Origin of the sequence: Novosphingobium sp. MD-1 (assembly GCF_001014975.1) — a bacterium.
Taxonomy (GTDB): domain Bacteria; phylum Pseudomonadota; class Alphaproteobacteria; order Sphingomonadales; family Sphingomonadaceae; genus Novosphingobium.
The window spans coordinates 1-55,780 of the sequence record NZ_BBXA01000021.1 but is presented as its reverse complement, the minus strand read 5'-3'; the positions used below and the strand labels follow the sequence as shown (position 1 = coordinate 55,780).

The 55,780-nt window shown below is 67.3% G+C and carries 56 protein-coding genes and 1 tRNA gene (1 of these 57 cut by a window edge); 33 read left to right on the top strand and 24 right to left on the bottom strand.

The features are described 5' to 3' along the window. The 3 genes from NMD1_RS07080 to NMD1_RS07070 form a co-directional block, all read left to right on the top strand. A protein-coding gene (locus NMD1_RS07080) for an RNB domain-containing ribonuclease (RefSeq protein ID WP_125954212.1) crosses the window boundary here: on the top strand, positions 1-619 show its final stretch. The gene continues 767 nt to the left of window position 1, outside the view; 619 of the gene's 1,386 nt are visible here — the last part of the coding sequence; its start codon lies beyond the left edge, outside the window; the stop codon is at positions 617-619. Positions 620-752: 133 nt separating this feature from the next. Further along, positions 753-826: transfer RNA gene (locus tag NMD1_RS07075), tRNA-Cys, on the top strand. Between the two features lie 103 nt (positions 827-929). Beyond that, positions 930-1,811 (top strand): LOG family protein, encoded by an 882-nt coding sequence (locus tag NMD1_RS07070; RefSeq protein WP_125954211.1) that lies wholly within the window; start codon positions 930-932, stop codon positions 1,809-1,811. A gap of 25 nt (positions 1,812-1,836) precedes the next feature. Here NMD1_RS07070 and thiD read toward each other — a convergent pair whose 3' ends face one another. The 3 genes from thiD to glmM form a co-directional block, all read right to left on the bottom strand. Next, on the bottom strand, positions 1,837-2,592 hold the full coding sequence (gene thiD / locus NMD1_RS07065; protein WP_125954210.1) for a bifunctional hydroxymethylpyrimidine kinase/phosphomethylpyrimidine kinase: 756 nt from the start codon (positions 2,590-2,592) through the stop codon (positions 1,837-1,839). A 25-nt stretch (positions 2,593-2,617) separates the two neighbouring features. After that, entirely contained in the window at positions 2,618-2,842 is a 225-nt protein-coding gene (locus tag NMD1_RS07060; protein WP_125954209.1) for a DUF1272 domain-containing protein, read from the bottom strand. 202 nt (positions 2,843-3,044) lie between these two features. Next, the gene (gene glmM, locus NMD1_RS07055) at positions 3,045-4,382 is read right to left on the bottom strand and encodes a phosphoglucosamine mutase (protein WP_124809863.1); all 1,338 of its coding nucleotides are present in this window, start codon (positions 4,380-4,382) and stop codon (positions 3,045-3,047) included. Positions 4,383-4,466: 84 nt separating this feature from the next. Between glmM and NMD1_RS07050 the strand changes: the two genes are divergently transcribed. Both NMD1_RS07050 and NMD1_RS07045 read left to right on the top strand, forming a co-directional pair. Continuing rightward, a complete protein-coding gene (locus NMD1_RS07050) occupies positions 4,467-5,771 on the top strand; it encodes a dicarboxylate/amino acid:cation symporter (RefSeq protein WP_125954208.1) in 1,305 nt (434 codons plus the stop codon). 137 nt (positions 5,772-5,908) lie between these two features. Continuing rightward, the gene (locus NMD1_RS07045) at positions 5,909-6,523 is read left to right on the top strand and encodes a superoxide dismutase (protein ID WP_125954207.1); all 615 of its coding nucleotides are present in this window, start codon (positions 5,909-5,911) and stop codon (positions 6,521-6,523) included. A 64-nt stretch (positions 6,524-6,587) separates the two neighbouring features. Here NMD1_RS07045 and NMD1_RS07040 read toward each other — a convergent pair whose 3' ends face one another. The 3 genes from NMD1_RS07040 to NMD1_RS21215 form a co-directional block, all read right to left on the bottom strand. After that, positions 6,588-7,784 carry an AI-2E family transporter gene (locus NMD1_RS07040; RefSeq protein WP_125954206.1) on the bottom strand — a complete coding sequence of 399 codons (1,197 nt, stop codon included), beginning with the start codon at positions 7,782-7,784 and terminating at the stop codon, positions 6,588-6,590. Positions 7,785-7,921: 137 nt separating this feature from the next. Then, positions 7,922-8,575, bottom strand: coding sequence for a sigma-70 family RNA polymerase sigma factor (locus tag NMD1_RS07035; RefSeq protein ID WP_124809867.1), 654 nt, complete (start codon positions 8,573-8,575; stop codon positions 7,922-7,924). Further along, on the bottom strand, positions 8,568-8,726 hold the full coding sequence (locus tag NMD1_RS21215; protein WP_233497395.1) for a NepR family anti-sigma factor: 159 nt from the start codon (positions 8,724-8,726) through the stop codon (positions 8,568-8,570). Before NMD1_RS21215 ends, NMD1_RS07035 begins: the two co-directional genes overlap by 8 nt. Before the next feature lie 318 nt (positions 8,727-9,044). On the opposite strand from NMD1_RS21215, the gene NMD1_RS07030 reads away from it, so the two are divergent. Further along, positions 9,045-10,688 (top strand): CHASE domain-containing protein, encoded by a 1,644-nt coding sequence (locus NMD1_RS07030; RefSeq protein WP_199558083.1) that lies wholly within the window; start codon positions 9,045-9,047, stop codon positions 10,686-10,688. Between the two features lie 81 nt (positions 10,689-10,769). Here NMD1_RS07030 and NMD1_RS07025 read toward each other — a convergent pair whose 3' ends face one another. After that, positions 10,770-11,570 (bottom strand): response regulator, encoded by an 801-nt coding sequence (locus NMD1_RS07025; protein ID WP_125954204.1) that lies wholly within the window; start codon positions 11,568-11,570, stop codon positions 10,770-10,772. A 341-nt stretch (positions 11,571-11,911) separates the two neighbouring features. Further along, on the bottom strand, positions 11,912-13,069 hold the full coding sequence (locus tag NMD1_RS07020) for an N-acetyltransferase (RefSeq protein ID WP_124809870.1): 1,158 nt from the start codon (positions 13,067-13,069) through the stop codon (positions 11,912-11,914). A gap of 147 nt (positions 13,070-13,216) precedes the next feature. Here NMD1_RS07020 and NMD1_RS07015 point away from each other — a divergent pair, with 147 nt between their 5' ends. Beyond that, the gene (locus NMD1_RS07015) at positions 13,217-14,308 is read left to right on the top strand and encodes a fatty acid desaturase (RefSeq protein ID WP_125954203.1); all 1,092 of its coding nucleotides are present in this window, start codon (positions 13,217-13,219) and stop codon (positions 14,306-14,308) included. A 45-nt stretch (positions 14,309-14,353) separates the two neighbouring features. Here NMD1_RS07015 and lptG read toward each other — a convergent pair whose 3' ends face one another. After that, positions 14,354-15,454 (bottom strand): LPS export ABC transporter permease LptG, encoded by a 1,101-nt coding sequence (gene lptG / locus NMD1_RS07010; protein WP_125954202.1) that lies wholly within the window; start codon positions 15,452-15,454, stop codon positions 14,354-14,356. Further along, complete coding sequence (gene lptF, locus NMD1_RS07005) at positions 15,444-16,685, bottom strand: LPS export ABC transporter permease LptF (RefSeq protein WP_124809873.1); 1,242 nt, start codon at positions 16,683-16,685, stop codon at positions 15,444-15,446. Before lptF ends, lptG begins: the two co-directional genes overlap by 11 nt. A gap of 240 nt (positions 16,686-16,925) precedes the next feature. Here lptF and NMD1_RS07000 point away from each other — a divergent pair, with 240 nt between their 5' ends. Continuing rightward, on the top strand, positions 16,926-17,387 hold the full coding sequence (locus tag NMD1_RS07000; RefSeq protein WP_125954201.1) for a hypothetical protein: 462 nt from the start codon (positions 16,926-16,928) through the stop codon (positions 17,385-17,387). Between the two features lie 19 nt (positions 17,388-17,406). Here the strand turns inward: NMD1_RS07000 and clpS are convergent, their stop codons facing one another. Beyond that, complete coding sequence (clpS, locus tag NMD1_RS06995) at positions 17,407-17,775, bottom strand: ATP-dependent Clp protease adapter ClpS (protein WP_233497430.1); 369 nt, start codon at positions 17,773-17,775, stop codon at positions 17,407-17,409. A 271-nt stretch (positions 17,776-18,046) separates the two neighbouring features. Next, positions 18,047-18,481, bottom strand: a complete 435-nt coding sequence (locus NMD1_RS21480) for a phasin family protein (protein ID WP_223806668.1) — start codon at positions 18,479-18,481, stop codon at positions 18,047-18,049. On the opposite strand from NMD1_RS21480, the gene NMD1_RS21475 reads away from it, so the two are divergent. Continuing rightward, the gene (locus NMD1_RS21475) at positions 18,459-19,097 is read left to right on the top strand and encodes a hypothetical protein (RefSeq protein WP_233497394.1); all 639 of its coding nucleotides are present in this window, start codon (positions 18,459-18,461) and stop codon (positions 19,095-19,097) included. The genes NMD1_RS21480 and NMD1_RS21475 overlap by 23 nt on opposite strands. Before the next feature lie 81 nt (positions 19,098-19,178). Here the strand turns inward: NMD1_RS21475 and NMD1_RS06985 are convergent, their stop codons facing one another. Then, positions 19,179-21,068, bottom strand: a complete 1,890-nt coding sequence (locus tag NMD1_RS06985; RefSeq protein WP_125954199.1) for an alpha/beta hydrolase — start codon at positions 21,066-21,068, stop codon at positions 19,179-19,181. A gap of 285 nt (positions 21,069-21,353) precedes the next feature. On the opposite strand from NMD1_RS06985, the gene NMD1_RS06980 reads away from it, so the two are divergent. After that, on the top strand, positions 21,354-22,553 hold the full coding sequence (locus tag NMD1_RS06980) for an LL-diaminopimelate aminotransferase (RefSeq protein ID WP_124809877.1): 1,200 nt from the start codon (positions 21,354-21,356) through the stop codon (positions 22,551-22,553). Positions 22,554-22,617: 64 nt separating this feature from the next. Here the strand turns inward: NMD1_RS06980 and NMD1_RS06975 are convergent, their stop codons facing one another. Both NMD1_RS06975 and NMD1_RS06970 read right to left on the bottom strand, forming a co-directional pair. Then, positions 22,618-22,986 carry a polymer-forming cytoskeletal protein gene (locus NMD1_RS06975; RefSeq protein WP_125954198.1) on the bottom strand — a complete coding sequence of 123 codons (369 nt, stop codon included), beginning with the start codon at positions 22,984-22,986 and terminating at the stop codon, positions 22,618-22,620. A gap of 4 nt (positions 22,987-22,990) precedes the next feature. Beyond that, positions 22,991-24,175 carry a M23 family metallopeptidase gene (locus tag NMD1_RS06970; RefSeq protein WP_219730922.1) on the bottom strand — a complete coding sequence of 395 codons (1,185 nt, stop codon included), beginning with the start codon at positions 24,173-24,175 and terminating at the stop codon, positions 22,991-22,993. 264 nt (positions 24,176-24,439) lie between these two features. On the opposite strand from NMD1_RS06970, the gene NMD1_RS06965 reads away from it, so the two are divergent. From NMD1_RS06965 to NMD1_RS06920, 10 genes are all read left to right on the top strand, one after another. After that, entirely contained in the window at positions 24,440-25,717 is a 1,278-nt protein-coding gene (locus NMD1_RS06965; RefSeq protein WP_125954197.1) for a glutamate-5-semialdehyde dehydrogenase, read from the top strand. A gap of 75 nt (positions 25,718-25,792) precedes the next feature. Further along, positions 25,793-26,875, top strand: coding sequence for an aldo/keto reductase (locus NMD1_RS06960; RefSeq protein ID WP_125954196.1), 1,083 nt, complete (start codon positions 25,793-25,795; stop codon positions 26,873-26,875). Positions 26,876-26,945: 70 nt separating this feature from the next. Continuing rightward, positions 26,946-27,629, top strand: coding sequence for a nicotinate-nucleotide adenylyltransferase (locus NMD1_RS06955; protein WP_125954290.1), 684 nt, complete (start codon positions 26,946-26,948; stop codon positions 27,627-27,629). A 130-nt stretch (positions 27,630-27,759) separates the two neighbouring features. After that, positions 27,760-28,167 carry a ribosome silencing factor gene (rsfS, locus tag NMD1_RS06950; RefSeq protein ID WP_124809882.1) on the top strand — a complete coding sequence of 136 codons (408 nt, stop codon included), beginning with the start codon at positions 27,760-27,762 and terminating at the stop codon, positions 28,165-28,167. A gap of 49 nt (positions 28,168-28,216) precedes the next feature. Further along, positions 28,217-28,642, top strand: a complete 426-nt coding sequence (locus NMD1_RS06945; RefSeq protein WP_124809883.1) for a 23S rRNA (pseudouridine(1915)-N(3))-methyltransferase RlmH — start codon at positions 28,217-28,219, stop codon at positions 28,640-28,642. Between the two features lie 10 nt (positions 28,643-28,652). After that, a complete protein-coding gene (locus NMD1_RS06940; RefSeq protein WP_125954195.1) occupies positions 28,653-29,867 on the top strand; it encodes a murein hydrolase activator EnvC in 1,215 nt (404 codons plus the stop codon). 97 nt (positions 29,868-29,964) lie between these two features. Continuing rightward, entirely contained in the window at positions 29,965-31,323 is a 1,359-nt protein-coding gene (locus NMD1_RS06935) for a S41 family peptidase (RefSeq protein WP_125954194.1), read from the top strand. A 4-nt stretch (positions 31,324-31,327) separates the two neighbouring features. After that, the gene (locus tag NMD1_RS06930) at positions 31,328-31,825 is read left to right on the top strand and encodes a disulfide bond formation protein B (protein WP_125954193.1); all 498 of its coding nucleotides are present in this window, start codon (positions 31,328-31,330) and stop codon (positions 31,823-31,825) included. Then, positions 31,822-32,334 carry a demethoxyubiquinone hydroxylase family protein gene (locus NMD1_RS06925; protein ID WP_190287269.1) on the top strand — a complete coding sequence of 171 codons (513 nt, stop codon included), beginning with the start codon at positions 31,822-31,824 and terminating at the stop codon, positions 32,332-32,334. Before NMD1_RS06930 ends, NMD1_RS06925 begins: the two co-directional genes overlap by 4 nt. 112 nt (positions 32,335-32,446) lie before the next feature. Next, the gene (locus tag NMD1_RS06920; protein ID WP_125954192.1) at positions 32,447-33,034 is read left to right on the top strand and encodes a hypothetical protein; all 588 of its coding nucleotides are present in this window, start codon (positions 32,447-32,449) and stop codon (positions 33,032-33,034) included. 45 nt (positions 33,035-33,079) lie between these two features. Here NMD1_RS06920 and fabI read toward each other — a convergent pair whose 3' ends face one another. From fabI to NMD1_RS06905, 3 genes are read right to left on the bottom strand one after another with little or no spacing between them, the layout of a single operon-like run. Continuing rightward, positions 33,080-33,883: an enoyl-ACP reductase FabI gene (gene fabI / locus NMD1_RS06915; protein ID WP_124809888.1), complete on the bottom strand. Its 804-nt coding sequence runs from the start codon at positions 33,881-33,883 to the stop codon at positions 33,080-33,082. Then, on the bottom strand, positions 33,880-34,968 hold the full coding sequence (locus NMD1_RS06910) for a YihY/virulence factor BrkB family protein (RefSeq protein WP_125954191.1): 1,089 nt from the start codon (positions 34,966-34,968) through the stop codon (positions 33,880-33,882). Before NMD1_RS06910 ends, fabI begins: the two co-directional genes overlap by 4 nt. 6 nt (positions 34,969-34,974) lie before the next feature. Continuing rightward, positions 34,975-35,937, bottom strand: a complete 963-nt coding sequence (locus NMD1_RS06905) for a DnaJ C-terminal domain-containing protein (protein ID WP_125954190.1) — start codon at positions 35,935-35,937, stop codon at positions 34,975-34,977. 200 nt (positions 35,938-36,137) lie between these two features. Here NMD1_RS06905 and pdxH point away from each other — a divergent pair, with 200 nt between their 5' ends. After that, a complete protein-coding gene (pdxH, locus tag NMD1_RS06900; RefSeq protein WP_125954189.1) occupies positions 36,138-36,749 on the top strand; it encodes a pyridoxamine 5'-phosphate oxidase in 612 nt (203 codons plus the stop codon). Between the two features lie 10 nt (positions 36,750-36,759). After that, on the top strand, positions 36,760-37,737 hold the full coding sequence (locus tag NMD1_RS06895) for a cation diffusion facilitator family transporter (RefSeq protein ID WP_124809892.1): 978 nt from the start codon (positions 36,760-36,762) through the stop codon (positions 37,735-37,737). On the opposite strand, the gene NMD1_RS06890 is transcribed toward NMD1_RS06895, so the two are convergent. Then, a complete protein-coding gene (locus NMD1_RS06890; protein ID WP_125954188.1) occupies positions 37,730-38,863 on the bottom strand; it encodes a serine hydrolase in 1,134 nt (377 codons plus the stop codon). The two genes, NMD1_RS06895 and NMD1_RS06890, sit on opposite strands and share 8 nt — an antisense overlap. 32 nt (positions 38,864-38,895) lie before the next feature. Here NMD1_RS06890 and NMD1_RS06885 point away from each other — a divergent pair, with 32 nt between their 5' ends. Next, the gene (locus NMD1_RS06885) at positions 38,896-39,300 is read left to right on the top strand and encodes a hypothetical protein (protein ID WP_124809894.1); all 405 of its coding nucleotides are present in this window, start codon (positions 38,896-38,898) and stop codon (positions 39,298-39,300) included. A 12-nt stretch (positions 39,301-39,312) separates the two neighbouring features. On the opposite strand, the gene mnmA is transcribed toward NMD1_RS06885, so the two are convergent. Next, positions 39,313-40,470, bottom strand: coding sequence for a tRNA 2-thiouridine(34) synthase MnmA (gene mnmA, locus NMD1_RS06880; RefSeq protein ID WP_199558080.1), 1,158 nt, complete (start codon positions 40,468-40,470; stop codon positions 39,313-39,315). A gap of 179 nt (positions 40,471-40,649) precedes the next feature. Between mnmA and NMD1_RS06875 the strand changes: the two genes are divergently transcribed. The 8 genes from NMD1_RS06875 (at position 40,650) to NMD1_RS06840 (ending at position 50,389) form a co-directional block, all read left to right on the top strand. Continuing rightward, the gene (locus tag NMD1_RS06875) at positions 40,650-40,985 is read left to right on the top strand and encodes a hypothetical protein (protein ID WP_124809896.1); all 336 of its coding nucleotides are present in this window, start codon (positions 40,650-40,652) and stop codon (positions 40,983-40,985) included. A 15-nt stretch (positions 40,986-41,000) separates the two neighbouring features. After that, complete coding sequence (locus tag NMD1_RS06870) at positions 41,001-41,300, top strand: DUF1153 domain-containing protein (protein WP_124809897.1); 300 nt, start codon at positions 41,001-41,003, stop codon at positions 41,298-41,300. A 354-nt stretch (positions 41,301-41,654) separates the two neighbouring features. After that, complete coding sequence (locus NMD1_RS06865; protein WP_125954289.1) at positions 41,655-42,902, top strand: efflux RND transporter periplasmic adaptor subunit; 1,248 nt, start codon at positions 41,655-41,657, stop codon at positions 42,900-42,902. A gap of 16 nt (positions 42,903-42,918) precedes the next feature. Beyond that, on the top strand, positions 42,919-46,110 hold the full coding sequence (locus NMD1_RS06860; protein WP_125954186.1) for an efflux RND transporter permease subunit: 3,192 nt from the start codon (positions 42,919-42,921) through the stop codon (positions 46,108-46,110). A gap of 113 nt (positions 46,111-46,223) precedes the next feature. Then, entirely contained in the window at positions 46,224-47,435 is a 1,212-nt protein-coding gene (locus NMD1_RS06855) for a DUF445 domain-containing protein (protein ID WP_233497423.1), read from the top strand. Then, a complete protein-coding gene (locus tag NMD1_RS06850) occupies positions 47,432-47,977 on the top strand; it encodes a GNAT family N-acetyltransferase (RefSeq protein WP_125954185.1) in 546 nt (181 codons plus the stop codon). The genes NMD1_RS06855 and NMD1_RS06850 overlap by 4 nt, the downstream gene beginning before the upstream one ends. Before the next feature lie 59 nt (positions 47,978-48,036). Beyond that, positions 48,037-48,225, top strand: coding sequence for a hypothetical protein (locus NMD1_RS06845; protein ID WP_125954184.1), 189 nt, complete (start codon positions 48,037-48,039; stop codon positions 48,223-48,225). An 877-nt stretch (positions 48,226-49,102) separates the two neighbouring features. Next, on the top strand, positions 49,103-50,389 hold the full coding sequence (locus tag NMD1_RS06840; protein ID WP_125954183.1) for an amidohydrolase family protein: 1,287 nt from the start codon (positions 49,103-49,105) through the stop codon (positions 50,387-50,389). Positions 50,390-50,434: 45 nt separating this feature from the next. Here the strand turns inward: NMD1_RS06840 and NMD1_RS06835 are convergent, their stop codons facing one another. Next, positions 50,435-50,926 (bottom strand): GNAT family N-acetyltransferase, encoded by a 492-nt coding sequence (locus NMD1_RS06835; protein ID WP_125954182.1) that lies wholly within the window; start codon positions 50,924-50,926, stop codon positions 50,435-50,437. 74 nt (positions 50,927-51,000) lie between these two features. Between NMD1_RS06835 and NMD1_RS06830 the strand changes: the two genes are divergently transcribed. Both NMD1_RS06830 and NMD1_RS06825 read left to right on the top strand, forming a co-directional pair. After that, positions 51,001-51,966: an isoaspartyl peptidase/L-asparaginase family protein gene (locus NMD1_RS06830; RefSeq protein WP_125954181.1), complete on the top strand. Its 966-nt coding sequence runs from the start codon at positions 51,001-51,003 to the stop codon at positions 51,964-51,966. A 131-nt stretch (positions 51,967-52,097) separates the two neighbouring features. Further along, positions 52,098-52,547 (top strand): hypothetical protein, encoded by a 450-nt coding sequence (locus NMD1_RS06825; protein ID WP_233497393.1) that lies wholly within the window; start codon positions 52,098-52,100, stop codon positions 52,545-52,547. A gap of 53 nt (positions 52,548-52,600) precedes the next feature. On the opposite strand, the gene NMD1_RS06820 is transcribed toward NMD1_RS06825, so the two are convergent. From NMD1_RS06820 to NMD1_RS06810, 3 genes are all read right to left on the bottom strand, one after another. Continuing rightward, positions 52,601-53,812 (bottom strand): RDD family protein, encoded by a 1,212-nt coding sequence (locus tag NMD1_RS06820; RefSeq protein WP_125954180.1) that lies wholly within the window; start codon positions 53,810-53,812, stop codon positions 52,601-52,603. Continuing rightward, positions 53,812-54,882, bottom strand: coding sequence for a stage II sporulation protein M (locus tag NMD1_RS06815; protein WP_125954179.1), 1,071 nt, complete (start codon positions 54,880-54,882; stop codon positions 53,812-53,814). The genes NMD1_RS06820 and NMD1_RS06815 overlap by 1 nt, the downstream gene beginning before the upstream one ends. Before the next feature lie 10 nt (positions 54,883-54,892). After that, on the bottom strand, positions 54,893-55,780 hold an 888-nt coding region (locus NMD1_RS06810; RefSeq protein ID WP_147457735.1), incomplete at its 5' end, for a DUF58 domain-containing protein.

Genomic DNA, 55,780 nt, shown 5'->3' with positions numbered 1-55,780 from the left:
CGGTCCCGACGACAAGGCGGTCGCGCGGCTACGGCAAACTGCGCTGGCGTTGGCGCTCGACTGGCCGTCGGCGATGCCGCTGGCCCAGTTCGAAAAGACGCTCGATCCGGCACAGCCCCGGCAGGCGGCGTTCATGATGGCGGTCCGCCGCGCCGGCAACGGCGCCGGCTATGCCCCGCTCCAGCCGGGCGTGCCGCCGTGGCACAGCGCCATCGCCGCCTCCTATGTCCACGCCACCGCGCCGTTGCGGCGGCTGGCCGACCGCTACGTGATCCGTGCGGCGCTCGCCGTGTGCCATGGCGATCCGGTGCCCGAAGCGGTAACCCGCGCCTTTGCTGCCCTGCCCGAAGTGATGGCGCGGGCCGACGCGCTGGCCGGGCGGATCGAACGCGGCGTTATCGACCTGGCCGAAACCGTGATGCTGCGCGACCGGACCGGGGAGCGGTTCGATGCCGTCGTCACCGACAGCGAAGGCGATTCGGCGCGCATCCAGCTTGCCGGCCTGCCGGTGGTCGCGCGCGTCAGGGCGGCCGGCGTCCTTCCCGGTACCCGCATCGTGGTGCGGCTGGACCAGGCGGACTCCGCCAACGGACGGCTGGCCTTCAGCCTCGCGTCCTGAACCGGCGCCACATCCGGCGCCACATCCGGCTTCGCGCCCAAACCGATACCTGGCAAAAATCGGAAGAATCCGATTGCGGCCAACCGGCGTTCCGGCTAACCGCCCCTCTCTCCACGCGCTTGCCGCGCATCGAGGCCCGATGGCGGAGTGGTGACGCAGCGGACTGCAAATCCGTATACGCCGGTTCGATTCCGGCTCGGGCCTCCACTTCTCCCTATCGCGCGTTTCGCATCGCTCTTGGCAACCGCAGCGCGCTGCCGGACCAAGTTCGGCATTGCGCTTTGCCGCATCAATGACGACGTAGGCAGGCATGACTGAAGAAGAAAAGAACCGGGAGCTTATCAACCGGAAGTTCTACAAGGCCGAGCAGGAAGCGGGCTTTGTCGAATCCCACCCCAGAACAACCCCGCAGCAGCAGGATCCGGCCTATCGGCTGGCGTTCCGCGATACCGATTTCCTCCTGCGCGAGGAATTGCGGCCGGTGCGGTTCCAGCTCGAACTGCTCAAGCCCGACATGCTGCTGGACGAAGCGGGCATCGGCTCCACGCTGGTGATGTACGGATCGGCGCGGATTCCCTCGCCCGATCATGTCGAAGGGCTGCTGGCTGCCGCCACCTCGCCCGAGCGCAAGGCCGTGGCCGAGCGGCTCGCGGCCAAGGCGCACTATTACGACGAGGCCCGCAAGCTGGCCGGCATCGCCAGCCGCTGCGCCGTGGTGGAAGACGGCAAGCGCCAGTTCGTGATCTGTTCGGGCGGCGGGCCATCGATCATGGAAGCGGCCAACCGCGGCGCGGCGGAGGCAGGCGCGGAATCGATCGGGCTCAACATCGTGCTGCCGCACGAACAGGCGCCGAACGGCTATGTCACCCCGCACCTGTCGTTCCAGTTCCACTATTTCGCGCTGCGCAAGATGCATTTCCTGCTGCGCGCCCGTGCCGTCGCGGTGTTTCCGGGCGGGTTCGGCACGTTCGACGAATTCTTCGAACTGCTCACGCTGATCCAGACGGGCAAGATGAAACCCATCCCCATCCTGCTGTTCGGCAAGGATTTCTGGAACCGCGTGGTCAACTTCGAAGCGCTGGCCGAGGAAGGCGTGATCAACTTCGACGACCTGAAGCTGTTCCACATGGTCGAAAGCGCCGAGGATGCCTGGCGCCACATCACCGGCTTCTACGATCTCGAATGCGAGTGAGCGACCGGCGCCCGAACGCCCAAAGTCAGCCTTGGCGCACCGCCTGATGGCCCAGCGGGCCGTGCCCGGCGCCGAAACCGGGCGCGGCTTCCAGCGCGGCGCGCACGAAGCGGCGCGCTCCGTCCACCGCGTCCTCCAGCGCAAGGCCCCGGGCCAGCAGCGTGGCGATCGCGCTCGATAGGGTGCAGCCGGTGCCATGGGTGTGGCGCGTGACGATGCGCGGCGCGGCCCAGACCTGCTCTGGCCGGCCGGGCACGACCAGCCGGTCCACCACCTCTTCGCCATCGGCATCGCCGCCCTTGGCGATATAGGCGACGCCGCGCGCGCGCATCGCCGCGTCCCCGCCCAGCGCCGCGAGTTCGGGCACGTTGGGCGTGGTCAGCGTGGCCGCGCGCATCAGCCGCTCGAACGCGGCGATGGTCGCCGCGTCGGCCAGCGCCGCGCCGCTGGTGGCGATCATCACCGGGTCGAACACCACCGGCACGGCCAGCCGTTCGACGCGGTCGGCCACGACGGCGGCGATCGCGGGCGAACCGAGCATCCCGATCTTCACCGCATCGACACCGATGTCGTTCAAGCAGGCATCGATCTGCGCGGCGACCATCACCGGATCGACCGGCAGCACGGCGTGGACGCCGGTGGTATCCTGCGCCGTCAGCGCGCAAATCGCGCTCATGGCATAGCCGCCCAGCATCGTGATCGTCTTGATGTCGGCCTGGATGCCGGCGCCACCGCCCGAATCGGACCCGGCGATGGTGAGGATGCGGGGCGGGGGAATCATGACTGCGGGCAGAGGTTGCGGGCCATCACGCCTTGAACTTGCGCTCGCTGGACGGCGGATGCTTGGCGTGGAGCGCCTTGGCGCGCGTGGGCCGGTCCATCAGCTCGCCGCCGCAGTTGGGGCAGCGATCATCCAGTTCCTCGGCGCATTCGGCGCAGAAGGTGCATTCGAACGAGCAGATGAACGCACCGGGCGCCTCGGCCGGCAGGTCGGTTCCGCAGCGTTCGCAATCGGGGCGCATTTCCAGCATGGCCAGTTCCTTCCGCAAGGGCGCCTACGTCCCCGCCCACCCCCAACCCCTCCCGCAAGCGGGAGGGGAGCGAGACTTGCGCCGCCGCAGGTGGCGTTAGTCGCAGCGGGGTAGGCCTGTGGTACGCACGGCTACCAACACCCACTGGCCGCGAAGCACAAAACCATGCCCCCGACAAGCGCGCCGTCAACAAGCGTGCGCGTTACGCCGCCTTGCGCACGGCGTCGCAGATCGCGTCGACCACGCGTTCCACCTCTTCGGCATCATCGCCTTCGGCCATCACGCGGATAACCGGTTCGGTGCCGGACGGGCGGATGACCAGCCGGCCCTTGCCCGCCAGCCGCGCTTCGGCATCGGCGATCGCCGCCTTCACCGTGTCGGCCTCCAGCGGCTTGCCCCCGGCGAAGCGCACGTTCTTGAGCAGTTGTGGCACGGGATCGAACAGGTGGAGCAGTTCGCTGGCCGGCTTGCCCGAGGAGACCAGCGCCGCCAGCACCTGCAGCGCGGCGATCGTGCCGTCGCCGGTGGTGGCGTGATCGGCCAGGATCATGTGGCCCGATTGTTCGCCGCCCACGTTGTAGCCGCCCTCGCGCATCTTCTCGAGCACATAGCGATCGCCGACGGCGGTGCGGATCAGGTCCAGCCCCTTGCTCTTGAGGAAGCGTTCGAGGCCCAGGTTGGACATGACCGTGGCCACCACGCCGCCGCCGCGCAGTTCGCCGCGCGCGGCCAGCTGGCTGCCGATCAGCGCCATGATCTGGTCGCCGTCCACCGTCTGCGCCTTTTCGTCGACCACGATCAGGCGATCGGCATCGCCATCCAGCGCGATGCCGATGTCGGCGCGCACTTCGCGCACCTTGGCCTTGATCGCTTCCAGGTGCGTGGAGCCGACGTTGAGGTTGATGTTCTTGCCGTTGGGCTCGACGCCCAGCGTGATCACTTCCGCGCCCAGTTCCCACAGCGCGGAGGGCGTGACGTGATAGGCAGCGCCATTGGCGCAATCGAGCACGATGCGCAGGCCGTCCAGCCGCACGTTGTCGGGCAGCGAAGCCTTGACCGCGTGGATATAGCGGCCGCGCGCATCCTCGATGCGGCGGGCGCGGCCGACTTCGGTGGCGTCGGCCAGCGGCAGGTCCTGCTCCAGCATCGCCTCGATCGCGAGTTCCGCCTCGTCCGACAGCTTGTAGCCATCGGGGCCGAACAGCTTGATCCCGTTGTCCTCGAACGGATTGTGGCTGGCCGAGATCATCACGCCCAGATCGGCGCGCATCGACCGGGTCAGCATGGCAACGGCCGGCGTCGGCATCGGCCCCAGCAGCACCACGTCCATGCCCACGCTGGTGAAGCCCGCCACCATCGCGCTTTCCATCATGTAGCCCGAAAGGCGGGTGTCCTTGCCGATCACCACGCGATGGCGGTGATCGCCCCGCTGGAAATAGCTGCCGGCGGCCTGACCGACCTTCATCGCCGTTGCCGCGGTCATCACCCCGGCGTTGGTCCGGCCGCGGATGCCGTCGGTGCCAAAGAACTTCCGTCCCATGAAAACCCTTTATCCCTGTTCGCGCGCCCTGGCGGGTCGCCGCGCATTGCGCTCTTGCCCTACACGATTAAATGTCACCAGCGCATGAACCAAGCGATTAACGATCCGTCATCGCCCTCCGCCTTGCCGCCGATCGCGCAAGTGCCGGCCCTGTGGACTTTCGCCGCGCTGACGGCGGGCCTGCTGGGCGGGCTGGCGTTGGCCTTCGCGGCGCCACAGGCGCTGCCCGCCGTGCTGGGCGTGGTGGAGCCGGTGGGCGACCTGTGGCTGCGCGCGCTGAAGGCCACGATCGTGCCGCTGGTGGCGGCGCTGCTGTTCACGGGCATCGTGCAGACGGTGGCGACGGCGCAGGCCGGGGCGATGGCGCGGCGCAGCCTGGGCGCGTTCCTGGCCTTCCTGGCGTTCAGCGCGGCGATGCCGATGGTAGTGACGCCCGCGCTGCTGGCGCTGCTGCCGATCCCGGGCGGGTCCGGGTCGGCGCTGCGCACCAGCCTTGCCGGCAGCGCGCCCGTGACAGGCGCCGTGCCGGGAATCGGCGAATTCCTGCGCTCGATCGTGCCGACCAACGTCATCGATGCTGCCGCCAACGACCGGATGCTGCCGATGATCCTGTTCATGGCGGTGTTCGCGCTGGCCAGCACCCGCATCGCGCGGCCGCAGCGCGATATGCTGGCGACGTTCTTCGCCGGGCTTGCTTCCGCCATGCTGGTGGTGATCGGCTGGGTGCTGGCGCTGGCGCCGCTGGGCGTGTTCGCGCTCAGCCTGTCGGTCGCGGCGAAAAGCGGGACGTCGGCGATCGGCGCGCTGGCGCACTACGTGGTGATCGTGGTGCTCACGGGATCGGTGGTGTTCCTGGCCGGATACGCGATCGCGGCGCTGATCGCGCGCAAGCCGTTGATGGGCTTCGCCCGCGCCGTCCTGCCCGCGCAGACGCTGGGGCTTTCGACGCAAAGTTCGCTGGCCTCGCTGCCGGCGATGCTCGGCGCCTGCCGCACGCTGGGCCTGCGCGAAACCACCGCCGAATTCGTGCTGCCACTGGCCGTGGCGCTGTTCCGCGCGACCAGCCCGGCGATGAACCTTGCCGTCGTGATCTATGTCGCGCACTGGTATGGCGTGCCACTGGCCCCGGCCCTGATCGTCTCGGGCTGGGCGATGGCGATCCTCGTCTCGCTCAGTTCGGTCAGCCTGCCCGGCACGATCAGCTTTGTGGCCTCGGTCGGCCCGATCGCCATCGCCATGGGCGTGCCGGTCGAACCGCTGGCGCTGCTGGTGGCGGTGGAAGTGCTGCCCGATCTGATGCGCACGCTGGGCAACGTGACGATGGACGTGGCGATCACCGCCGTGATCGATCGCGCAGCGGGAACAGGGGGAGACGAGGAGCCACGGTAATCGGCAAACGCACCATCGCTGATTAGAAAAAATCGCTGGAAAATCGGCGCGAATGCCATAGGCGGCGGGCAACCAAACGTCTTCCCGGGCGTTGGTTGCACGAACCGTTTTCTCCCCACGATCGATCTGGAGCGACCATGGCCATTTCCCTGATTACCCTGCCCTATGCCGAAGACGCGCTGGCCCCGGCCATTTCCGCGACCACCGTGCAGACGCACCATGGCAAGCATCACCGCACCTATGTCGATCGCACCAACACCGCGATCGAGGGTGGCGACCTGGCCGACAAGCCGCTGGAAGACATCGTCGCCGCCGCCGAGGCCAAGGGCGACAAGGGCCTGTTCAACAATTCGGCGCAGACCTGGAACCACGGCTTCTACTGGTTCAGCCTCGCCCCGACGTCGGCCGCGCCGACCGGCGATCTTGCCGCCGCCATCGAAAGTTCGTTCGGCTCGTTCGACGCGCTGAAGCAGGAACTCGCCGCGCAGGGCACCGCGCACTTCGCGTCGGGCTGGGTGTGGCTGGTCGAAAAGAACGGCAAGCTCTCGGTCGAACAGACCCATGATGCCGCCACTTACACCACGCTCAGCGGCAATCCGCTGCTGGTGATCGACCTGTGGGAACACGCCTATTACCTCGACCACAAGAACGTGCGCCCGAACTACCTCAAGGACGTGATCGACAATCACCTGAACTGGGAATTCGCCGCCGAGAACTTCGGTCGTGGCGCGCTCTGGACCTATCCGGCCTGATCGCTCCAGTCCGGACGTGACAGTCCGGACGTGACAGGCTGACGACATGCGCAGGGCCGGCCCGTCAGGGCTGGCCCTGTTCCGTTTCGTAAGACGCGTGCCCCAGCGATGGCATCGGCCCCTCCGGCTCCACCGTGTCGATGCCCGGCTCGAACAGCGGTTCCCCGAACAGGAAGCCCACCACGTTGGGGTGCCCAAGATGCTCCAGCAGCGCCGAAATGGTCAGCAGGATGGGGACCGACAGCAACGCGCCCAGCACGCCCCAGATCCACGTGAAATAGCTGATCGCCAGCAGGATCGAGACCGGATTGACGGTGAAGCGCGCGCCCAGGATCGAGGGCGTGATCAGATTCGATTCGATCGCGTGCAGGCCCAGGTAAAGCAGCATCGGCAGCAGCCCCAGCGCCACGGTGGAGGCGGTGCCCAGACCCACCAGCGCCAGCAGCGCCATCATCGTCAGCGGTCCGATGTAGGGCAGGAAATTGAGCACGAAGGCCAGGCCGCCCCACATGATCGGCGCGGCGAGGCCATAGCCCCAGGCGCCGCCCGCCACGATCAGCCCCACCCCGAGGTTGATCTGCGCCACCGTGAGCATGTACGAGGCCACGCGGTCCTGCACGTCACGCATGACCTTGGCCATCCGCACCGACGCGCCGAAGCTGTGCCGGTCAAGCAGCAGGCGCCGCTTCATGCGGATGCGCGCCTCGATCATGAAAAAGGCCATCAGCAGCGTCAGCAGCGTTTCCAGCACCACGCTGGGCGTGGCGAATGCGACCTGTTCGATCACCGATGGCCCGGCCAGCACGACCTCGCGCGCGGGATGGCCGGCGATGCGCCCCAGTTGCCGGTTGATATCGCCCAGCCACGCGAAGTTGTCGCGCAGTTCCGCCGACCGCTGGCTGATCTGCCGCACCAGTTGCGGGACCTGATCGACCATGACGAAGGCCGGTTGCAGGATCAGCGTCAACGCGGCGACGATCACCGCGATCATGGTGACGATCGCCACAAACGAGGCGAGCATGTTGGGCAGGCCCAGCCGGACCAGGCGATCCGCCAGCGGCGAGAGCACGATGGTGAAGATCATCGCCGTTACCGGCGGCAGGAATACCACCGATCCGATCGACAGTACGAAGGGCAGCGCCAGGAACAGCCCGGCGCCCAGCAGCAGCAGGATTGCCGATTGCAGGCGCGCCTGTGGATCGGCAGCCGCATCGGCGCCTGCTGCGGGAACGGTGGCGGGTCGGTCTTCAGGCTGCGGCACGGCACGCGCTTTCGGATAGGATCGCTGTCACCCTACGCAAGGGTGCCGCGCCGGTTCAAGCCCCGCGATGGTCGACCATGGGGTCGATCCCGTGATCTATCCTGCCCGCACGGCGCTGCCGCCGGGCGCGGTCACGCTTACGCGCCGGACTGCACCGATGCGTCCAGTTCCGCCATGATCGCATCATGGGCCACATCGTTTCCGCTGCGGCGCGGCAACTGCCCGCTTTCGATCATCTGCGCCAGCGCGGCGCGGGCGCGTCCGACGCGGCTCTTGATGGTTCCCACCGCGCACTGACAGATCTGCGCCGCTTCTTCGTAACTGAAGCCGCCAGCGCCCACCAGCAGCAGCGCCTCGCGCCGTTCCGGGGGCAGCGTCAGCAGCGCCCGGTGCATGTCCGAAAGGTGGAGCGGCGCTTCCTGCCCGGCGGGGGCCACGAGGATGCGCTCGGCCACGACTTCGTCGTAGTCGGCGCGAAAGCGGTTGCGGCGCATATCGGTGAGATAGGCGTTGCGCAGGATCACGAAGGTCCAGGCGCGCATGCTGGTGCCCGGCTCGAACCGGTCCTGCGCCGCCCACGCCTTGAGCAGCGTTTCCTGCACGAGATCGTCGGCAAGGTCGGGGCGTCCGCACAGCCCCCGCGCGAAAGCGCGAAGGTGGGGGATCACAGCGGTCAGTTCGCGCTTGAACGACGCGGCGTTGGAAGAGGTCGCGTCCTTTCGGGGGGCGTCGTCTCCGTTCGTCACGCGTTCACGCCGGCCGCTCTCCGGGATCCGGGCGGGCTCAGCCATGCTGGTCGTCATCGAGCTGGTCAAGCAGGCGCGCGAAGCTGTCGGGCAACGGTTCCTCCACGACGGAATCGTAAAGACGCTTCAATCCTTCGGCCCATTCGGGCTTCGTGGACTTCGCACCGGGCCGATGAGGCGCTTCGAGGGACTTCATGGGTTTCTCTTTCGGCATTCGTTCTTGCGAGCCTCCCCCCCTTTGAGGATCATGGCAAAAAGGATCCGCAACGCGGCGATGTGGGCATTAGCCCGCCACGGAGCCGGCAAGCCAGCGATCATGACGGGACGTTTGATTGTGGAACGAAACCGGCGGCGGGAAGTTCCCCCGAAATTGCCGGGAACGCCCGATCGGGCAAGACATGGACCCGTGCGCCGGCCATAAACGTTTGGCATGGTAGTCTGGCACGATCATCGACGGTGATCAGCCGCAAGCAAGGATAACAAGCGGGTGGAGACACGCCTGTCGCGCAGGACCATGAAGTCACGCTGGTATGCCCGGTTTCCCCGGGCCGTGCCGGTGGGGATTTTCGTGCTGACGATGGCGATCACCGGCGTCAGCGTCTATGCGATCGAGCGCGCCGAACGGCAGCGTGAAACCGCGCAACTCGGCCAGATCGCGCAGTCCGTGGCGTCCGGCCTCGAACGGCGCGCCAATGCCAGTTCCGCCTATCTGCGGTCGGGCGCCGCGCTGTTCGCGACGCAGCGCGTGGTCGAAGCGCCGCTGTTCCAGACGTTCATTGGCCAGTTGCATCTCAACGGCACCTATGCCGGTTCCGACGGCATCGGCTGGGCCATGAAAGTGAACCGGCAGGATATCCCCACGGTGGAGGATGTGATCCGCCGCAACGGTGATCCCGCCTTTGCCATCCGTCCCCGTCCGGCGGCAAGCGCACGCTTCGTGGTGCCGATCATGTATCTCCAGCCGGACAGCGAGCGGAACCGCCGCGCGATCGGCTTCGACATGCATTCCGAGCCCGTCCGTCGCAGCGCGATGCAGACCGCGGAACGCCTGGGCCGCCCCACCGCGACGGGCAAGGTCGTGCTGCAACAGGAAGGCCCCGGCGGCGGTTCTCCCGGATTTCTCATCTACATGCCGGTCTATGGCCTGGGCGGAACGCGGGTCGAACAGAACCTGCGCGGGTTCGTCTATAGTCCGTTCAACGCCCGCCAGTTCCTGGAAGCCTCGATCGACACGGTCAGCATGGAACCGGCGGGCATTCGCCTCTACGATCAGGCCGTCGCCCCGGCCAACCTGCTGGCGGAAGTGCCGCTGGCCAGCCGTTCGGGCCTTGTCGCCCGCCGCGCGATCGATCTCGCCGGCCGGCGCTGGGTGCTGGAAGTGGAAGCGCCGGCTTCGGCCATGCTCAGCGGCATGTCGGTAATGACCTTGCTGTTCGGGTTGCTGGTGGCCACCCTGCTGCTGGTCCTCGCGCGCGTGCTGACGCATCAGGCTTCCGAAGACCGCGAGGCGCTGGCCTGGTTCGAGCAGCAGGCCTCGATCCGCAACTCGCTGACGCGCGAACTGAACCACCGGGTCAAGAACACGCTGGCCAACGTGCTGTCGATCATCGCGCTGACACGCCGGCGCGCGACCAGCCTCGACAGCTTCGCGGACAGCCTTGAGGGACGCATTCGCGCGCTGTCCGCCACGCACGACCTGCTCACCCAGTCCGAATGGGGCGCAACGCCGATCCGCGCGATCGTGAAGGCCGAAATGGCGCCTTACGCGCAGGATGCGGAACGCCACCTTGTTCTGGACGGGCCGGACGTGGATCTTGCCCCGAACGACGCGCTTTCGCTCGGCCTTGCCATTCACGAACTGGCGACCAATGCCGCCAAGTATGGTGCGCTAAGCGTGGAGGATGGGCAGGTGTCGGTGCGCTGGGCGATGGTCGCGGACAATCTGGCCCGGATCGAATGGCAGGAGCGCGGCGGCCCGGCGGTTTCGGTGTCCGGGCGCCGCGAACGCGGCTTCGGCACCGATCTGATCGAGAAGATCGTCGCGCACGAACTGCGCAATCCGGTCGATCTGCGCTTCGATCCGGAGGGGGTGTCCTGCACGCTGACCGTGCCGGTGCGCCGTCGCGGCGATTTCGCGATCCGCGAGAGCAAGGCCTAGGACCGGGACCCATTGCAGGCGCCCGCTACAAGGCAGGCCCGCCTCCTTGCGGAAACGGGCCTCCATCGCTTTAGCGCGGCCTCAGACCAGCGGTTGGCTTGATCCGAAGAACAGCGCCTGGCTGATCGCCGCGCGCACCGTCGCTTCCTGGAACGGCTTGGTCACCAGGTAGGTCGGCTCGGGCCGGTCCCCCGTCAGCAGACGTTCGGGATAGGCGGTAATGAAGATCACCGGCACGTCGGCGATGGCGAGGATGTCGTCCACCGCGTCCAGCCCCGAGCTGCCGTCGGCCAGCTGGATATCGGCCAGAACCAGGCCCGGCGTGTGGTCCGCCACGATCGCGCGCGCCTGCGTGCGCGTGGCCGCCATGCCGCAGACATCGTGCCCCAGCGACCGCACCAGGTCTTCAAGCTGCATGGAGATCAGCGGCTCATCCTCGATGATCAGGACCGACGTCGCCGATTCCAGATCGATCTCTGCCACCGCTTCGCGCACGAAGTCCTCGATCGCGGCTTCGTCGACACCCATGATCATGGCGGCTTCCGGCGTGGAGAAATCCTCCAGCGTGGTCAGGAGCAGCGCCTGGCGGTTCAACGGCGTGATCGCGGCAAGGCGTTCCTGCACGGCCGCTTCATGCACCCCCGCCACGCCGCTGCCCGCACGTTCGCCGATGTCCACGAAGCCGCTTGACCACACGCGGTGAAACGCATGGTACAGCTGCGGTCGGCCTTCGCCGATCAGCGCGCGCAATTCGCCATCGGCCAGCGCCGCTTCCAGCGTGGCGCGCACGAAGGCGTCGCCGGTGGACTGGCTGCCCGTCAGCGCGCGCGCGTACCGGCGCAAATAGGGAAGATTGGTGGCAACCTTGGCACCCAATGACATGCAAATCCTTTCCCGATCGATCGGATATCGCCCCTAAACGCGCGTGCCACGCATCTGGTTCCCGCCGGCATCGAACATGGTTTCCTGGCGCGGACTATTATGGATCAAAACAGTCGGAAATATTTTTCCATGGCCGGGAACCGGCCGTCCGGTCGCGCATTTAGCATTTGTCACTGCCGAGACCCCCCTCCCGTCCAAGCGGCCGTGACACGATCCCTGAAGGCTCTCGCCGGTACCCCCGGCGAGAGCCTTTTTCCTTGATGACATTGTCAGAGCCGGTCCCGGATCGGAAAAACGGGGCCGGAAAACATCCGGCCGGACAAACGGGAGGCGGGCGGCGCTTACAGCGCCTTCTGGTAGATTTCGTATTCCTTGTTCACATGGCTGTCGATCGCGTCGGCAATGGCGATCATTCCCTGGTTGTCGTCCAGGATCCAGCCGATCTCGCCGCGGCTTGCGCCATAGTTGGCCACCGAATTGCGCCGGATGTACTCGATCATCATGAAGGCGAGCTGGCTGGCGAGGCGCGAGGCCTGCAGCCGCTTGCGCACGCCCATCAGCGGCACGCGCATCGTGCGCACCTTGGGCTTTCGCAGCCACAGCAGCAGCTTGATCCAGTTGAACGGGAACAGCTTGCCCTTCATCGGCCGGAGCACTTCGTTGAGATCGGGCAGCGTCATCATGAACGCGACCGGTTCGCCCTCGTATTCGGCGACCATGATCAGATCCTCGCGCACGATCGGCTTGAACTTCTTGCCGGCGTAGGCGATTTCGCGGTCGGTGAAGGGCACGAACCCCCAATTGTCGGACCAGGCATCGTTGAGGATGTCGAGAATCAGCGCTGCCTCGGCATCGAACTTGCTCTTGTCGACATTGCGGATGCGGATCTTCGGATTCTTCTCGCCCGACTGGACGATGCGCTGGATCAGCGGCGGGAACTCCTTCGAAATGTCCAGCTCATAGGTCTTGAGCGTCTTGGCCGGGGTATAGCCCTGCGCCTCGATATAGGTCTGGTAGCGCTTGGGCTGGTGCCCCATCATCACCGTGGGCGGATGATCGTGCCCGCGCGTGAGCTGGCCCGGCTCCTCCCACACCGACATCGACAGCGGCGCCAGCACGCGCGTCATGCCCTTGCCGCGCAGCCAGTCCTCCGCCGTGGCGATCAGCGCGCGGGCGACGTCGCCGTCCTCCGCCTCCAGCAGCCCCCAGTTGCCGATACCCGGCCCCATCCCCTGCTCCGGGTCCATCGCCAGCGCCAGGTGATCGAGGTGCGCCGAGATGCGGCCGACCACGCGACCATCGCGACGGGCCAGGAAGAACTGGACATCGGCGTGGCCAAAGAACGGATTCTTCGCCGGATCGACCAGTTCCAGTGCTTCCATCCGCAGCGGCGGCACCCAGTTCGGGTCGTCCGCGTTGATGCGATAGGCAAGGTCCACGAAAGCCTCGCGCTCCGCCTTGCCGGAAACGGGAGTGATGACTACTTCGCCGTGAGCCACGATCTTGCCTTTGTTTGGGATTAGAGGGTCTTCACCGGCGACCTGCGGTTGGTCCCGGCGACTTGTCAAGCCGGACGGAGCGTGAGAGCCCGGCATCGAATCAGGAACCGGTTCCCAGGCCGGCCAGGGTCACTGTGGAATAAAGACATGATTGCTTCCGACATTCTCGAAACCCCGGCAACCACGCCGTCCGGCGTCGCCAGCGGCCGGAGCCTGGCCGGCACGCCCGACGACAAGGACATGCTGCGCGCCGCCGTGGACCTCACGCGCGATATCGCGACGGCGCGGCCCGGAATCTACTGGCCCGACATGCTGGCTTCGGCCACGCTGGGTTATGCCGCGCTGGCGGGCGCGATCCTGCTGGCCAGCCCCTGGGCCGCGCTGGCCTGCGGCGTGCTCGCGGCGCTGGCGCTCTACCGCGCGCTGCTGTTCATCCACGAACTGACGCACATCCACAAGAACGCGCTGCCGGGCTTCCGGCTGGTGTGGAACCTGCTGGTCGGCATTCCGATGCTGACGCCGTCCTTCATGTACGAAGGCGTCCACACCCTGCACCACGCCCGCACGCGCTATGGCACGGCGGAAGACCCGGAATACCTGCCGCTGGCGCTGATGAAGCCGTGGTCGCTGCCGGTGTTCCTGATCTCGGCGATCCTGCTGCCGCTGGCGCTGCTGATCCGTTCGGGCATTCTGGTGCCGCTGGGCGTGGTCATTCCGCCGTTGCGGACGCTGGTGTGGGAACGCGCCTCGGCGCTGGCGATCAACCCCGCGTTCCGCCGCCGCCCGCCCGAAGGCGATTTCGCGCGGATGGTGTTCTGGCAGGAACTGGGCGCGTCCGCCTGGGCCATCTTCCTGCTCGGTTGGTCGGCCACGCACGGCTGGCGGCCGCTGGCGATCGGCCTGGCGGTGATTTCCGCCACGGCGGTGCTCAACCAGATCCGCACGCTCGTCGCCCACCTGTGGGAGAACGAGGGCGATGCCATGACCGTGACGGGGCAGTATCTCGATTCGGTCAACGTGCCGCCGCCGGCGCTGCTCGCGCCGCTGTGGGCGCCGGTGGGCCTGCGCTACCACGCGCTGCACCACCTGCTGCCAAGCATGCCCTATCATTCGCTGGGCGAAGCGCACCGGCGGCTGCGCGCGCAGCTGGGCGGGGAATCGACCTACGAACAGGCCAACTATCCGGGGCTGCTGCCGCTGGTCGGCCGATTGGCACGCAGCACCATGGGCGCGCGCTGATTCGTCGGGAAGGGCGCGAACCGTTCGCGCCCGATCCCCCCGGCGCTACTCTTCGGTTCGCACCAGCACCGTTTCGCCGATCAGCAGGAACAGGAAGAACGGCGCCCAGGCCGCGAGCAGCGGCGGGTATCCGCCGAAGTTCCCCATGGCGAGCGCGGCATTGTCCACCACGAAATAGGCGAAGCCCAGCGCCATGCCGCCGATCGCGCGGATGAACAGGTGGCCCGAACGGGCCAGCCCGAACGCCGCCGTGGCGCCCAGCAACGGCATCAGCAGGGCTGAAAGCGGCCCGCTGAACTTGTGCCACCACTTGCCGTCGATCTCGCCCGTGCGGAATCCGGCGGCGCGGATCGCCTCGATCGAGCGCGACAGGTGCGTGACCGATTCGCCATCGGCATCGACGTTCTTGATCACCACCTGCACCGGCTCGACGCTCTGGGCATAGACCTGCGGCCCGGGCAGGTCGGTCTGCCGCGCGCTCTGCACGTCGAAGGCTGTCGGCCGGTCGAACCGCCAACCCGGCCTGGCATAACTCGCCGAAGGCGCGGCCACGATCTCGGTCACCATGCCGGTCGGATCGCGGCGATACCAGCTCACGTCGCTCATGCGGATCGCGGCGCCTTCGCCGGTCACCGAGCGCGCGAACAGGATGTTCTGCCCGTCCTGCAGCCACACGTTGGTCTTGACCCCGCTATCCACGGGGATCGGGCCGTAGTCCGCCGCTTCCCACGCCTTCAGCGTGGCGGTGGAGCGCGCCACGACCCGTTCGTTGAACGCGAAGGTCACCAGCGATGTCACCGCCGCCACCAGAAACAGCGGCGCCAGCACCTGATGGGCGGAAAGGCCGGACGCCTTCATCGCGATGACCTCGCTGTTCTGGTTCAGCGTCATCAGCGTGATGATCGTGGCGAGTAGCACCGAATAGGGCAGGAAGCGGCTGACCAGTTGCGGAAAGCGCAGGCTGACGTAGGTCAGCAACTGGGCCTGACCGTTGCCGGGCGCGGCCAGGATCGATCCGCTTTCGCTGAGCAGGTCCAGCATCTGCAGCACCAGAACCAGCATCAGCAGCACCGCCACGATCCGCACCGCGAACATCTTGGCGATGTAGAACGTCATCGTCCGCGACGGAAAGAACTCAAACTGCACCGGTGGTCTCCGCGTCGCTTGCCGCCGGCGTGGCGCGTTCGTGGCGCTGCGCGAACAGCTTGCCCACCGCGCCGGCCAGCTTGGCGAAGCCGCGCTCCAGCGCGCCGATCGGCTGACCGCCCGGCACATAGGCCAGCCGCCAGTACATCCACACGATCAGCGCGGCGAACAGCAGGAACGGCCCCCACAGCGCCAGCGTCGGATCGATTCGGCCCAGGCTGGCGACATCCTGCCCGTACTGGTTCACCTTGTGATAGGCCACGACCATGACAATCGACAGGAACACGCCGAGCGAGGAGGTCGATCGCTTGGGCGGCACCGCCAGCGCCACCGCCAGCAGCGGCAGCAGGACCATCATCACCACTTCCACCAGGCGATAATTCAGGCTGGCCCGGCTCTCGTTGCGCATCTGCTCGGAATACTTGTCGTTCCAGCCGATCTTGAGCAGTTCGGGCAGGAAGTATTCCCGGTCCTCGTTGCCGCGCTGGCGGAACTGCTCGATCTTGGGCAGGTCGATCGGCAGGTCATGGCTGGCGAACGAGAGCACGCGCGGCGAATTGATGCCCTGACCTTCCTGCACGATCTGGCCGTCGGTCAGGCGCAGGATCACCGTGTCCGGGTTCTCGCGGTTGGCGAAGAAGCGCCCCTCGCGCGCCGAAACGACCAGCGTCTGCCCCTTTTCGGTCACGATCCGGGCGAAGATGCCGCGCAGGTCGCGCCCCTCGTCACGGCTCGCGTCCACGCGCAGCGCGGTCTTGTCCTGCAGCGAGTTGAATTCCCCGACCTTGATCGAGGCGCCCAGCGCGCCCGAGCGCAGCTCGAACTGGAGCTGTTCGTAGTAATAGCGCGAAAGCGGCTGAAGATAGCCAACGATCAGCAGGTTCACCCCCGCCAGCACGATCGCGAAGATATAGGGCACGCGCAGCAGCCGCGTGTAGGACAGCCCCACCGCGCGCATCACGTCGAGCTCGGAACTGGTCGCCAGCTTGCGGAAGGCGAACAGGATGCCCAGCATCAGGCCCAGCGGAATCGCCAGGCTGGCGTATTCGGGCAGGAGGTTGGCCAGCATCTTGAACACGACGCTGACCGGTCCACCTTCCGTCGCCACGAAATCGAACAGCTTCAGCATCTTGTCGAGCACAAGCAGCGACGCCGCGATCGCGAACACCGACAGCATCGGCACGATCACGAGCCGGGCAATGTAACGGTCTGTGGCGGTGAGAAATTTCACGTCTGGGGCGATCTTCGTCGTGCAAATCCGGCGGGTCCAGCTTCCCGCATCGCCCCGACTAGCGGGGAAACCGTGCGCGCGAAAGTGGCAATCGCGGTGTTACGCTTTGGGAAAAAGGTAACAAGACGGTTGTCAGAGCGAAGCGGCGGCGGAATAACCACGCCGGCCAAAACCGAAATACGGCTGTCACAGCGGCCCGGCAGTCGGGTCATGGGCTTGATCGCGGGGGATGGAAGCGTTGTGAGCCAGGAGGCAACCGGCGCCGTATGGTGGAAGCGGCAACTGGCGCGCAACTGCGCGCAGCCGGACGATCTGCACCTTCTGGCCCGGCAGTGCGAACAACTGCACCCCGATGAACAGCATATCGGGTTCGAACAGGTGCTGCGCCTGCTCGCCGACGCGGGCCTCGCCCCGGGAAAGGCGGCGCCAGGCAAAGCGGCTCCCGGGCTGGCCAGCGCGGATCCGGTGATGCTGTGGGTCAGCCTGCTGGCGGATTCGGGGGCCTATGAAAGCGCGGCGATGGCCATCATGCCGTCCGACGCGGTCTATTCCGGCGGGCGTCGGGCCGATGGCCTGCATAGCGCGCAAGTGACCCTGCCGGGCGGGGCCGCCGCCGATTCCCGCGCCGCGCGCTCGCAGGCAATGGCCTGGCTGGCCGCCCTGCTTCGCGCGCTGGCGCACGCGATGCTCAAGCGGCACTGAGCGGATTACCCGGTAGGGGTCAGGCCTTTTCCAGCGTGCATTGCAGCGGGTGCTGGTTCTGCCGGGCGAAATCCATCACCTGGTTCACCTTGGTCTCGGCAATTTCGTAGGGGTACACGCCGCACACGCCCACGCCTTTCTGGTGAACGTGCAGCATGACCCGGGTCGCCTGTTCCAGATCCATGTGGAAGAAGCGCTTGAGCACCATCACCACGAATTCCATCGGCGTGTAATCGTCGTTGAGCATCAGCACCTTGAACATGCTGGGCTTCTTGGGCCGTGCGCGGGTCTTGGTGGCGATGCCCACCACATCGTCGCCATCGGTGCCGTGATCGCCGTCCCCGTCTTCACCGGGGCCGTCACGTACGATCAGATTGTGGTGCGACATGGCAAAGGCGCGCGCGCCGCCGCAGGGGACTGCGGCCGGGCCGGGCCGGCTTCCGGAAATCGAGACGGGGTCAAAGGCCATTGCAGTCCGAATATCGCATCGCGATGCCCCGGCGACAAGGGGGGCACCCCCCGCTCATGCGCGAAAGAGGTTGCCGGGGGGTAAATGGCGCGACCGGCCGAAAACGCGAACGGACCGGCCGATCGCTCGGTCCGGTCCGTCACGGGAGAATTCGGTGCGGCGCGCGCAAGCACACGCCGCGAACCCGAAATCAGGCAGCCTTCTTCACCTTTTCGACCGCGAGCGAAACGCGGGTCGAGATCGGCTGGAACGCTTCGTTGGCGAGCTTGAGGAACGCTTCGCTGTTCTTCGAGCTGGTGGCGACGACCGCGTCGAACTGCTTGCGCAGCAGCGCGCTCTGCTTTTCGAAGAACTCGGTGGGCGACTTGGCCGACGCCAGCTCCTTGATGTCGGCCGACATCGTTTCGAACGAAGCCTTGCCTTCGCTGACGTAGCCCTTGCCGAGTTCCTGCAGGCCCGAAGCGAGGATCTTGCCCGATTCGACCAGCGCTTCGACGTTGCCCTTGGCGAACTCGCCGGCTTCGCCGAACGCGCCCTGGCTCTTTTCGAAAGCGGCCTTGGCCTTCTCGGCGGCGTCCTTGAACGTGGTCTGCAGCTTGTCGGTGAATTCGGTGGTGGTAGCCATGATGAAAAGTTCCTTCCTGGGGGCCGGCGCGGCGGCGGCGGCGGGTTTCACGCTGGTCCGTACCGGCGCGGACTTTGCCGCAACCGGTTTGATGGCGGCGGGCTTGGCGGTGGCGGTCTTGACAGTGACAGGCCTGGTTGCCTTGACGACCGGTGCCTTTGCGACGGGCGTCTTGATCGCCGGGGACTTCACCGGCATGGCTTTTACAGGCTTGGCAGCCGCTACCGGCTTCGGCGAAACCGAAGCCTCTGGCGCTTTGGTGGTCTTCGGGGCCGGTTTGGCCTTCTGGACCGGTGCCGGGGCTGCCGGGGCGGGCTTTTCCGCCTTCGGCGCCGCGACCAGCGCTGCCTTTGCCGCATCCTTGCGTGGGCGACCGGCCTTCCTCTTGGTGGGAACGGGTTCGGTCACCACGGTCGTCTCTGCCACCGGCGCTTCGGGAGCGGCCGTTGCCTTATCGTCTACAACGACGGGCGCTTCCACCGGAACGGAAACCGTTTCGGCAGAGGTGGTGACGGTGCTGTCCTTCACTTCGTCGGTCATGACCGAGGCGACTCCTGCTATGCGCAAAAAAGCCGGAGCCTGTGGCGCCGACGGCTTTGCTGCAATGCACAAATAAGCATCGCATGCGCGAAGTCAAGGATTTTTGTGCAGTGCACAATATCCGGAATGACAGCAATTGCGAGGGCTTTCCGCCCGGTCAGCGGGCCTTCACATAGCTGCCAGGCGCGTCGCCGAACACTTTATCGCCACGCCCGCCGGGTACCCGCCGGCCCTTGGCGGGAACGCGCGTATCGTCATGGGCGACGATCCAGGAAATCCAGTCGGGCCACCAGCTTCCCCTGGTTTCGCGCGCGCCGGCGACGAACTCTTCGAGCGTCGCCGGGGCGTCGTCGTTGAGCCAGTACTGGTACTTGCCCGAGGATGGCGGATTGACCACGCCGGCGATGTGCCCCGATCCGGCGAGAACGAACTTCCACGGACCGGAAACGTGCCGGGTCAGCTTCCACACGCTTTCCGCGGGCGCGATATGATCCTCGCGCCCCGCCTGGATATAGAGCGGCGTGGCGATGCGGTGCAGGTCGATCGGAGTGCCGTCGATCACGAGCGAATCCGGCACGACCAGCCGGTTGTCGCGATAGAGCTCGGTCAGATAGGCCTTCTGCCACTTGAACGGCAGGTTGGTGGTGTCGCCGTTCCAGTGGAGCAGGTCGAACGCCGGGTATTCCTCGCCCAGCAGGTAGTTGTTGACCACGTAGCTCCAGATCAGGTCCCGCCCACGCAGCATGTTGAACGTCGCCGCCATGTAGCGCCCGTCGAGGAAGCCGTCGGTCGCCAGGCTTTCGAGCAACTGGAGCTGCTGGTCGTCGATGAAGTTCTTGAGGTCACCCGCCTTCTCGAAATCGACCTGGGCGGTGAAGAACGTGGCCGATGCCACCTTGTCCGCCTCGCCGCGCCGGGCCAGGAACGCCAGCGTCGCCGCCAGCGTCGTGCCCGCCACGCAATAGCCGATGGCATGGACCGCCGGCACCTTCAGCCGCGCGCGCACCACGTCGATCGCTTCCACCTGCGCGCGGATGTAATCGCCCCACAGCACCTCGGCCATCGCGGCATCGGCCGATTTCCACGAGACGATGAACACCGACAGCCCCTGTTCGACCGCCCAGCGGATGAAGCTTTTCTGCGGGTTGAGATCGAGGATGTAGAACCGGTTGATCCACGGCGGAAAGATCACCAGCGGCACCGCCAGCACGTTCTCGGTGGTCGGGCTGTACTGGATCAGCTGGAACAGCGGGGTTTCGTGCACGACCTTGCCCGGCGTCGTCGCCAGGTTGCGCCCCAGCTCGAACGCGTCGGGATCGGTATGGGTCAACTGGCCCTTGCGCAGGTCGGTCAGCAGGTGTTCCACGCCCTTGACCAGATTCTCGCCCTGCGTTTCCAGCGTCCGCTCGATCACCATCGGGTTGGTCAGCGGGAAGTTGGCCGGCGACAGCGCGTCGGTAACGACACGGGTCAGGAACCGGATCTGCTCGTGCCGTTCGGGGGACACCCCGGAAAGATCGTTCGCCAGCGCGTTGATCCGCTCGGCCAGCAGCAGATAGGTCTGGTGGATCAGCGCGAACACCGGCTGTTCGCGCCAGCGTGGATCGCCAAAGCGGCGGTCCTTGCGCGGCAGTTCCGGCGCCTCGCCCTTCCGCGTCGTGAAGCCGCTGCCGTATTGTTCCAGAATCGCGTTCCACAGCGCGATGCTGTCTTCCACCAGCTTCGCCTGCGTGTCGGGATTGGCCAGCGGCAGGGCACCGGCGATCTCGGCCAGCCACTTGTTCCACTTCGCCTGCCAGCCGTCCGTGCCGCCGGCACGCGCCAGCAGCGATTCGCCTTGCCCCACCTGTTCGGCGCCGAAATCCAGCCACATCTTCTGGAGCTTGGCGGCGGACATCGCCCAGTGCTGGAGGTCCATCGGATCGGGAACGCGGGCGCCGGCGGTCGGCAGGAACGGCGCGAACAGCGCCTGCACCGCCTCTCCCTGCTGGCGGAACAGATCCTCGATTACGGCGGCATCGGTGGTCTTGTCCTGCACCATTCGCATTCCTTCCCGCTTCCTCGCCAGGCCAGCCAAGCACGCCGGCCGGTTCGCCCCTGCCACCCGTACCGATCTATACACCGCCCGCCGCCACCGTGAAGACTGTCGCTCCACCCGCGCCTTCCGCGATCGTCCACTCCGGATCAATCCGGAGCAGCCTTGCCGCCTCGGCCCCCGCCCCTGCGCCGCCATACCCTGCGGCAATGGCGGCACTTGGGTTTCCACCCGCGCCGGATTGGCGTAAGGGCCGGGAAGCGGCAATTCCGCCGCGCCATCAAGAGTATCCCACCCGTGGACGAAGAATTCTACCGCATGAAGCGCCTGCCGCCCTACGTCATCGCCGAAGTCAACGGCATGCGGGCAGCAGCACGCGCCGCCGGTAGGGACATCATCGACCTGGGCATGGGCAACCCCGATCTGCCGCCGCCCAGCCACGTGATCGACAAGCTGTGCGAAGTCGCGCAGAAGCCCGATGCGCACGGCTATTCGGCCTCTTCGGGCATTCCCGGCGTGCGCAAGGCGCAGGCGAACTATTACGGCCGCCGCTTCAACGTCGATCTCGATCCGGAAACGGAAGTGGTCATGACGATGGGGTCCAAGGAAGGTCTCGCCAGCCTGGCCACCGCGATCACCGCGCCCGGCGATGTCGTGCTCGCACCCAACCCCAGCTACCCGATCCACACCTTCGGCTTCATCATCGCCGGGGCCACGATCCGCTCGGTCCCGACGACGCCCGACGAACGCTATTGGGATTCGCTCGACCGGGCGATGAAGTATTCGGTCCCGCGCCCTTCGATCCTGATCGTGAACTACCCGTCGAACCCCACGGCGGAGACGGTCGACCTCGCGTTCTACGAACGGCTGGTCGCCTGGGCGAAGGAGAACAAGGTCTGGATCCTGTCCGACCTCGCCTATTCGGAACTCTATTACGACGGCAATCCCACGCGCTCGATCCTCGAAGTGCCCGGCGCCAAGGACGTGGCGGTGGAATTCACCTCGATGTCCAAGACATTCTCGATGGCGGGCTGGCGCGTCGGCTTCGCCGTGGGCAACGCGCGCCTGATCGCCGCGCTGAAGCGGGTGAAGTCCTATCTCGATTACGGCGCGTTCACGCCGATCCAGGCCGCCGCCTGCGCCGCGCTCAACGGACCGCAGGATATCGTCGAGAAGAACCGCCAGCTCTACCAGAAGCGGCGCGACGTGATGGTCGAGGCGTTCGGCCGCGCCGGGTGGGAAATCCCCAGCCCGCGCGCGTCGATGTTCGCCTGGGCGCCGCTGCCGCCGGCGCTCAACCACCTCGGCAGCCTTGAATTCTCCAAGCAGCTGCTGACCCATGCCGAAGTCGCGGTCGCGCCCGGCGTCGGCTATGGCGAGGATGGCGAGGGCTTCGTGCGCATCGCGATGGTCGAGAACGAGCAGCGGCTGCGCCAGGCCGCGCGCAACATCAAGCGCTACCTGACCAGCATGGGCGTCAACGTCACCGCTGCCTGATATGCCGGCTTTCGATCATCCCGCGTCCGCCTGGACGCAGGGATGATCGGGGACCGAACCAGGATCAGCTGACCAGCGTCAGCGTCGATTCGCCGGCCGGCGCGGCGCGTGGCGCGAAGCGGCCGTCGACCTGCGCGCCCTGCTCGATCGTCAGCGCGTCGTAGCTGACGTCGCCGTGGATGCGCGCGCTGCGCAGGATCACCAGTTCGCCGGCCTCGATCGCACCGTGGACCGTGCCCGAAAGGCGCGCGGTCTGCGCCTTCACCGCGCCTTCGATCACGCTCGCTTCGCCCTGCACCAGCGCGGCGCAGGTGATATCGCCCTTGACCCGCCCGTCGATATGCAGGTCGGCGGTGGCGGCAACGTCGCCCGTGACGACAAGGTCCGCGCCAAGGACCGAGAACGTCCCGCCCGCGGTATTGCGGCTGGCCATAGTGCTAGCTCCGGTTGCTGGCCGGCTGCCCGGCGCGGCCTTCCTGGAAAACATTCGGTCTTGCCTCCAGAAACGGGCGCGGATTGACCGGCTGGTCGTTGATCCGCACTTCGAAATGCAGGTGGGGGCCGGTGGAACGGCCGGTGCTGCCGATCTGCCCGATGACGGCGCCGGCCGCAACCTTTTCCCCAACGCGCGCGCCGATGCGCGACATGTGGGCGTAGCGGGTCATCAGCCCGTTGCCGTGGCTGACTTCCACGCAATTGCCATAGCCCTGGCGGATACCGGCGAAGCTGACGGTGCCGGCGGCAGCGGCATAGATCGGCGCGCCGATCGGCCCACGGAAATCGAGACCGGCGTGGAACGCCGCGCCGCCGGTGAAGGGATCGCTGCGATAGCCGAAGCCGCTCGAGATATATTCGAGGCTGGCGGGCAGCGTATTGGGAATGCGGGCCAGGCCGTCTTCCAGCCCGCTCATCCGTTCAAGGCTGGCGCCCAGCCGCGCGAAGCGCGGATCGACATCGTTGCCGGGGCCGGTGACCAGGCGGATCAGCGGGCCGCCCTGCGCGCCGCGGTTCGACGCCATGATCATCGAGGGGTTGAGCCCGACGCGGCGAATCGCGGTTTCGGCGCGCGCCGCGCGGGCATCGGCAAAGCGGGTGAGCTTTTCGATGAAGGCCAGCTGGCGCGCCTCGATCCGGGCAAGCCCGGCGGCCTCGGGCAGCTCCATCGAGATCTTCTTCACGGTCTTGCCGGCTTCGGCGCTGCTGTCGCTGACCGTGCCCTTGGGCAGATCGTTGGGCAGCGCGCCGACATGGCTTTCGACCATCTTCTCGATGAAGTCCTGCCGCTTCTGCAGATCATCGGCCACTTCGCCCAGGCCGTTGCGATACTTCGAGACGCGCGTTTCGGCCGAGGCGACGGCGGCTTCGCGCTGGAGCAGCCGTTCACGGTCGCGCGCGTCGAGATAGCGCGAGACCAGCATCGTCACCATCATCGCCAGCCACAGGCCCAGCGCGGCGGCGATGGCGGCGGCCACGATCATCTGAAGCCGGCTTGTTATCCGGATGAAGCGGACTTGGCCCTGCGAACGCATGAAAAACTCGCGTTCGGGAAACCAGCGCTTCAGCCGGGCGACTAGCCCGTCTCTGGCTGTTGCTGACACGTGTGACGACCCCCGGTGCGGCATCTCTGGCTTTTATCTTTGCTGCCCCTGCGGATGCGCCGGAAGGACGCGGCCGATTACCGGTGCGTCCGCCGCAGGTCGAATCCGATCCCCCTTTGCCGGGTTGAATCGTGCGAGTCCTCCGGTGAAGCGTTGGAACCATGTGATTCCGGCAACGAATCGTTTCGATTCGCCGTGCTTCGCGGCCGCGACTCGCCGGGCAATCCGTGGGAGCGCCGCCATGCGATGCGGGCTGACAGCGGCCGGGGCGCGTGGTAGGGCGCGCCCATGTCCAGCCAGCCCCAGATTTCCCCCGATTCCGTGACCGATCTCGTCGAAGGCCTCGCCCGCGCCGGCCGCGTGGCGCAGCGCGTTCTGGCGCGGATGCCGGCACCGGCGAAGGAACAGGCGCTGCGGCTGGCGGCGGCGGCGTTGCGCCGCGCCGAACCGGAAATCCTCGCCGCGAACGCGCGCGATGTCGCCGCGGGCGAAGCGAATGGCCTGTCCGGCGCGCTGCTCGACCGGTTGCGGCTCGATTCGGGCCGGCTCGCGGCCATGGCCGATGCGGTGGAGCAGGTCGCCAGCCTGCCCGATCCGGTGGGCGAGGTGATCGACAGCGCCACGCGGCCCAACGGCATGGTGCTGCAGCGCGTGCGGGTGCCCATCGGCCTGATCGGCATCATTTACGAAAGCCGCCCCAACGTGACGGCGGACGCCGCCGCGCTGTGCGTGCGCTCGGGCAATGCCGTGCTGCTGCGCGGCGGCAGCGAGGCGGTGCATTCCAACCGCGCGATCCACCAGGCGCTGGTCGCCGGGCTGGCCGAGGGCGGCGTGCCCGCCGATGCGGTGCAGCTCCTGCCCACGCAGGACCGCGCGGCCGTGGGCGCTATGCTGACGGCGGCGGGCTTGATCGACATGATCGTGCCGCGCGGGGGCAAGAGCCTGGTCGCGCGCGTCCAGTCCGATGCGCGCGTGCCGGTGCTGGCGCATCTCGACGGGATCAACCACACCTACGTCGATCACGCCGCCGATCCGGCCCGCGCCGCCGCGATCGTGTTCAACGCCAAGCTGCGCCGCACCGGCGTGTGCGGGGCGATGGAAACGCTGCTGATCGATGCGACCTATCCCGATCCGCATGGGCTGATCGCGCCCCTGCTCGATGCCGGTTGCGAATTGCGCGGCGATGCCCGCGCCCGCGCCATCGATCCGCGCATCGGCCCCGCCAGCGCGAACGACTGGGACACCGAATACCTCGACGCGATCTTGGCGGTCGCGGTGGTGGATGGACTGGAGGAGGCGCTGGGCCATATCGCGCGCCATTCCTCGGGCCATACCGACGCGATCGTGACCGAGGACCAGGCCGCCGCCGACCGCTTCCTGTCCGAAGTGGACAGCGCGATCGTGATCCACAACGCTTCCAGCCAGTTCGCCGATGGCGGCGAGTTCGGGCTGGGCGCGGAAATCGGCATCGCGACCGGGCGGCTGCACGCGCGCGGGCCGGTCGCGCTTGAAGGGCTCACCACCTACAAGTGGCTGGTGCGCGGTTCGGGCCAGACCCGGCCCTGATCGCCGCATCCCCCTTCGACAAGCACGCGGCCGGTCGCTAGTTTGGCCGCAAACCCGAAGGCAGAGGATTCTTCCATGCGTACCAACCGTTTCGGCAATACCGGCCTGATCGTTTCCGAGCTGTGCCTCGGCACGATGACGTTCGGCGAATCGCAGGGCCGGTTCGGCCCGATCGCGGGGCTGGATCTGGCGGCGTCGACCGCGCTGGTGCGGCAGGCGATCGACGCGGGCATCAACTTCATCGATACGGCCAACGTCTATTCGGAAGGCCGGTCCGAAGAGATCCTGGGCCAGGCGCTGCGCGATCTGGGCGTGAAGCGGCCCGACGTGGTCGTCGCCACCAAGGCCATGGGCACGATGGGGCCGGGGGCGAACGAGGCCGGCGCCTCGCGCTTCCACCTGTTGCACGAGATCGACGCCAGCCTCGCCCGGCTGGGCATGGACCATGTCGATCTCTACCAGATCCACGGCTGGGATGCGCTGACCCCGATCGAGGAAACCCTGCGTGCGCTGGAGGACATCGTGCGCAGTGGCCGCGCGCGCTATATCGGCGTCAGCAACTGGGCGGCTTGGCAGATCATGAAGGCGCTGGGCATTTCGGAACGGCTGGGCATCGCCTCGTTTGCCTCGCTCCAGGCCTATTATACCGTTGCCGGCCGCGATCTGGAGCGCGAGATCGTGCCGCTGCTGCAAAGCGAGGGGCTGGGCCTGATGGTGTGGAGCCCCCTGGCCGGGGGGCTGCTTTCGGGCAAATACACCCGCGCCACCGACGGCGGCAACAGCGGCCCCAACCAGGGCGAAGGCCGCCGCGCGGTGTTCGATTTCCCGCCGGTGGAACTCGATCGCGCCTATGACCTGATCGAGGCGATGCAGGCCATCGCCGCCGGAAAGACCGTAGCCGGCAAGCCGGCCACGGTGGCGCAGGTGGCGCTCGCCTGGCTGCTCTATCAGCCGGTGGTGACGACGGTGATCGTCGGCGCCAAGCGCGCCGACCAGCTCGCCGACAATATCGCCGCCTGCGAGGTGGAACTGACGGCGGACGAGCTTTCGCGGCTGGATGCACTCTCGGCCCTGCCGCGCGAATATCCCGGCTGGATGTTCGCCATGCAGGGCGCCTATCGCGCCAAGGCGGCTTCGCCCCGGCGCGTGGCGCGCTAGGCAGGCTGGCGGAGCCTTCATCCTGACCGGTCCGATTCCTTCCCCCCGCGTCGGCCTGCCCCGAATCGGCCTGCCCCGCGTCGGTCTTCTGGGCGGCAGCTTCAACCCGGCCCATGGCGGCCACCGCCGCATCAGCCTGTTCGCGCGCGAGGCGCTGGGGCTGGACGAGGTGTGGTGGCTGGTATCGCCGGGCAACGTGCTGAAGCCGGTGAAGGGCATGGCCCCGCTGCCGGCGCGCTATTGTTCGGCGCGGGCGGCGGCCCGCCGCGCGCCGATCCGCGTGACCGCGATCGAGGCGCGGCTGGGCACGCGCTACACCGTCGATACGCTGGCGGCGCTGCATCGACGCTACCCGAAAAAGCGCTTCGTCTGGCTGATGGGGGCCGACAATCTGGCGCAGTTTCACCGCTGGAAGGACTGGCGGCGCATCGCGCGGGAGACGCCGATTGCGGTTATCGCGCGTCCGGGTTATGATGCGCGTGCCTTGGCGAGCCCCGCCATGGCCTGGTTGCGCCGCTGGCGCCGGCGGCCCGGACAGTTGATTGACGGCGCAAAGCGGAGCGCCCCGGCGCTGACGATCCTGCGTTTCGATCCCGATCCCCGTTCGGCCACGGCCATTCGTGCCGCCGATCCGGAATGGTTTCGCCGCTTCGTCGATGCGGAGCCGTTCGATGCCCTCACGCATCGGCCGGTCGTTCCGCAAACCGGCCCATCCACCGGCAACACGCGCTTCGGCGGGGCAGGAAAGCCCTGAGCCGCGGCGCACTTCCCTTGCGGTCGGTTGCCGGGATTCCGGTGGCCCGGCCCGTTTCGGGGGCCGGGCGATTGACCGGTGCCCGCTTCCTTTTCATTGACAATCCAGCCACGGAGACCATCTCACCGCGATGACAACTGTCCAGACCATTCCGGCCCAGGCCGGGGCCGCCACGTCCACCGCCAGCTCGGGCGCCAAGGCCAAGCCAGCGTCGCTGCACGATCTCGTCCTGCAATCGCTCGACGACGATCAGGCGCAGGAAATCGTCTCGATCCCGCTCGAAGGCAAAAGCTCGATCGCCGATTACATGGTGATCGCGTCGGGCCGTTCGACGCGCCAGGTCGCGGCGATGGCCCAGAAGCTGGCCGAACGGATCAAGCAGGGCGGTTACGGCCACGCGCGGCTGGAAGGCCTGCCCGCCGCCGACTGGGTGCTGATCGACGCCGGCGACGTGGTGGTCCACCTGTTCCGCCCGGAAGTGCGCAGCTTCTACAACCTCGAACGCATGTGGGCGTTCGGAGACGCGGGCGCGGCGTAAACTCCCCTCCTCCCGGCGGGGAGGGAGAGCGTTCCCGATCGGAAACCGGATGCTGCTGCACATTATCGCGCGCGGGAAGATCGGGCGATCGCCCGAGGCCGAGCTGGTCGACCGCTATGCCAAGCGCGTCGCCTGGGGCCTCAAGGTTACCGAGCTGCCCGATCGCGGCGGCACGATCCCGCCGCCCGCGGCCACGCCCGTCCGAACCGTCGCGCTCGACGAGCGCGGGCGCCAGCTCACCTCGACCGAGTTCGCCGGCATTCTGGGCCGTTGGCGCGACGATGGCGTGCGCGAGGCGCGCTTCCTGATCGGCGCGGCTGACGGGCACGATGCGGACGTGCGCGGCAAGGCCGATCTCCTGCTTGCCTTCGGCGCGGCGACCTGGCCGCACATGCTGGCCCGCGCCATGCTGGCCGAGCAGTTGTGGCGCGCCACCAGCATTATCGCTGGCCATCCCTATCACCGCGAAGGATAAGCGCCGCGTCATGACGTCGCGCACCCTCCTTCTCGCCACCATGGCCGCGCTGGCCGGCGTGTTAGGCTGGCAGCTTGCCGTGGCGCAGCAGGCCGCGCCTTTCGACGATGCCGGGCAGGCGGGCGACGCGCTGCGCCAGGCAACCCGCGAACTGACGATGGCGCGGGCACGCGGCGAACAGCTGGAGGCGGAAGCGCGCAAGGCCACCGAAGCGGCCGACCGTACCGCGCGCGAAACGGCGGCGGTGGCCGCGCGCATCCAGCAGTCCGAAGCCGAAATCCAGGTGGCGCAGGCGAAGATCGCGCTGATCGATCGCCAGCGCGCGGCGCTGCGGCTGCGTATCGCCGCGCGGCAGGAACCGGTGGTGCGGCTGACGGCGGCCCTGCAGCTCATGGCGCGCCGGCCGCTCGCCTTCAGCCTGATGCGCGCCGATACCCTGCGCGATACCGTCTATCTGCGCGCGGTGCTGGAAACGATGCTGCCCGAAGTGCGGCAGCGCACCGCGGGGCTGCGGCAGGAAATCGTGCGCGGCCGCGCCCTGCAGGCCAGCGCGCGGCTGGCCGCCGACCAGCTGCGCCAGGGCGAACAGGGGCTGACCGCGCGGCGCCAGCAGCTTGTCGCCATCGAAAGCCGCCAGCGCATCGAATCGCGCGCGGCGCAAGGGACGGCCAGTCGCGAGGCGGACCGTGCGCTCGCGCTGGCCGAACAGACGCGTGATCTGCGCGCGCTGATGGACCAGTTGCAGGCCGATGGTTCGCTGCGGCAGAAGCTGGCCGCGCTGCCCGGCCCGGTGCCGCGCCCCGAACGGCCGGGCGACGCGCTGATGGTGGCGGATACCGGCCCCACCCCTTCGGCTTCGGCGGCGCTTTCGTGGATTCTGCCGGTGGGCGGACGGATCGTGACCGGCTTTGGTGAACGCGGCGCGGGCGGGCTGTCTTCCGGACTCACCTTCGCGCCGGTCGGCGGCGCGCAGGTGGTCGCGCCGGCGGCCGGGCGCGTGGCCTTCGCCGGCGCCTATCGCGGCTATGGCCGGATCGTGATCATCGAACACGATGGCGGCTGGACCTCGCTCGTCACCAATCTCGGCCGGCTTGACGTGAACGTGGGCGAAACCGTGGTGCAGGGCGCTCCTCTGGGCGCGGCCGGGCCGGGCCGCCCGACGGTGACGGTCGAACTGCGCAAGGATGGCGCTCCGATCAATCCGCTGCAGGCACTGCGCGGATGACGATCCCCGGATGACTCACCGTGTCGCGCCATCTGGCGTTCATCGCGCTGCCGCTATAGAACGCGGCCCCATGGCCCCCTTGAAGCGAAAGTCCCCGATGGCGAAGACCCCGTTCACGAAGACCGTGGCCTCCCTCTTCCGTGCCACCGCGCTCGTGTCGGCAATCGCGCTGATCCCGGTGACGACCGCCGGGCTGGCCGCCGTGGACGCCAAGACCGGCCCCGAATTCACCCGGCTGATGGCGATCTACGAGCGGATCAAGGCCAATTACGTGGAGCCGGTGGACGACGACAAGCTGTTCAAGGGCGCGATCGATGGCATGCTGGCCACGCTGGATCCGCACAGTTCCTATCTCGACGCCCGCGATTTCGAGAACCTGCGCACGCAGACCGATGGCTCCTATGGCGGGCTGGGCCTGTCGGTGACGCTGGAGGACGGCGCGGTCAAGGTTATCGCGCCGATGAAGGGCACGCCGGCCGATCTCGCCGGGATCAAGGCGGGCGACTATATCACCCACCTCGACGGCAAGCTGATCTACGGCGGCTCGCTCGACGACGCGGTGGATCAGATGCGCGGCGAAGTGGGCACGCAGATCCGCCTCACCGTGTTCCGCCCCGGTCGCGACGAGCCGCTCGACCTGACCATCACGCGCCAGGTGATCGAGCTGAAGCCGGTCGAATGGAAGGTGAAGGACAATGTCGGCGTGATCTCGGTATCGAGCTTCAGCGCCAACGTCGGCACGCAGGTCGCCGCCGCCTGGCGCGATATTCGCGCCAAGACGGGCAACCGCCCGGCCGGCCTGATCCTCGATCTGCGCGGCAACCCCGGCGGGTTGCTGGACGAAGCCGTCTCGCTATCGGACCTGTTCCTCGAAAAGGGGCCGATCGTCTCGCAGCGTGGCCGCTATGCCCGCGACAATGAGGTGTACAACGCCACGCCGGGCGATATCGCCAAGGGCGTGTCGATGATCGTGCTGATCGATCAGGGGTCGGCCTCCGCTTCGGAAATCGTCGCCGGCGCGATGCAGGACCAGCACCGCGCGGCGATCCTGGGCGAACGCAGCTTCGGCAAGGGCAGCGTGCAGACGCTGATCCCGCTGACGCGCGACACCGCGCTCAAGCTGACGACGGCGCGCTACTACACCCCGTCGGGCCGTTCGGTGCAGGAAGGCGGCATCGATCCCGACGTGCGCGTGCCGCAGATTTCCGATCCCGACATGCGCAAGCGCGCGCTGCGCTCCTATCGCGAAAGCGACCTGCGCGGGCACCTGATCAACGAGCTGAAGGACGACAAGGATCTCGAGACCGACAAGGGCGAGGATCCGCGCTTCAAGATGACGGCCGAGGAACTGAAGGCCAAGGGCATCGACGACTTCCAGCTCTATTACGCGGTGCAGACGCTGGGGCGGACCGCGCCGCAGGCGCTGCCCCTCCGGGCATCGGCAGGAAAGCGCTGACACGATGACGCCGGTCCAGTCGCGCAACGCCGCCTATACCCTGGCGCTGCTGATCCCCGCCGCGCTGATGGGCGGGGCGCTGATCGCGCAGTTCGGGTTCGGCCTGCCCCCGTGCGAGATGTGCTGGTGGCAGCGCTATCCGCATATCGCCGCGATCGTCATGGCGCTGATCGCGCAAATGCAGCGCCGCACCGGCGGGGGTGACATGCTGGTCATGCTGGCTGCCGTCGCGATCGGCATCAGCGGGCTGATCGGCGCGTTCCACGCCGGCGTCGAATACGGCTGGTGGGAAGGCATCACCACGTGTTCCTCGCACAAGCTGGGCAACGATCCGCTGGCGGCGATCATGTCGGCGCCGGTGATCCGCTGCGATGTCGCGCCGTGGACGCTGTTCGGCGTGAGCCTGGCGGGCTACAACTTCCTCATTTCCATGGCCGGCGCGATCACGGTGTTCAGACTGCTGGGCCGCGCTCGCCGTTCCGCCGGAGGATTGCAGCCATGAGTGACAGGTTCGCCGCGATGATCCGGGTCGATCAGGCCGGCGAATACGGCGCCGTGCGCATCTATGCCGGGCAGATGGCGGTGATGGGCGATCGCGCGCCGCATTCGGCCGAAGTCGCGGCGATGGCGGCGCAGGAAGCCGATCACCGCAAGCGGTTCGACGCGCTGCTGGCACAACGCGGCGTGCGGCCGACGGCGCTGCAGCCGGTATGGTCGGTCGCCGGGTTCGCGCTGGGTGCGGCAACCGCGCTGATCGGGCCGGAAGCGGCTATGGCCTGCACCGCCGCCATCGAGACCGAGATCGACCGCCACTATACCGAACAGCTCGACGAACTGGGCGACGACGACCCGGAGCTGGCCGCGATGGTGCGCGAATTCCGCGACGACGAGCGCGAGCACCGCGATGCCGCGATCGCTGCCGGGGCCGAGCGCGCGCCGGGCTATCCGGTGCTGTTCCACGCCATCCGCTTCGGCTGCCGTGCGGCGATCGCGCTTTCGAAGCGGATCTGAGGGGCGAAACGGATCTGACGTATCTGATTGATTCAGGTCAGCGACGGGGCTTCATCTACCATTCAAGAGGGTGCGGCCCTATATCGGCACCAGACCCAGCTGGAGAGTCACGATGACGCGCTTCTTACCCCGGATCACCGCCCTGGCGCTGATCGCCACCGCCGGCATCGCGGCATCGCAGCCCGTCCAGGCGCAGGACGCGACATCGGGCGAGAAGGTCAACCAGCTGATCATCTATGGCGACGATCCCTGCCCGGCCTCCAACGCGGGCGAAATCACGGTCTGCGCGCGCAAGGACGAATCCGAACGCTTCCGCATTCCCGCGCCCTTGCGTGACAATCCCAACGCTGCGGCCAACCAGGGCTGGACAGAGCGTGTCCGGGCCTATGAAACGGTGGGCGCGGCCGGCGTGAACTCCTGCTCCCCGGTCGGTTCGGGCGGGGCATCGGGCTGCGTCTCGCGCCTGATCAACGCCGCCTATGCCGAGAAGAAGCAATCGAGCGACGTGCAGTTCGGCCGGTTGATCGAGGAGGAGCGCGCCAAGCGCCTGCAGACGATCGACGCCGATACCGCCGCCGAACAGGCGCGGGTGGAAGTGCTGGAAAAGCAGTACGAGGAAAAGCTGGCCAAGGAACGCGCGGCCGAGGATGCCGCCGGCGCGGCGACACCGCCGCCGGCCATCACCCCGTCGCATCCCTGACGGACAGCCCCTCCTCCCGCTAACGAACGGAAGGGCGTCTCGTCATCAGCCCAGTGCGATGTCGGGCGCGTCTTCCTGCTTCATGCCGACCGTGTGGTAGCCCGCGTCGACATGGTGGACTTCGCCGGTCACGCCCGAGGACAGGTCCGACAGGAAATAGAGCCCCGCCCCGCCGACGTCCTCGATCGTCACATTCCGCCGCAGCGGCGAGTTCAGCTCGTTCCACTTGAGGATATAGCGGAAATCGCCGATTCCGCTGGCAGCCAGCGTCTTGATCGGACCGGCCGATATCGCGTTGACGCGCACGCCCTGTGGCCCGCAATCGTTGGCGAGGTACTGCACGCTGGTTTCCAGCGCCGCCTTGGCCACGCCCATCACATTGTAGTGCGGCACGACCTTTTCGGCGCCGTAATAGGTCAGCGTGAGGATCGATCCGCCTTCGGGCATCATCGCGATGGCGCGCTTGGTCACGGCGACGAGGCTGTAGGCCGAGATGTTCATCGTCGTCAGGAAATTGTCGAGCGAGGTGTCATAATACCGGCCGCGCAACTCGTTCTTGTCCGAAAAGCCGATGGCATGGACGACGAAATCGATCGTCGGCCACCGCGCCTTCAGCGTTTCGAACGCGGCATCGAGCGCCGCCATGTCCGATACGTCGCATTCGATCAGGAAATCGCTGTCCAGGCTTGCCGCCAGCGGGCGGACGCGCTTTTCCAGCGCCTCGCCCGGATAGGAGAAGGCCAGTTCGGCACCTTGTTCACGCAGCTTGCGGGCGATCCCCCACGCCAGCGACTTGTCATTGGCAAGGCCCATGATCAGGCCCCGCTTTCCTTCCATCAGTCCGGTCATGCGCCCTCTTGCTCGATGCTCATCCGGCGCGCCCTGCGCGCGCGATCGTCAGCCTGCCCCACCACATCGCGCTCTTCGGGCGTTTCCGCGAGCGCAGCGTTGAGTTCGGCTCCTACCACCATCCCTAAGCCGACAAGCCAGAAAAAGAAAAGCGCGATCATCACGCCGGCAAGGCTTCCGTACGTTAGGTTGTAAGTGAAGAAATGGCGCAACACTCCCGGCAGCGCCCCGGTGACCGCCAGCCACCACAGGCTGACGAGCAGCGCGCCGGGCCATTTGGGATAGCGCCGGCCCCGGTAAGCGCCGGGGGTCAGCGAGATGAACAGCAGCCACAGCGCCAGGAAGAAGATCACCGCCGGCACGAAGCGCGACAGCGACAGGCTGGCGATCCATCCGCTGAACTGCGGCATCCACGCCTCGATCGCCTGTTGCGCGGTGCCGATCGCCACTTGCGCGGCGATGGAGAGCAGGATCAGGATCACCGAGGCCACGATCAGTCCGGTGGACGCCAGGCGATAGCGCCAGAAGGCGTGCTCCCAGCGCGTGCCATAGGCGCGGCGCAGGATGTCGCGGATCGTTTCGACAAGGCTGCCCACCGTCCAAAGGCCGATCAGCCCGCCTACCCACAGCAGCCAGCCGGTGCGCATCTCCACCACGCTGCGCGCCACCGGATCGAGCGCTTCGGCCACCACCGGCGGCATCGCGATCAGCACGGTGTTGATAGCGGCGGCGCGCTGGCTGGCCTCGCCCAGCGCGGAAAAGATCGCCGCGCCGGTGATGAAGAACGGGAACAGTGCGATCAGCACCATGTAGGCGAAGTTGCCGGCATGGATGAACCCGTCGTGATAGACGCCGGTCCACACCCGGCGGATCACTTCCAGCGCCCGCGCGTGGCGGGCGGGCGGCACGGGCGCCACAAAACCCTGCGCATCCGGGGGGAGCCGCAGGGCGGCGCGACGGCGGGCTTCGGGCGAAAGGTCGGGAACATCGATCAGCGGCGCGATCGGTGGTTCGGCCGGCGAGGATGCAGCCCGTTCCGTTCCGTCATCGCCCGGCCCGGGCGAAAGGCCGGATACGGGAGTCATGCCGTCTTAAACGCCCAGCTTACCGCGCGGGTTCCGGGTGTCCTGCCATCCTGCGAGCCGGGTCTGGAGATCGGCGCCCAGTTCGCTGTCGGCGGGCGGGAGGTCGATCTGCAGCGTCACCAGCTGATCGCCGCGCGTGCCGTCCTTGCGGGTAAAGCCCCTGCCCTTCAGCCGCAGCGTGCGTCCGCTGCTGCTGCCGGGCGCGACGGTGAGCATCACCGGGCCATCCACGGTCGGCACCTTCACCTTGCTGCCGTTGACCGCCTCGTCGAGCGTGACCGGCAGGTCGAGCCGGATGTTGTCACCATCGCGTTCGTAAAACGGGTGGCTGCCCACCTCGATCGTCACGATCGCGTCGCCGGCGCCACCGGGGCCTTGTTCGCCCTTGCCGGGAAGGCGCACCTGCTGGCCGCTTTCCACGCCCGCGGGTAGTTTGAGGTCGATGGTCTTGCCGTCCGACAGGGTGATGCGCTGGCTGGCCCGGCTGGCGGCGTCGGTGAAGGAAACCTGCAGCCGATAGCCGACATTCGCACCCTTGGGCGGCGGGCCACGCCGCGCGCCGCCGAAGCCGCCGAAACCGCCACCGCCGCCGGGCTGGCCGCCGCGCCCGCCGAACAGGCCCTCGAAAATGTCGCCGATGTCGATGCCCTCGGCACCGGCGCCCTCGAAGCCGCCCGAATGGCGATAGCCGTGCTGCGCCCCGCCAAAGCCGCCGCCCGCGCCGCCGAAGCCGAAGGGGCTTGTGGGATTGCCCTCGGCGTCGATCTCGCCCCGGTCGAACTGGGCACGCTTGTCCTTGTCGGACAGGAGGTCATAGGCCTGCGTCACCTCGGCAAACCGTTCGGCCGCCTTGGGATTGTCCTTGTTCCGGTCCGGATGGAGTTCCTTAGCAAGCTTGCGGTACGCGGATTTCACGTCCTTTTCGCTCGCGCTGCGGTTTACGCCAAGAATGGAATAGGGGTCTGCCATGGTTCCCTAGCTAGGTGCCGAAACGCCGCGCCGCAAGCGGCGCTTTCCTACTGCACGGGGGTAGGATAGGCGATGCCCATGAACCTTGATCCTCGTCATGGCTATCTCGCGCTTTGCCGGCCACACGACAGCCTGTCCGCGGCGGGCGGCCGTTTGCCTCTGAACCGTGTCAACTTTGTCAACTTCGTCAGGAAAATGCCGTGAAACCTGAACAAGCGCGCGATGCCATCCCCCATGCCGATCCGTTCGCCATCTTCGAGGAATGGTTCGCGCAGGCGCGGGCCAGTGAACCCAACGATCCCAACGCGATGGCGCTCGCCACCGCGACGCCGCAGGGCGTGCCGTCGGTGCGGATGGTGCTGCTGAAAGGGCATGGGCCGGATGGCTTCGTGTTCTACACCAACTTCCACAGCCGCAAGGGCGGCGAACTGGCGGCGAACCCGCACGTCGCGCTGCTGTTCCACTGGAAATCGCTGCGCCGGCAGATTCGCGTCGAAGGCACCATCACCGAAGTGACGGCGGCCGAGGCGGACGCCTATTTCGCCAGCCGGCATCCCGAATCGCGGCTGGGTTCGGCCGCCTCGGACCAGTCGCGCCCGCTGGATTCGCGGCAGACCTACCTTGACCGGGTGGACGCCCTGCGCGCGCAATACCCGGACGGAGAGGTCACGCGGCCGGCGCACTGGTCCGGCTATCGCGTGAAGCCCGCCGCCATCGAGTTCTGGCAGGACCGCGACCATCGCCTGCACGAACGCCGCCGCTTCGTGACCGATGGCGCCGGCGGCTGGACCAGCACGCTGCTTTACCCGTAAAGCGAATGGCATGAGCGCGATCCCCTCCGATCTCAACCGGCGCGCGGCGATGGCCAGCATGGCCGTGGCGACGCTGCTGGCCGGCCTGAAGCTGTGGGCGGTGATCTCCACGCATTCGACCGCGATGCTGGGAAGCCTGGCCGATACCGGGCTGGACCTGGTGGCCAGCGCCGCCACGCTGCTGGGGGTATGGGTCGCGGCGCAGCCGGCCGATCACAACCACCGCTTCGGGCACGGCAAGGCCGAAGCGCTCGCGGCGATGTTCCAGGTCGTGCTGATCTCGATCTCGGCGCTGGGCCTGGCCTGGCGCGCGGTGGGGCAGTTCCTGGGCGGAGAGCGGGTGGCAGAGGCCGAATCGGGCGTGATCGTGTCGGTGGTGGCGATGGTGGCCACGGTGGCGCTGCTTGCCTATCAGCGACACGTGATCCGCCAGACCGGCAGCCTCGCGATCAGCACCGACAACGTCCACTACAAATCGGACCTGTTTCTCAACCTCGCGGTGATCGCCGCGCTCGTGCTCGATCATTACCTTGCGCTGGGCGGCGTCGACGCGGCTTTCGCGTTCGGCATCGCGCTGTGGCTGGGCTGGGGTGCGTGGGGCGCCTCACAGGATGCGATCGAGCAGTTGATGGACCACGAATGGCCGCTCGAAAAGCGCGAGCGGTTCCTCGAGGTCGTCGCCCAGCACCCCGAGTTGAAGGGCCTGCACGATCTGCGCACGCGCACCAGCGGCGATCGCGATTTCGTGCAGTTCCATGTCTGGGTCGATGGCAAGATGACCGTGACCGAGGCGCACCGCGTGATGGACGAGATCGAGGAAAAGCTGATGGAGGCCTTCCCTGGCGTGGAAGTGCTGATCCATCCCGATCCCGAAGGTCTGGTGAACGAGGCGCCGCTGGGCGCCCGCGATCTTCTCGCGCCCGGCCCGGACGGGGAAAGCCCCGCGCTGGCGGTGCAGGGCGCGCCCGCCGGGGAACCTGCTACCTGAACGTGTCGATGATGTCGGCGAGGTGGCCCGTCACCGCGCCCAGCTTGTCGTCGGGCGTCTTGCCCAGACGCACGACCACCAGCTTGCGGCTGGGCGAGACCAGCACGTACTGGCCCAGGTGGCCGATGCAGGCAAACAGGTCCTTCGGGCCGCGATCGGGGAACAGCGCGGGCCGGTCCTTGCCGCTGGGCGTGCGGTTCAGCCAGATCTGCGCGCCGTATTGCGCCTGCCGCGGCGATGGCGTGGTCATGAAATCGATCCACTGGCGCGGGATGATCTGTGCGCCGCGCACCGATCCCTTGTTGCGCAGGAACTCGCCGAACCGCACCCAGTCGCGCGCGGTGCCATGGATCAGCGATCCGCCGATCAGCGTGCCCGCCGCGTCGAATTCCGGCAGCATCGAGCGCATTCCGGCCGGTTCGAACAGGCGCGTGCGCAGATATTCGGCCACGGCGCGGCGGCGGTGCTCGGCATCGGGCACGGGCGCCAGCGCGCGCGCGGCGAGATCGGACAGGATCACGCTGGTCGCGGTGGAATAGCGGAAGGTCTTGCCCGGTTCGCTGTCGAGCGGCTGGTCCTCGGCATAGCGCGCCATGTCGTCGCGCCCGTCCAGGAACAGCATCCGCACCTCGTCGGATTCATAGACGGGATCGCCCGCCTCGACATGCTTGAGCCCCGATCGCATCTGCAGCAGCTGCCGCAGCGTGATCTCGCCACGCGGATCGCCGGGGCGCTGCCACGCGGGGACGGGCGCTGATTCGTTCAGCCGCAGCCGGCCGTCGGACACCAGCATCCCGATCATCACCCCGGTGATCGACTTGGCCATCGACCAGCTCACGAAGCGGGTGTTCTCGTGGTAGCCAGGGGCATAGCGTTCCGCCACGATCCGCCCGCCGCGCATGACGATCACCGCGCGGGTCTCCGCAGCCGCCTCGTCGGTGAACAGCGCGTCGACCGCGCGGGCCAGGCCTTCGCGATTCGTCCCCGGGTCTTCGACCACCGCCTTCATCGCGGCGTCCGACAGCGGCGGAGGCGGCGGTGCGGGCGCGTCTCCGGACCTGCCGCAGCCGATCAAGGCTGGCACAAGCAGCAGGGGGAGGATATGGGACAAGCGCGGGCGGGCCATGGCGTCAGTCCTTTCCTCCAGATGGCCCGGACATGGCAACCGCAAACGCATCTTCTTCCGCAAAGTCTGACCGGAATGGATCGAACCCGGACGGCTCCCCGGCCAACGGCGCGCCACCGCGCGGGCGGCGGCGCTGGCGTCTGGTCCTGCCGGTCGTGGCGCTGCTGGTGGCCGTCTTCGCCTATTTCTGGCCGGCGCTTCACGGCTACGCGATCACCGGCGCATCCTACGGCGCGCGCGTCGGCTGCTCGTGCCGCTATGTCGGCGGGCGCACGCTCAGCGATTGCCGGAAAGATTTCGAGGCGGGCATGGCAATGATCACGCTGTCGGAAGACCCGCAGGCGCGCAGCGTTACCGCGCGTTTCCCGCTGCTGGCCCGGCAAACCGCGACATACCGTGAGGGATCGGGCTGCGTGCTCCAGCCCTGGAACGACTGATCCGGGAGCGGATCAGGCCGCGTCCTGCCAGCGGCCGGTTTCCGCGATCCAGCCGCCGCCGATCACGCGTTCCCCGGCATAGAGCACTGCCGCCTGCCCCGGCGCCACGCCGTATTCCGGCTGCAGGAAACGGATGGCGGTTTCCGCGCCATCCCCGAACGGGCCTTCGAGCACCACCGGCACCGGCTTGGCCAGCGACCGCACCTTGGCGGTTAGCGGCGCATCCTGCGGCAGGGCGCCGATGCGGTTGGTCTCGATGATTCGCGCCTTGCCCACGGCCAGCATGGCTTTCGGCCCCACCAGCACGCGCCGGTGCGGCGCGTCGAGCGCGGTGACATAGAGCGGTTCGGGCTGGCCGCCGATCTCCAGCCCGCGCCGCTGGCCGACCGTATAGTGGATGATGCCGCGGTGCTGGCCGAGCACTTCGCCGGTGGCAGCATGGACGATCTCGCCCGGCGCGTCGCCTTCGGGGCGCACCGAACGCACGACGCGCGCGTAATCGCCATCGGGAACGAAGCAGATATCCTGGCTGTCGGGCTTGGCCGCCACGCCCAGGCCCAGGTCGGCGGCGATCCGGCGCGTCTCGGTCTTGGGCAGGCCGCCCAGCGGAAAGCGCAGGAAGGCGAGCTGTTCTTCCGTGGTGCCATAGAGGAAATAGCTCTGGTCGCGCGCGGGATCGAGCGCGCGGTGCAGTTCCGGCCCGGCCGCGCCGGCCACGCGGCGCACGTAGTGCCCCGTGGCCAGGCAATCCGCGCCGAGTTCGCGCGCCATGCGCAGCAGGTCGGTGAATTTCGGCCCCATGTTGCAACGGATGCAGGGAATCGGCGTGCGGCCGGCCAGGTAATCGTCGGCGAATCGTTCGACCACTTCCTCGCGAAAGCTCGATTCGTGGTCGAACACATAATGCGCGATGCCCAGCCGGTCGGCCACGGCACGGGCATCGCGGATGTCGTCGCCCGCGCAGCAGGCGCCCTTGCGCCCCGTGGCGGCGCCGTAATCGTAGAGTTGAAGCGTCACCCCGATCACTTCGGCGCCGCTGGCGGCGGCGAGGCCCGCTACGACCGAGCTGTCCACGCCGCCCGACATCGCCACGACGATCCGCCGCGCGCTCAATGGCTGCGGCAGATCGAAAAATGTAGCGTAATCGTAAACGGAGGAAAGACTGGCCATGCGCCGTCCCATAAGCACATTTGCGGAGGGAATGCAGGAAAAATGCGCAATTCCCGGCCTTGCCCCGCTGGTGCGCCGGACGATGGAAGCAATTAATTGCCGCCAGAATGGCTATTCCTAACTCTTGGTAAAGGCGGCCTTTACCGTCCCTTATGACTGCCCGGGCTAGAGACCCGCTCATGGAAATGGGATTCAACGATATCCGGCCACCGGGTGATTCGTGCCTCGTCGAAAGCGGGGGGCAGGGCGAACGCCTGCGTCCGCTCGGCTGGCACGAACTGTGCGCGCGTCTCGTCGCGGCGCAGGATCTGCGCAAGGCGGTGAAACAGGCGTTGCCGGGCAGCACCACGCTGCAAGGCGGCGCGAGCTTTCACGGGCTTGCCGCACGGCTCCTGACGGGCGGCGAAAATGTTGAAACTCCCGTTAACCCAACCCGTTCAACGAATGGCAAAGCGGAAGGAGGAACATTGCCGGCGAAGCAAACGCCGCCCTCCCCCCCTGTCGAGCCGAGCTGATCGACGAGTATTGCCATGATCGAGAACCAGAAAATCAGACCGGCGCAAGTTATCGGACCTCTCGGCGAACCGCTGACGGTCGATAGCCTGCCGCCTCCCAACACCAAGCGCTGGGTCGTCCGGCGCAAGGCCGAAGTCGTGGCCGCCGTCAATGGCGGGCTGCTGACGATCGACGAAGTGTGCGAACGCTACAGCCTGACGATCGAGGAATTCGCCTCGTGGCAGCGGGCGGTCGACCGTTCCGGCATGCAGGGCCTGCGCGTTACGCGCATCCAGCACTACCGCGATCTATACGAGCGCCAGCTCAAGTATTGACGCTTTCTACCGGTTATCCACGGGCAGCCGCTCCTGTTTTCAGGGGCGGCTGTTTCCGTTTGGGCGGTGCTCTGACCAACCCGAGGTCGCTCGGCCGGGTGCTGAGGCGACGAATACTGACGCCGCCTCGCTGACGGGACCGGTCCGCAACGGCGCAATGCCTTCAAGGGCATGGATCGTTCTTCGTCGAGCCAGAATTGCCACTCGTCGTTTCGACGTCTATTGCCATGAACAAAGGTGCCAAGCTTGCGCAGAAGGCCTGCTTGCAGCCACTGCCATACACGTATAATACACCTTGGTTTGAAGGAAGGGGCAGGTCTCCCCGGCCACCGTGGAGACCGACGCGTGAAAACGATGAACTACGAAACCAGCATCAGTGCGGACATGAACGACGCCGGCCGGCAGGCGGATGCCGCCCATGCGGGTGTCGCGTCGGGTTACATGGAAGTCGGGCGGACCGGCGGCGGATGGTCGCGCGGCCGCGTGCTGCTGGTCGTGGCACTCGTCCTGCTCGCGCTGGGCGGCGCCTACTACCTCAAGCACCGCAACGCGGCAGCGACCGCAAGCGCGGAGCAGGGCGGGGCGCAGGCGCAGACGGTCACGGTCATCACGCCCGGAATGACCTCGGTACAGGGCACCATCGTCGCCAGCGGCACGATCGCCGCGCGGCGCGAGATGCCCGTCGGCGTGGCCGGCGAAGGCGGCAAGGTGGCGAGCGTGCTGGTCGACGCCGGCGACTGGGTGCAAGCCGGGCAGGTCCTGGCGGTCATCGACCGGTCGGTGCAGGCCCAGCAGGTCGAAAGCCAGGCCGCCAACGTGGAAGTGGCCGCAGCCAACGCCCGGATCGCCCAGTCCAATCTCGATCGCGCGCTCAAGCTTGTCGACAAGGGCTTCATTTCCAAGGCCGACGTCGATCGCCTGACCGCCACGCGCGATTCGGCAATGGCGCAAGTGCGCGTGGCGCAGGCCACGCTGGGGCAGTTGCGTGCCAGCACCGCGCGGCTCAACATCCTGGCGCCCGAAGCGGGCCTTGTGCTGACGCGCGGCGTGGAGCCGGGGCAGGTGGTCAGCAGCGGCAGCGGCGTGCTGTTCCGCATCGCCAAGGGTGGCGAACTGGAAATGCAGGCGCGTCTGGCCGAAGCCGACATGGCGAAGCTGTCCGTTGGCGTCAGCGCGGACGTGACCCCGGTGGGCACGGCCACGCCGTTCACCGGCCAGATCTGGCAGTTGGCGCCGACCATCGACGCGACCACGCGCGAAGGCATCGCCCGGATCGCGCTGCCGTACAACGATGCGCTGCGGCCCGGCGGTTTCGCCAGCGCGACGATTCGCAGCGGCACCGTCACCGCACCGATGCTGCCCGAATCGGCGATCCTCAACGATCAGAACGGCGCCTTCGTCTATGTCGTGAACAAGGATGACAAGGTGGAACGCCGCCCCGTGAAGGTTGGTGACGTGACGGCGGCCGGCATCGTCGTGCGCGAAGGGCTGAACGGCAGCGAACGCATCGTGCTGCGGGCGGGCGGCTTCCTCAATCCCGGCGACAAGGTGCGCCCGGTGGCGGGCGGGAAAACGGCAGCCAAGCCGGCCACCGGCCACTGATCCGGAGCCCGGCGCCATGAACTTCCGCAACATCTCGGCCTGGTCCATCCGCAACCCGGTGGTCCCCATCGTCCTGTTCCTGGGGCTGACGCTGGCCGGGCTGGTTTCGTTCATGGGCATGAAAGTCCAGAACAATCCGGACATCGAGTTCCCGATGGTGATCGTCGAGATCTCGCAACCGGGCGCGGCGCCGACCGAAATCGAGAACCAGATCACCCAGAAGGTCGAATCCAGCGTCCGCACGATCGCCGGTGTGGATACGATCACCTCGACGGCATCCGAAGGCAGCAGCCAGACGATGGTCCAGTTCAAGATCGGCACCGACATCAACGCCGCCGTCAGCGAGGTGAAGAACAAGGTCGACCAGGTGCGCGGCGAACTGCCCGACGGCATTCTGGAACCGTCGGTGTTCAAGGCGGAAACCTCGTCCGATCCGATCGCCTATTTCGCGGTTTCGGCCGACGACATGACGATCGAGCAGCTTTCGTGGTTCATCGACGATACCGTGGCCAAGCGGCTGCTGGCGCTGCCGGGCATGGCGGAAGTGGCGCGCGCGGGCGGGGTCAACCGTGAAATCGCGGTCACGCTCGATCCGATGCGGATGAAGTCGCTGGGCGTTACCGCCAACCAGATCAACGCCACGCTGCGCCAGGTCAACCTGAACGCCGCCGGCGGCAAGGCGGAAGTGGCCGGCGCGCGCCAATCCGTGCGCGTGCTGGGCAATGCGCGGTCGGCCTTCGACCTTTCGCAGACGCAGATCGCGCTGAGCGGCGGGCGCACCGTGAAGCTGGCCGACGTGGCCGACGTGCGCGACAGCTACAGCGAAATCACCTCCATCGCCAAGTTCAACGGCAAGCCGGTCGTCACGTTCAGCATCGCGCGCGCGCGGGGCGAATCCGACGTCAGCGTCTATGACGAAACGGTCAAGGAACTAGCCAAGCTGCAGGCGGAACAGGGCAACAAGGTCCGCTTCCAGCAGCTGTTCAGCAGCGTTGGCTACACCAAGGACGAATACCGCACGTCGATGTCGTCGATGGTGGAAGGCGCGGTGCTGGCGGTCATCGTGGTGTTCTTCTTCCTGCGCGATTGGCGCGCGACGATCGTTTCGGCGATCGCCATCCCGCTGTCCGCCATCCCCACGTTCTGGGTGATGAGCCTGATGGGCTTCACGCTGAACACCATGTCGCTGCTGGCGCTGGGCCTGGTCGCGGGCGTGCTGGTGGACGATGCGATCGTGGAGATCGAGAACATCGTCCGGCACATCCGCATGGGCAAATCCGCCTATCAGGCCTCGATCGACGCGGCGGACGAGATCGGGCTGGCCGTGCTGGCCACGACGTTCTCGATCGTCGCGGTGTTCTTCCCGGTGGCGCTGATGCCGGGCGTTTCCGGCCAGTTCTTCAAGAACTTCGGCATGACCGTGGTGGTGGCGGTGCTGTTCAGCCTGCTGGTGGCGCGCATGATCACGCCGATGGTCGCGGCCTATTTCCTGAAAGCGCACGGCCACGCCGAACATGGTGGCGGGCCGTGGATGGACCGCTACATGAAGATCCTGACCTGGTCGCTCGATACGTCGCGCGTGCAGGCCTACCTCGCCTCGGTCCGCGCGCGGGGCATCCGTCCCGGCTTCCGCCACTGGACCATGGCGCGCCTGCGCGACCATCGCCTGTGGATGATGGGCATCGGCTTTGCCGCGCTGCTGCTGACCGGCGTGATGTTCATGGTGATCCCGCAGCAGTTCTTCCCCGATACCGACAACGATTTCAGCACGATCACCATCGACATGGTGCCCGGCACCACGATCGAGCAGACCGAACAGAAGGTGGACGAGGTGCTGGCGCTGGTGAAGGACCAGCCCGACCTGGGCGTGGCGCTGGAGCGCATCCGCGAAGGCAACGGCCGCGTGTTCCTCAACTGGAAGAAGGACCGCAAGGAAAGCAGCCTCGTCCTCGAGCGCAAGCTGACGCCGGTGCTGCAGCAGGTTTCCGACGCGCGCGTCAACTTCCAGTCGCAGAACGGTGGCGGCCCCGGCGGCGGATCGGGTCGGCCGATCAGCGTGATGCTGTCCGGCTCCGATCCCGATCTGCTGCAGAAGACCGCGCAGACGCTGGTCGAACAGATGAGCGGGTTGAAGGAAGTGGTCGCGCCGCGGATCAGCGCGGACCTGCGCCGCCCCGAAATCGTGATCACGCCGCACATGGACCTTGCCGCCTCGCTGGGCGTGACCACCCAGGCGCTGAGCCAGGTGATCCGCATCGCCACGCAGGGCGAAATCGACCAGAACAGCGCCAAGTTCTCGCTTTCCGACCGGCAGGTGCCGATCCGGGTGAAGCTGCCGGTCCTGTCGCGCCGCGATCTGTCGACGTACGAGAACCTGCCGGTGCCCACCGCGTCCGGCGGATCGGTGCCGCTGGCCCGCGTGGCGACGATCTCGTTCGGCTCCGGCCCCACCACGATCCAGCGCTACAACCAGAACCGCCGCGTCTTCGTCGGCGCGGACCTGCCGCCAGGCGTGGTCAAGGGCACGGCCGACAAGGCGATCAAGAACCTGCCGATCATGCGCAACCTGCCGCAGGGCGTGTCCAACGCGCCGGCGGGCGAGGACCGCTGGCAGCAGGAAATGCTGAGCAACTTCTTCGTCGCGCTGGCGGCGGGCGTGCTGCTGGTGTTCTCGGTGCTGGTGCTGCTCTACCGCCGCTTCATCTCGCCGCTGGTAAACATGGGCTCGCTGTTCCTGGCGCCGCTGGGCGGGCTGCTGCTGCTGCTGGTGCTGGGGCAATCGCAATCGCTGCCCGTGTTCATCGGCATCCTCATGCTGTTCGGCATCGTCGCCAAGAACTCGATCCTGCTGATCGACTTCGCGATCGAGGAAATGGAAGCGGGCACGCCCAAGCTGGCGGCAATCCTCGAAGCCGGGCACAAGCGTGCGCAGCCGATCGTGATGACCACGGTGGCGATGGTGGCGGGCATGGTGCCCACCGCGATCTCGCTGGGCGGCGATGGCGGCTGGCGCGCGCCGATGGGCACGGTGGTGATCGGCGGGCTGACGCTGTCGACGCTGCTGACCCTGCTGATCGTGCCGGCGGGCTTCAGCCTGGCCGACGGCGTCGAGAAGCGCATCGGCCCGTGGCTGGGCCGGCGCGTGCTGACCTACGACCCGCATGATCCCCGGCAAAAACCCGCCGATGGAGCGTTACCGGCCGAGTGACGGTTTCTTCCGACGATCCGGCGGGGAGGGCGATGCCCTCCCGCGCCTCTTCCCGGACCCGCACGGCCGCGCGCCTGAAGGGGACACTCCTTCCCGACGATCGGGCACGCCGGCTGCGCCTGTTCGCGACCGGCCTGCTGCTTGTCATGGCCGTGCTGTTCTTCCTCGCCCGCCAGGCCGAACAGGGCGGTGGATCGCCCGCATGGGGCTTCCTGCGCGCCTTTGCCGAAGCGGCGATGGTCGGCGGACTGGCCGACTGGTTCGCGGTGACGGCGCTGTTCCGGCACCCGCTGGGGCTGCCGATTCCGCACACCGCGATCATCCCGGAAAACAAGGACCGCCTGGCCGATTCGATGGCGGCGTTCCTGCGCGAAAACTTCCTGACCCCGCAAGTGGTGGCGCGGCGGCTGGCCGGCATGAACGCGGCGGCCATGGCCGGCGGCTTCCTGGCCGATCCCCGGGGCGGAGAAGGCCGGGTGCGCGCCGGCGCGGCCAATCTTGTGGCCGACGTGCTCGAATCGCTCGATCCGGAAAAGCTGGGCGGCCTTGCCAAGGGGGCCTTGCGCGGCCAGCTCGCCAGGTTCGATCTGGCGCCGCTGCTGGGGCAACTGCTGGGCGCGATGATCGCCGATGGCCGGCACATGCCGGTGATCGAGGGGCTGGCGCGCCGCGCGGCACTGACGCTGGAGGCGAACGAGGAACTGGTCCGCGCCATGATCCACGATCGCGCCAACGCGATCCTGCGCTGGACCGGGCTGGACGAACGGCTGGCCAACGGGATTCTCGATGGCCTGTACAAGTTGCTGGCGGAAACCGTGGTGATGCCCGACCATCCGCTGCGTCGGAAGATCGAGGAAGGGCTGGAACAGCTCGCACACGATCTGGTGCATGACGAGGCGATGCGGGCGCGGGTGGAGCGGATGAAGGAAGAGGTCCTGGCCAATCCTGCCTTCGCCGCGTGGCTCGATGCCGTGTGGGAGCGCGGGCGCGCCGGCCTGCTGAAGGCGGTGCGTCAGCCCGATGGTGTCCTCTCGGGCCAGTTCGGCGCCAGCCTGGGCGAACTGGGCCGGGCGCTCCAGCACGATGCGCGGCTGCAACTGCTGGTCAACCGCTTCGCCCGGCGCACGCTGGTGGGCGTGGCGACGCGCTATGGCGGGCAGATCGTGCGGCTGGTATCCGAGACGGTGCGCCGCTGGGATGCGCGCACCGTGACCGACCGGATCGAGGGCGCGGTCGGCCGCGATCTCCAGTTCATCCGCATCAACGGCACGCTGGTGGGCGGGCTGGTCGGTGTTTCGATCCATGCCGTGGACGTCCTGCTATGAACGATGACGAACCCTTCCTGCTGACCGAACGCCTGGCCTTGTGGAAGCCCCGCGCGTCCGACCGGGCCGAACTGCTCGCAATGGTCGCCCCGCCCGAAGTCCGCCGCTTCCTGGGCGATCGCCCGACGACCGAGGCCGACGAGTTCGCGCGGCTGCAGCGCAACGCCGGAAGCTGGGCGCTCTATGGCTATGGCACGTTCATCTGCCGCGACCGCGCCGATGGCCGGCTGGTGGCGCTGTGTGGCCTGTTCCATTCGTGGCGCGGCTTCGGCAAGGGGCTGGACGACGCGATCGAGGCGGGCTGGATCGTGGCGCAGCCGGATTGGGGCAAAGGCATCGCCGGCGAGGCCATGCGCGCCGCGATCGCCTGGTTCGACGCCGCGATCGGTCCGCGCCGGATCGCCTGCATGATCGAGGAAGGCAACGACGCCTCGCTCGCGCTCGCCGCCCGGCTGGGCTTCGTGCGCTATGCCGTGGAGGATATGGGCGAGGAACGCCCGCTGATCCTGCTGGAACGGTTGCCGGAGGGTGCTGCGTCGTAGGCGGCTGTCTGGACGCAATAACGATTGCGAACAGGGGGGTCGGGCGCGATGTTCCCACCATGAGCAGCGATCATTGGACCTTCCGACAGTGGGAAAACAACACGATCGAGAAGATCGTGACGACGGGTTTGGCCGCGCCCGCGGAACATCGTGCTGACTACCTGAGGGTTCAAATCCGAAGCGCCATTCAGCAGTCCTTGCGGCATGGTCGCTCCGGCCGAACCGATGACGATCCGGTTTTCCCTTGAACCACAATGCACCGCCTTTTGCGCATAACAATCGGCCCTTTCGGATACAGTGCGATTGTGGGCTTTGGGATTACCGAGCTCCGTTCGTCCTGAGCTTGTCGAAGGACGCGCGATACGGTCGGGTTTTGAAGCGGTTCGCCGCGCGAGGCCAGCATCGCGCGCGTCCTTCGACAGGCTCAGGACGAACGGATATGGGGATTGGGGAAAGTCCGCTTCCTACCTGTTCCCGATCGGAGTAGACGTTCTGGATACGACGCGGTTGCGGACATCAAACCTTGCAACCTTGCCGCCCCAGTTTACGCTCGCCCTATGGAAGCGAAGCAATATAGGCGTTGGGCTCAAGGGAGTCTTAGAGACCGAGCGAAGGAACGAGGCATTCAGGTTACCGGGCCGAAGAATTATCCTAGTCTGCTTCTCCGGAAGTGTGATGACCTTTTGATCTCTTACTACGACAAATGGTGGCGATCAGAATTTAAAAGAAGTGGCTTTGGCGGCGCACTATCGTTCGCGATCGAAAATGATGACGTTGCGAAGCCCGCGATCGCTCCTTTGATTAATCTAGGCGACTTTTTCCTCCCGATACGCTCGCCGGAAAATTTAGAGGAAATTGACCTTTTTATCGATCAACTATCTCAACTAGCGGAATGGTGCGCAACCGAGCGGTGCGATCAATTTACGAAGCTTGCTAGAGGACCTGAGCCTACGCTTTCCAAATTGGGACCGGCGGTCAAAATTCTTCGAGAGTTTCTCTTAACGATACCGCATCTCTCCCCGCATTAGCATCGTCTCCCGTCCCCACCCCGCCTAAATCGTTGCATCTGCAACCGGAGTCCGCCAGTCTCCGCGCGGGACCGCGCTGGAGACGGGAAAAATTGGCATGAAACAGGGTTTTGCAGCGCTGGCCGCGCTCGTGCTGGCGCAGGCCGTGGTGCCGGGCGTGGCGCTGGCGGAGACGGTCTATGTCCGCGCCGGGCGGCTGGTCGATACCGAGAAGGGCGCCGTGCTGCCCGCGCGCCTGATCCGCGTCGATGACGGCCGCGTCGTTTCCGTGACGGCGGACGGGCCGGTTCCGCAGGGCGCGACCGTGGTCGACTGGTCGGCCTATACCGTGCTGCCGGGCCTGATCGACATGCACGTTCACCTTGCCGATCTGGAGCAGAGCGAGAACGTGGCCGAACCGCTGCTGCACGCGCCGATGGAAATCGCCTATATCGGCGCGCGCAACGCCCGGCGCACGCTGCTGGCGGGGTTCACCAGCGTCCACGATGTCGGCTGTTTCCGCGCCTTCGCCGATGTCGAGCTGCGCAACGCGATCAACCGGGGCGACGTGATCGGCCCGCGCATGAGTTCCGTCGGCGCCTATGTCACCATCCCCGGCGGCGGCGGCGAGGTGACCGGCTTCGCGCCCGACGTGAAAGTGCCCGACGACATGCGCGCGGGCGTGGTCACCGATGCCGCGAACACCGTGGAGAAGGTCAACTACCTGTTCCAGCACGGCGTGGATTCGATCAAGCTGATCGCCACCGGCGCGGTGCTGGCGCAAGGCACCGAACCCGGCCAGCAGGAACTGACCGAGGAAGAGATGCATGCCGCCGTGACCACCGCCGCCTCGCGCGGATCGTGGGTGACGGCGCACGCGCACGGCGCGGAAGGCATCAAGTCCGCCATCCGCGCGGGCGTGAAATCGATCGAGCACGCCTCGCTGATCGATGATGAGGGCATCGCGCTGGCCAAGGCGAAGGGCGTGTTCCTCGACATGGACATCTACAACGGCGATTTCATCAACGATTACGGCAAGGCCCACGGCTGGCCGGCGGACATGCTGCGCAAGAACGTGGACACCACCGACGCGCAGCGCGAAGGATTTCGCAAGGCGGTGAAGGCCGGGGTGAAGCTGACCTTCGGCACCGACGCGGGCGTCTATCCCCACGGCCTGAACGCGCGCCAGTTCAAGTACATGGTCCGCTACGGCATGACGCCGATGCAGGCGATCCAGTCCGCCACCACGGTGTCGGCGGAGCTGCTCGGCTGGTCGAAGGACGTCGGCGCGCTGACCCCCGGCCATTTCGGCGACATGATCGCGGTGAGCGGCGATCCGCTGGCCGACATCACCGTGCTCGAAAACGTGCAGCACGTGATGAAGGGCGGCGACGTGGTGAAATGAGGCGCTGAAGCAGGCGCTGAAGCAGGCCCTGAATCAGGCCCTGAATCAGGCGCGGCCGGACAGGTCCAGCGTCAGGCACTGGCTGAAATCGTCGATCACGTAATCGGCAAAGGCGGGGCACGGCACGAAGCCATGCTTGCGATAGAGCCCGACCGCGGGGTGGAACGGTTCGGTGCGCCCGGTTTCGAGGCTGACCCGGGCATAGCCCCGGCGCCGGGCCTCGGTCAGGAGATGCACCAGCATCGCCTCGCCCACGCCGTGCCCGCGCCATTCCGGGGCGGCGCGCATCGATTTCAGCTCGCCATGATCGTCCGACAGGTGCCGCAAGGCGCCGATGCCGGCGATGGCTTCCCCGATCCACGCCGACCAGAAGGTGACGTCCGGCTGGCGCAGCGCCGCCACCGGCAGGGCGTGGACCTTGTCCGCCGGCGAATGCCGCTGCATGTCGGCCAGATGGTACGCGACCAGGGCCTGTACCTCCTCGCCGGACAGCGTGTCCTCGACGAAGCGCAATGCGGTGATGTCGTGCCGGCCCATGCCCGTTCTCTTGTCCGTGACTGTTTTTCAGGGACATGCTGCCCCATCCGGTTTCATCTGCTATCGCTTCCGGCATGACCGAGACAAGCGAAAGACGCGCGGATTCCGCTCTGCGCTGGAGCATTGCGATTCACGGCGGCGCGGGATCGATGCGCCGCGAGACCATGGACGAGGCCGCGCGGGCAGCGCACGAGGCGGGGTTGCGCGCCGCGCTCGATGCCGGCCGGGCGGTGCTGGCGGCGGGTGGCACCGCGCTGGATGCGGTGGGCGCGGCGGTGGCCGTGCTGGAGGACGATCCGCTGTTCAACGCCGGGCGCGGATCGGTGTTCACCTATAACGGCATCAACGAGCTGGACGCGGCGGTGATGGACGGGACGACGCGCCAGGCCGGGGCGGTGGCGGGCGTCACCCACGTCCGCAACCCGGTACGGCTGGCGCGCGCGGTGATGGACCACAGCCCGCACGTGCTGCTGGCGGGGGCCGGGGCCGAGGAATTCGCGCGCGAACAGGGGATCGAACTGGTCGATCCCGACTGGTTCGCGACCGAGGAACGCTGGCGGCAGTTGCAGGAGCTGAAGGCGAAGAAGCTGGGCTGGTTCGACGATGGCTTGAAGTATGGCACGGTCGGCGCCGTGGCCTGCGACAGCCATGGACACGTGGCGGCGGCGACATCGACCGGGGGGCTGACCGGCAAGCGCTGGAACCGCATCGGCGATTCGCCGGTGATCGGTGCGGGAACCTATGCCGATGATCGCGCGGGCGCGGTCAGTTGCACCGGATCGGGCGAACAGTTCATCCGCGCCGGCGTGGCGCACGAAATCTGCGCGCGGATGCGGCTGGCGGGCGAAAGCGCGCAAGGCGCGGCCGACGCGGTGCTGGCCGAAGTGGGCACTATGCGCGGTGTGGGCGGCGTGATCGTGGTGACCCCTGCGGGCGAAACCGTGTTCGCCTTCACCACCCCCGGCATGTTCCGCGGCCGCGCCGATCACGCGGGGCTCTACGAGACCGGGATTTTCGGGATGGCGGGCAGCAAGGATTGATTGACTCCGTTTCGGACCGGGCGCAGCTTTCGTGACGCCATGGGGCCGAGAGAATAACGGGAAGCCCGACACCACGGCATGGTCCACGCGGGGAGGGGACGCCCGCGTTTTTCATGTGTGGAGATCCTGAAATGAAAAGCGTTCGTTCTGCCGTGCTTGCCGCGGCTGCTGCTGTTGCCCTGATGGCCCCTGCGTGGGCGCGGGCCGAAGACTATCCGCTCAAGCCCGCCGAATATGTCGAGGTGGCGCTGATTTCGGTCGATGACGGGCATGACCTTGAATACGCCACGCATCTCGCCAACATGTGGCGCAAGTCGCAGGACTACGCGCTCAAGCAGGGCTGGATCAGCGGCTATGAAATCCTCAGCAACGAATTCAAGCGTCCGGGCGAGGCGGACTACTACCTGCTCACGCGCTTCCCCGCGCTGCCCGATGCCGCGGAATCGACCCGCCGGCAGGAGGCCTATACCGCGTACATGCAGATGAACGAGTCGCAGATGCAGGCCGCGTCGGGCGATCGCGCCAAGTACCGTCGCCAGATGGGGTCGGAACTCCTGCGCCGCTGGGTCTGGACCAAGTAGAACGTGACATCGGCGGCTTCGCAACCGGCTTGTTCCGGGCGCGAAGCCGCTGGTTACCGCACACCCGAAACCACGCTCCGCCCCAGCTTTTCGCGCAGCTGGGCGTAATAGGCCTCCAGGAACGGACGGGCATCGGCCGCGTCCACCTCCCGCCCGATCTTGCCGCCGATGCGCGCGGCGACATCGCCCAGCGTTTCCGGATCATCGGCGCGCAGCACCTGCTCCAGCACGTCGAGTTGCTGTTCGCCGTAGTACGAAAGCTCGGTGGCGGTGAAGCGCCACGCCGATGACGTCGCCTGCCGGGCATCGGGCACGAACTTGTCGGCCTTGCGCTGGCCGAAGCGCATGCCCCGCTCCAGCCTTTCGCGCAATTGCGTGTAATAGGCTTCGAGGAAGGCGCGCTCGTCGCCCGATCCCGCGCTCCAGCCGATCTTGGCGCAGATCGTGGCGGCGACTTCGGCCAGCGCCTCCTCGCGCCCGTCGCGCAGCACGCGCTCCAGCACCTGCAGCTCGTATTCGCCATAGACCGCCAGTTCCGCCTCGCCAAAGCGATAGGCGGCGCCGGTGAGCGTGCTTTGCCCGCGTGCGCCGTCGCCCAGCGACATGGCCTTTTCCAGCTTGCGGCGGGGGGCATCGACCACCCAGGTGCCGGCGATGACATCGCCGCAGCGCAGGGCATCGCGGTTGAAGAAGGGAAACAGCACGAAGATCGCGAACCACACTACCCCGGCCCAGCCCGCTTCCTCGGTATCCGCGCCGCTGGACCAGGCCGAGGCGAAGAACACCAGCGGCATGAACAGCTCGATATCGCGCACCAGGTTGCGCGCGATCACCGCTTCCGTGGTCAGCCGCCCACCATCGCGCGCGGCGATGCGCAGGCCGCAGATGCGCTTGCCCGGCGTGGCCCCGCGCGGCCCGAGTTCGAAGAACAGGAAATAGGCATTGCGATAGAGGAACATCGCGATGATCCACGCGATCTCCAGCGCCTGTCTGGCATGGGCAGCAGGGGTGTTCTGGTCCAGGCGGTTACCCCCGAAGCCGCCCGCCACCCATACCAGCAGCAGCGTGGTGCCTACCATCGAGCCGACGATGAACAACAGATCAAGCAGCAGCGCCGAGGCGCGCGCGGCGCGCGATCCGATCGCGAAGGGCAGCGCGACGCCTTCGGGCGTCACCACCCGGCGCAGACGCTTGTCCGTCGCTGGCCCGGAACGCGGCGCCCGGCGCCCGTCTGCGGTTTTCCGTTTCCACGGCAGGCGCGCCATCACTGGCCCTCCGCCGTCACGCGCCCGCGCCGCCAGACGAAGAAATAGCCGCACCAGAACACCAGCATGAACCCGCCCAGCGCCAGCCGGGTGGAGGTGATGTCGACAAGCTGGCGCGCGAAGCCTTCGAGCAGCGCGGCGACGATCAGCATGAACACCACGCCGGCCATCACCTGCGCCGCGCGGCGGCCGGCCGCAGCCGCCGCTTCCAGCACTGTCGCGTCGCCGGGAAAGGCCATCGCGCGGCCGATGTGTATCCCCGCGCCGCCCGCCAGCAGGATCGCGAACAACTCCGTCGTGCCATGCACCGACAGCCAGCCGATCAGGTCCAGCGTCAGCCCCTGCCCGTGGTAGAGCCACAACAGCGCGCCAAGCATGGTAGTGTTGTGGACCAGCAGCATGATCGACGGCAGGCCGAAAGCGAAGCCCAGCGCAAACGCCAGGATCGAGACTTGTGCGTTATTGTTGAACAGGAAGGCGGCGAACACGCTCATCCCGTTTTCCTTCTGATGGCCGAACAGCGTGCCGTGCAGCACTTCGCGGCTGGCGCCCGGCACGCGCTCGTCGGCGAAGTTCGCGCTTACCAGCGAGTAATACCAGTCGGGATTGGAGGAGACGAGCAGCCAACCCACCACCGTTCCCGCGATCATAGCGGCCAGCGCGATCAGCAGGTCGATCCAGATCGCCCGCACGGCCGCGCCCCAGCCGCCGCCCAGGAAGCGGCGGAACCAGCCCCACAGGGTCGTGCGCGGGCCGTAGACCAGAAACCAGGCGCGCTGCGTCAGCGCTTCGAGGTAGGACAGCGTGGCACGATCGAGCGAGGTTTCGCGCGCGATCGAAAGGCTGGAGGCGGCGGTGCGGTACAGCACCGGCAGGGCCAGCAGATCCTCGTCGGAAATGCCGCGCAGCCGCCCCTTCTCCATGCGGGTGACGATCGCTTCCAGCCGCTTCCATTCGGCCTCGCGCTCCAGCCGGAAGCGGTCGGACCGCAGTGCCGCCTCGCTGGCGGCGGCGGCTTGTTCCTCGGTCTTCGAGAACCAGCCGGTGACGCGTTGGGCCAACGTGCTCATAAGCGCCTGCTCATCCGATGCTTCCCTGCCGCTTGACCGCGAGATAGGCGTCCAGCAACCGCACCCCGATCCGGTCGTGCGGCGCTTCCACCACGCGCACGCCCAGGTGGCGCAGGCGTTGCAGCACCAGCGCGCGCTGGCGGGCGAGCGCCGTGGCGGTGACCGCCATCGCCACCGCCTGCATGTCGAGCGCGGGCGCGGCGACGATCTCGGCAAGCTCGGCATCGGCCATGACCACGAACATCACGATATGGCGTTCGACCAGCCGGCCGACGTTCTCGATCATCAGTTCGGCGCTGGTGGGATCGGTGAAATCGGAAAACAGCACGATCAGCGAACGGCGCTGGAGCCGCGCGGAAAGCTGCGACAGCGCCAGCGTGAAGTTCGGTTCCTCCGCGTGGTAATCCAGCGTGGCGGCGGCGTGCTGGAGCCGGACGAAATCGCGCGAATGCGTGACGAAAGGCGTCAGCACCTGCGGCCGCGCCGCGAAGCCATAGAGCGCCACGCGATCCTGCGCCTTCAGCGCCACATAGGCGGTGGTAAGCGCGGCGGTAACGGCGCGGTCGATGCGCGGCAGCCCGGCCACCGGCTCGCACATCGTCTGCCCGCAATCGAAGGCGAACACGATCTGGTTGTTGCGCTCGACCTCGTATTCCTTGGCGAACAGCCGGGCGTGGCGGGCGGAGCTTTTCCAGTCGATCCGCCGCCGGTCCATGCCCGGTTCGTATTCGGCCAGCGCCTCGAAATCGGTGCCTTCGCCGCGAATGCGCCGGGCGATCATGCCGAACTGGGCATCGCGCAGGAAGATCTGGAGCGCGGGGCTGCGCACCGGGGCGATGTTCGGCCGCACGCGGACCAGCGCGTCGCTGTCCACGCGGACCTGGCGATGGGCAAGGCC

Excerpts from the sequence above, each read along its gene's own strand:
- NMD1_RS21215 (WP_233497395.1), bottom strand. The coding sequence starts at position 8,726 with ATGAAGTCCCTCGAAGCGCCTCATCGGCCCGGTGCGAAGTCCACGAAG.
- NMD1_RS06985 (WP_125954199.1), bottom strand. The coding sequence starts at position 21,068 with ATGCGAATGGTGCAGGACAAGACCACCGATGCCGCCGTAATCGAGGAT.
- NMD1_RS06840 (WP_125954183.1), top strand. The coding sequence starts at position 49,103 with ATGAAACAGGGTTTTGCAGCGCTGGCCGCGCTCGTGCTGGCGCAGGCC.
- NMD1_RS06825 (WP_233497393.1), top strand. The coding sequence starts at position 52,098 with ATGAAAAGCGTTCGTTCTGCCGTGCTTGCCGCGGCTGCTGCTGTTGCC.
- NMD1_RS06940 (WP_125954195.1), top strand. The coding sequence starts at position 28,653 with ATGACGTCGCGCACCCTCCTTCTCGCCACCATGGCCGCGCTGGCCGGC.
- NMD1_RS06960 (WP_125954196.1), top strand. The coding sequence starts at position 25,793 with ATGCGTACCAACCGTTTCGGCAATACCGGCCTGATCGTTTCCGAGCTG.
- thiD (WP_125954210.1), bottom strand. The coding sequence starts at position 2,592 with ATGATTCCCCCGCCCCGCATCCTCACCATCGCCGGGTCCGATTCGGGC.
- NMD1_RS06835 (WP_125954182.1), bottom strand. The coding sequence starts at position 50,926 with ATGGGCCGGCACGACATCACCGCATTGCGCTTCGTCGAGGACACGCTG.
- NMD1_RS07030 (WP_199558083.1), top strand. The coding sequence starts at position 9,045 with ATGAAGTCACGCTGGTATGCCCGGTTTCCCCGGGCCGTGCCGGTGGGG.
- NMD1_RS06845 (WP_125954184.1), top strand. The coding sequence starts at position 48,037 with ATGAGCAGCGATCATTGGACCTTCCGACAGTGGGAAAACAACACGATC.
- NMD1_RS06895 (WP_124809892.1), top strand. The coding sequence starts at position 36,760 with ATGAGCGCGATCCCCTCCGATCTCAACCGGCGCGCGGCGATGGCCAGC.
- NMD1_RS06910 (WP_125954191.1), bottom strand. The coding sequence starts at position 34,968 with ATGACTCCCGTATCCGGCCTTTCGCCCGGGCCGGGCGATGACGGAACG.
- NMD1_RS07070 (WP_125954211.1), top strand. The coding sequence starts at position 930 with ATGACTGAAGAAGAAAAGAACCGGGAGCTTATCAACCGGAAGTTCTAC.
- NMD1_RS07045 (WP_125954207.1), top strand. The coding sequence starts at position 5,909 with ATGGCCATTTCCCTGATTACCCTGCCCTATGCCGAAGACGCGCTGGCC.
- NMD1_RS07060 (WP_125954209.1), bottom strand. The coding sequence starts at position 2,842 with ATGCTGGAAATGCGCCCCGATTGCGAACGCTGCGGAACCGACCTGCCG.
- NMD1_RS06875 (WP_124809896.1), top strand. The coding sequence starts at position 40,650 with ATGGAAATGGGATTCAACGATATCCGGCCACCGGGTGATTCGTGCCTC.
- NMD1_RS06970 (WP_219730922.1), bottom strand. The coding sequence starts at position 24,175 with ATGCCGCACCGGGGGTCGTCACACGTGTCAGCAACAGCCAGAGACGGG.
- NMD1_RS06830 (WP_125954181.1), top strand. The coding sequence starts at position 51,001 with ATGACCGAGACAAGCGAAAGACGCGCGGATTCCGCTCTGCGCTGGAGC.
- NMD1_RS06975 (WP_125954198.1), bottom strand. The coding sequence starts at position 22,986 with ATGGCCAGCCGCAATACCGCGGGCGGGACGTTCTCGGTCCTTGGCGCG.
- NMD1_RS06920 (WP_125954192.1), top strand. The coding sequence starts at position 32,447 with ATGACGCGCTTCTTACCCCGGATCACCGCCCTGGCGCTGATCGCCACC.
- NMD1_RS06820 (WP_125954180.1), bottom strand. The coding sequence starts at position 53,812 with ATGGCGCGCCTGCCGTGGAAACGGAAAACCGCAGACGGGCGCCGGGCG.
- glmM (WP_124809863.1), bottom strand. The coding sequence starts at position 4,382 with ATGGGACGGAAGTTCTTTGGCACCGACGGCATCCGCGGCCGGACCAAC.
- NMD1_RS06935 (WP_125954194.1), top strand. The coding sequence starts at position 29,965 with ATGGCGAAGACCCCGTTCACGAAGACCGTGGCCTCCCTCTTCCGTGCC.
- NMD1_RS06865 (WP_125954289.1), top strand. The coding sequence starts at position 41,655 with ATGAACTACGAAACCAGCATCAGTGCGGACATGAACGACGCCGGCCGG.
- NMD1_RS21480 (WP_223806668.1), bottom strand. The coding sequence starts at position 18,481 with ATGGCTACCACCACCGAATTCACCGACAAGCTGCAGACCACGTTCAAG.
- NMD1_RS06815 (WP_125954179.1), bottom strand. The coding sequence starts at position 54,882 with ATGAGCACGTTGGCCCAACGCGTCACCGGCTGGTTCTCGAAGACCGAG.
- fabI (WP_124809888.1), bottom strand. The coding sequence starts at position 33,883 with ATGACCGGACTGATGGAAGGAAAGCGGGGCCTGATCATGGGCCTTGCC.
- NMD1_RS06945 (WP_124809883.1), top strand. The coding sequence starts at position 28,217 with ATGCTGCTGCACATTATCGCGCGCGGGAAGATCGGGCGATCGCCCGAG.
- NMD1_RS06860 (WP_125954186.1), top strand. The coding sequence starts at position 42,919 with ATGAACTTCCGCAACATCTCGGCCTGGTCCATCCGCAACCCGGTGGTC.
- NMD1_RS06890 (WP_125954188.1), bottom strand. The coding sequence starts at position 38,863 with ATGGCCCGCCCGCGCTTGTCCCATATCCTCCCCCTGCTGCTTGTGCCA.
- NMD1_RS07050 (WP_125954208.1), top strand. The coding sequence starts at position 4,467 with ATGAACCAAGCGATTAACGATCCGTCATCGCCCTCCGCCTTGCCGCCG.
- NMD1_RS06930 (WP_125954193.1), top strand. The coding sequence starts at position 31,328 with ATGACGCCGGTCCAGTCGCGCAACGCCGCCTATACCCTGGCGCTGCTG.
- rsfS (WP_124809882.1), top strand. The coding sequence starts at position 27,760 with ATGACAACTGTCCAGACCATTCCGGCCCAGGCCGGGGCCGCCACGTCC.
- clpS (WP_233497430.1), bottom strand. The coding sequence starts at position 17,775 with ATGTCGCACCACAATCTGATCGTACGTGACGGCCCCGGTGAAGACGGG.
- NMD1_RS06850 (WP_125954185.1), top strand. The coding sequence starts at position 47,432 with ATGAACGATGACGAACCCTTCCTGCTGACCGAACGCCTGGCCTTGTGG.
- NMD1_RS07035 (WP_124809867.1), bottom strand. The coding sequence starts at position 8,575 with ATGGCTGAGCCCGCCCGGATCCCGGAGAGCGGCCGGCGTGAACGCGTG.
- NMD1_RS06905 (WP_125954190.1), bottom strand. The coding sequence starts at position 35,937 with ATGGCAGACCCCTATTCCATTCTTGGCGTAAACCGCAGCGCGAGCGAA.
- NMD1_RS06885 (WP_124809894.1), top strand. The coding sequence starts at position 38,896 with ATGGCAACCGCAAACGCATCTTCTTCCGCAAAGTCTGACCGGAATGGA.
- NMD1_RS06870 (WP_124809897.1), top strand. The coding sequence starts at position 41,001 with ATGATCGAGAACCAGAAAATCAGACCGGCGCAAGTTATCGGACCTCTC.
- NMD1_RS06925 (WP_190287269.1), top strand. The coding sequence starts at position 31,822 with ATGAGTGACAGGTTCGCCGCGATGATCCGGGTCGATCAGGCCGGCGAA.
- NMD1_RS06965 (WP_125954197.1), top strand. The coding sequence starts at position 24,440 with ATGTCCAGCCAGCCCCAGATTTCCCCCGATTCCGTGACCGATCTCGTC.
- NMD1_RS07015 (WP_125954203.1), top strand. The coding sequence starts at position 13,217 with ATGATTGCTTCCGACATTCTCGAAACCCCGGCAACCACGCCGTCCGGC.
- mnmA (WP_199558080.1), bottom strand. The coding sequence starts at position 40,470 with ATGGCCAGTCTTTCCTCCGTTTACGATTACGCTACATTTTTCGATCTG.
- NMD1_RS07025 (WP_125954204.1), bottom strand. The coding sequence starts at position 11,570 with ATGTCATTGGGTGCCAAGGTTGCCACCAATCTTCCCTATTTGCGCCGG.